The following is a 46,079-nucleotide window of genomic DNA, read 5'->3' on the forward strand; positions in this document are numbered from 1 at the left end:
GTCTTGGACGGTGCGGTCGAGATGCCGATCGCCTTGAAAATCTCGCCGGCGTCCGCCTCGTTCGGCTTTCGTCCGCCCAGTGCGGCGATGACCTTCTTCACGGGTTCCAACAAAGCATCATCCGGTTCCGGGCGCAGGATCGGAGGCTTCCATTTCGCCCAGGCGTTAACCGCATCGGCACAGGTTTCGGGGGTCCTGAAGCCCGCAATGCCTGCATCGGCCAGTTGATCAAGGCCATCTTTTGCATGCGGCGCAATGAAGACGGCCAACGGCTTGCCATGCTTGTCAGCCTCGACGAGAGGGCCGACGGTGATCTCGGGCTGGAACTGAGCCGAGCTGCCGGCGATCGCGACCAACATGTCGCAGTGATCAGAGCCGAGCAGAGCTCCGGCGACAGCACTGTAAACTTCGGTCTTGGTGCCTGCCAAAGTCAAATCGGTCAGTCGGCCGCGCGGAATAGTGATGTTCTTTTCGGCCAGATCCAGGACAATCGATTCAGGTGGTGCAACGACATCGACGCCGAGCGTGCCCAGTCTGTCAACGACCGTCGCAGCGCCGCCCCCCGTCGTGGTCATCACCGCGACACGATGTGTAGACGATGGCCTTTGCCCTTTCAGCATCGCAGGAAGTTCAAACATTGTCTCCAGGCAGTCGACCCTGAGAATGCCATTTGCTTGAAAGAATGCGTTGGCAACCTCGTCGCCGCCTGCCATCGCTCCGGTATGCGATGCGGCCAGATCGCGCCCTACGTCAGATCGGCCAAGCTTGTAGGCGATGATCGGCTTACCTTTCTCGACGGCACGCCGGGCGGCTTTCGCAAGCTTTGGTGCCATTCGGAAGGTCTCAAGGAACAACAAGATCGCACCGGTCTCCGGATCATCGACGAGCCATTCGGCGATTTCGCCAACGGACAAATCGCATTCATTGCCGATGGAGACGATTTTCGAAAAACCGACGCCACGTCCAAGACCGCGAGACATCAAACCGCCGGTCATGCTGCCAGACTGCGAAATGATCGCAAGCGAGCCGGGCACGATATCGAGCTTCTCGACAGCGGCGTTGATCGACAGCGCACAGGATGGCTTGCTGCTATAAATTCCGCTGCAGTTAGGCCCTAGGAGGCGTACGCCGCCGGCACGCGCTGTGCGCAGCATCTCGTCCTGGATGCGACGTCCCTCCGCGCCTGTTTCAGCGAAGCCGTCAGTAAAGATCGTGGCGATCGGAACCTGCTTCCTGGCGCATTGCTCAATAGCCTCCGGAACTGCAGCTCGCGGCACCATGATGAAGGCGTGATCGACTGCGGTCGGAACATCAAGCAGGGACGGATAGGCGCGATCGCCGCCGACCTCGTCCCGGTTCGGGTTGATCGGGATGATCGTGCCTTCGTATCCGTGCTTGCGAAGTGTACGCTGTGGTCGCGACGTATGTTTCTTCTGGTCGGCCGAGGCACCGATCAATGCAATGGCGCGCGGAGAAAACAGAGCTTCGAACTGCCGCTTCTCGTGTGAGTTCACGATGATCCTCCCTATACTGTAAATTGAAGTGTTACGTTCGCCGGAGCGACTGGATTAAGATATGTCAAAGTGTGGGACTTTTTGCAAATCCTAATCTGTGTCTGGTTGGTGCTAGCCGAACAATTTGTGAGACCAACAGGCCCGCGATGGCCCCGATGTACACGGGCGCCATGGCGATCCCCGGTCGACGCCAGCCGCCTGCTGGCCGTTGCTCAACTGGGCTATGACAGTTTGCGACCGAAGTCCGTAGCAACACGCGCATCAATGGCGCCGGAGCGTTTCAGGGCAGCTGACGAGCGGCGTCGCCAAGTGATGATTTCGCCGACGACTCCTCTGCGAAACAACAACACGCATGCCGCAAATACGGCTCCTTGCGCCACCAGAACCCATTCGCCGAGGAACGAAAAATAATAGATCAGTCCGAAGACGATAAATGCTCCAAGAACAGGGCCATAAAACGTTCCCATGCCACCGATTAGAACCATGAGCAATGCCTGGCCCGACATCGACCAGTGAACGTCCGTCAAGTTTGCGCTTTGAGTAACGACTGCTTTCAAGCAACCCGCCAGGCCAGCCAGGGCGCCCGAAATGACAAAGGCTGTCAGCTTGTAGCGGTTTGCCTTGAAGCCAAGGGATACGGCCCGTGGCTCATTGTCCCGGACGGCTTTTAGAACCTCGCCAAATGGCGAGTTCACGACGCGACCGATGGCAAACACGATGACAAGAAACACAGCCGAGATGATCACGTAGAGGACTGTCGGATTCGACAGCGGGAAGATCCCGAGAAAGTTTGATAGTGGGACATTCTGGATGCCATCCTCGCCATGCGAAAATGGTGCGCGCAGGATGAGAAAATAGATCATCTGAGCGATACCCATGGTGATCATCGCGAAATAGATCCCTTGGCGGCGAAGCGCGATCAATCCGACCAGATACGAGAGAGCCCCCGCCAGGACCACTCCGGCAATCACCGCTAGTTCGGTCGGAACCTGCCAGGCTGAGCTAAGATAGGCGACGGTATAGGAACCGACACCCAGAAACATTGCATGTCCAAATGACAGAAGACCGACGCAAGATACAAGGAACCCCACCGACAGCGCGTAGATTGCAAAGCACAATGCTTGCAAGACTGTGAACTTGTAAATGAGGAAGAAAGCCGCAAGCAGCCCGACGGCAAGCATGAGCCCTGTTGCCTTTACCCCTGAAGGGGTTACATCGAAGATCTCATCGTTTTCTGCAGCATTCTTCGGGCTGTTCACGGTCCATCCGAACAGACCGGCTGGGCGAACAATCAAGATAAGAACCATCAGCACGAAAATCGCAAGAGACGAGGCTTCGTGATAGAAATAGGCAACGACACCTTCCAAAATCCCGACAATGAAACCGGTGATGATGCTTCCCGAGATCGACCCCATGCCGCCGATAACCACCACCGCGAAGACGACGACAATCAGGTCATTGCCCATGAAGGCTTGCGGCTGATAGATCGGGGATGCAAGGACGCCCGCCAGACCGGCAAGCGCCACACTGACTGAATAGGTCAGTGTCACCAGCAAAGGAACCTTGATACCGAAGGTCCGGACGATTTCTGGATTTTCTGTGGAGGCTCGAAGATAAGCTCCAAGCTTGGTCTTTTGAATACAAAACCATGTGGCACCGCAGATAAAGATGGCAAAGCCGAGAACCCACAGACGATAATACGGGGCGACCATGAACGGCAGACGCAGCCCGCCTCGCAATTCCGGTGGGGGCGAGTAGGGCAGCGCCACGAGACCGAAGAAGGCCTGAAACAAGCCCTGGATCATCATCGAAAGGCCGATGCACAAAAGCATGCCGTAAAGGGCGTTCAGTCCGGCCACACGCGACAATAAGAACCGCTCGACGACGTAGCCTGAGAAGCCGACCAGTACCGGTGCAGCACCAAGCGACCACCAGTAACCAAGACCGAGATGCTGAAGCAACAACACTGTGACGAATGCGCCCAGCATGTATTGCACGCCGTGGAGGAAGTTGACGATGTGTAGCATGCCAAAAATGACGGCAAGCCCAAGGCTAAGCAGAGCGTAAAATCCCCCGTTCATGAGACCTAGGAAAAGGTACGAGAAAAAGAGATTGAGGGAGAAGCCGTCCATGGTTCACCTTGTAACTTTAATTTTAACGCCGAAATCGCCTTGGCCGTTAGACAGACAACCATGCTTTAAGGTCGTCGATCCTTGCGGATGTGGCGTTCTTATCGAGAACATCAACCGTACGGCCCTGATCCACGAGGTAGATACGGTCCAGCACAGACATCGCAAACGCCAGGTTTTGTTCGACGAGAAGAATGGTAAAACCCTTCTTCTTCAGGATGGCTATCGTCTTTGCGATCTGTTCGACGATAACCGGTGCTAGACCTTCCGTCGGTTCATCGAGCATCAATACCCGCGCTCCGGTGCGCAAGATCCGCGCGATAGCTAGCATTTGCTGCTCACCACCGGAAAGTTTGGTTCCCTGGGTCGCCAGGCGTTCTTTCAGGTTCGGGAAGAGTTCGAATATCTCTTCGACGGAAAGCCTATTCGGCCCGATGACTGGGGGAAGAAAGAGGTTTTCTTCGACGGTCAAACTGGAAAATATGGCTCGCTCCTCCGGACAATAAGCAAGCCCGAGCCGGCCTATCGCCTCAGGAGGGCGACCCAAAATTGGTCGCCCGAAAAGATGAATCTCGCCTGTCGCACGCGGCCCTATGCCAATGATGCTGCGCAGCGTGGTGGTCTTGCCGGCGCCGTTCTTGCCGATCAAGACTACCAGCTCTCCTTCGTTGAGCTGTATGTCGACCCCATGCAGTACGTGGCTCTCGTCGTACCAGGCATTCAGATTGCGCACTTCCAGTACCGGTTTCTTCTCGGAAGGGACGACTGTCAGGTTTGGCGCCGTTACAATGTTAGACATGAGCAGAACCCAGGTAAGCGGCCTTGACGTCGGGATTGGAAGACACTGTCGCGTAGTCGCCTTCGCAAACGACACGACCTCGCACCATGACCGAGATCCGGTCCGCGAGCTCGGAGATCACCTTGAGATTATGCTCGACAATCACGATGGTCTTCGTGCCGGCGAGCGACTTGACGAGGCTAGCAATGGTTTGGATGTCCTCCTGCCCCATGCCCGCTGTTGGCTCGTCCAGCAACAGAATTTTCGGATCAAGTGCAAGTGTGGTGGCAAGTTCGAGCGCGCGCTTGCGTCCATAGGGAAGTAGGGCCGCGGGATGGTGAGCCCAGGTCTCCAGCCCGACGTGACCCAGGAGCTGCATTGCTCGATCGTTGTGCTTGTTCATGTGGTCGGGACTGCGCCAAAATTGATGCGTTTCGCTGGCAGCCCGCAGCAAGGCGATTCTGACATTTTGCAAGGCTGTGAGCCGCCCGAAGGTAGAGGAGATCTGGAATGAGCGGACCATTCCTAATGAAGCGACCTGAGCGGGTCCAGCTGACGTGATATCAATTCCGTCAAAGGTGATGCTGCCCGCTGTTGGCGCGAGGAACTTGGTGAGCATATTGAACGTCGTTGTTTTGCCTGCACCGTTCGGTCCGATGATCGCATGGATCTGGCCGCGCCGAATATCGAGGCTGACGCCATCGATTGCTCGAAAGCCACCGAAGTCGCGCCGCAGTTCTCTTGTTTGCAATATGATATCAGTGTCCGACAAAGTCGGCTCCTCCCATGCTCACCGAATGCGACTGGACTTACGTCTTGACGAGCTGGCACTCGCTGACGCTCAAGGGGCGAACCGAGCTTTCGCCGGTAACCTTCGAGACGTACTCGTAATCATCGAACTTCGTCTTCGACTCGCTCGGCGACTTGACCTTGTAGAGGTACATATCGCGAACGCACAGACCATCAGGGCGAACGGTCAGGTTGTCACTCAGAAGATCATTCACCGGCGTATTGCGCATTTCACGGGCGATCGCCGCGCCATCGGCGCTACCGGTCTTTGCCACCGCCTTCAAATAGTGGAGCGCGCCGCTATAACCACACGCGCGCTCGCCATTCGGGGGAATGCCGACCTTGTCGATATAACGCTTCGACCACGCACGGGTCTTTTCATTCTGATCCCAATAGAAGACTTCGTTGACGTAGAGGCCCTGCGCTGCTTCCAGACCGAGCAATTCGACATCAACCAGGGTAATGCTTGTGGTCGCCAGTGTAGCGGCGCTATCGAGCCCGAATTCACGAGCTGACTTGATGAGGTTCAAAAGATCTGTACCAGCAACCCCGACTTGGACGACATCTGCGCCCGAATTGGCAGCAGCAAGAATTGCCGAGCTGAAATCCGAAGCGCCAGCTGGGACCCTCACAGACCCAACGACCTCAGCCCCGAGCGCCTCGAGTGAACGGCGAAAATCCTGTTCAAGCGAAATCCCGAACGCGTAGTCCCAATTCAACAGGAACCAGCGTTTCTTGCCCATTCCCACGAATGCTTGAGGCTGCACGCCCGACAGTTGGTAAGTGTCGTAAGTCCAATGAAACGAGGTCGGCGTGCATTGCTTGCCTGTCAGCTGCGAGGAATGGGCATTCGATACAACGGCAACTTTATTCTTGGCGGATGCAAGTCCCATCACTGCGAGAGCGCAAGCGGAGTTCTGTAGGTCAAAAAATGCCTCGACATTCTTTGTTTCCATCCACTCGCGGGCAATGCCGGACGCGATTTCCACCTTATTTTGATGGTCGGCTGTGAGAACTTCGATCGGGCGCCCAAGGACCTGGCCGCCGAAATCTTCGACAGCCAGCTGGATCGCAGTGATTGACCCCTTGCCGCCGGAGGTCGAGTTCACGGACGACTGGTCACACAAGACGCCAATCCGGAATGGTTGCTGTTGCTGTGCGTATGCTGGGCCCACCATTGAAGCGACCCCGCCAGCGGCAGCATACTTCAAAAGTTTGCGTCGGTTGATTTGCATGGAAACCCTCCCGGTTCGTTGAATAATACATAAATACCGTATCATGAGATTTTATTACGGTCAAACCGCGTTCGTAACTGCGGACGGAAGAAGGCCATAGTCTCAACGAAGTTGACGAAAGAGCCCCGAAATACCTAGCATTGGCGACTTCCTGTCATAACAGATCCCAATTGGCGGGAAGAATACAACAATGTGTGAAAGGATGTGGCGACGTGACGCAGATCCGCAATAACGCTTGGCCGTCAAGAAAGTAATCAGACACCCGAATGAAGCGGGTCATCTCAATCGCCAAGGCGATCACAGCCCGTTCCGTCGCGCTGAAAAGAAGGCTCCGATCGCGGGCGCCATCAATGTCGCTTAGCGCCTCGAGCTGCGGTTGTGATCCGCCCGCCTCCAGAAAGACCGGGCCATGGCTGGCCACCTCGCAATGCGTTTCCATCACAATGCTTACGGCAACAATCGCGAGTTCACGAAGTCTTGACTCCAGGGAAAGCTGCGATCTGACCGCACCGGCATGTGCTGTCCATCCAGCGGCAAAAGCAGGGACTGTGGATAAGCAGTCGATCGATGTCGAAGAGCGTGCCTCCGCGCCTCGACCTGATAGCCTGGATGAGGTCGGGGGCTATTTATGTCTGCTGACAGGGGGGAAAGTCTGTGCATCGCCTGCTCCATCCCATCCCATCCAATCAGTTGTAGCGCGTGCTCAGGCCGCCATCCGCGACAAGCGCATGGCCGGTGATGTAGGAGGACATGTCCGAGAGCAGGAAGACGACCGCATCAGCCACCTCCTCAGGCGTGCCATCCGCTTCAGGGCGGTCCTCTCGGCGACAGCTGAAACAGTTGCCGACATTGGCTTTTTGGATGGGCGTGTCGATCAGTACTGCAACGCTGTTGTCGGGGACACCTTTTGAACCAAGCTCCACGGCAAATACCGGGGCCTGCCACCGCGTGGGTGATCGATCCATGGTCACGTGCAACGGGCCGCACAGTTTGTTCGACCGCCCGCGCATCGCAGACATTGACGACGTAGGCGAAGCGCGATCCGTCTTCGTCCGGGTAGAGCTCGCGCACGGCAGCCTCCAAGAATTCGGCACTCAAATCGAGCGCGATTGGATAAGCACCCAGCTCGCGCAAACGCTTGCAGATGGCAAGCCCAATCCCGATGCCCCTGTCACCGGCACGATTGCACCTTCCAAATTGATGGTCGCCATTTTCGCGTCTCCTCTCCAAAAGCGGAACTTTGGCTATTTCCCACCGTGTTCTCGTCGCCTGCCTCGCCCTAGCAACCGGAGTATAGATTGTCGCGGCTGCACCGCGGCACGCGTGATCAGCCCTCCAGCAGGAACGCAGCTGCCCGTTCGCCGATCATGATCGATGTCGCGTTGGTGGGCGCCGAAACGATCGAAGGCATAATCGACGCATCGGCGACCACCAGTCCATCTAGCCCATGAACCCGAAGCCTCGCATCGACAACAGCATCCGAACCGCCGCCCATCTTGCATGTCCCGACCGGATGGTACACAGACCCTGCTGCCCCTCTGATGTAATCCAGAAGTTCAGCGTCGCTGGACACATCCAAGCCGGGACGTACCTCGCGCTCGATTTGGCCACTGAGCGGATCGCAGGCGACAATTTTCCTTGCTATGCGTAGAGAAGCGATCAGCGTTTGCTGGTCAAGCTCGCTCTCGAGATAATTGGGCGCTATGAGAGGTGCTTCGCGCCAGTTTGCCGAGCGGACCCGAACAGAGCCGCGGCTCGCGGGGCGCAGTTGGAAAGCAGATACCGAAAAACCCGGGAAACGATCGAGGCCTTTGCGGTAGTCAGTGCTGCTGAACGGCATGAACATCAGCAAGGCGTCCGGGCGCTCCAGACCGGGGCGCGAGCGGATGAAGCAGCCCGACTGAGCCCCAGAGGATGTCAGCGGGCCGCGCCTGAAGAGCGCATATTGCAAAGCCATGGCGACCTTGCTCATAGGGCTGCGAACCTGAGAATTGAGCGTCTTGCGTCGACTCTTCATCACCAGACGGGCTTGCACGTGATCATGAAGGTTCGAGCCCACTCCCCGCAGCTCGTGCTGCACCTCTATACCCGCCTCGCGCAACCATTCACCGCGGCCGATGCCGGATCGCTGCAAGATCGCAGGCGTATTGATGGCGCCTGCAGATAAGATCACTTTCTGCCGCGCATGCGCGATAACAGGCCCCTGGCCCATGGTATAGCGAACCGCGATAACGCGACCGTCTTCAATGAGCAACTGCTCGACCTGCGCATGCGTGCGCAAGACGAGATTCTGTCTTGCACGTGCGCCTGACAGGAAAGCGACAGCGCTGCTTGAGCGGCGCCCATTTCGCGCTGTCATCTGGAAGTAACCGGCGCCGTCCTGCGTCTCCCCGTTGAAGTCGTTGTTGCTCGTGAAGCCTGCCGCCAAAGCGCTGTCGACGAAGGCGCGGCATAGTGGGTTGCGGTCTACGAGGTCGGAAACAGCCAGCGGTCCGTCCGTGCCGTGATAGTCATCCGCACCATTTTGCTGGTCTTCCGATCGACGAAAGAACGGCAAGACGTCGGCGTAGCTCCATCCGGCGTTACCATCCTGACGCCAGTTGTCAAAGTCGGCCGATTGTCCGCGGCAATAAACTAGGCCGTTGATCGAACTCGATCCGCCAACGACACGTCCCGACGGGGTAAAGATACGCCGACCTGAAAGCGCGGGCACTGGCTCGGTCGTAAACTGCCAGGTAAGTCTCTCGTTGACGAATGTCTTTCCAAATCCCATTGGGACGTGGATCCAGAGGTCGTTATCTGGCCCACCGGCCTCAAGCAGGAGAACGCTATACCGGCCGGATTCGCTAAGGCGACTGGCTGCTGCACAGCCGGCGGAACCAGCGCCAACAACGATGAAGTCGAATATTTCCATGCCTGCGCTACCATCGTCACGAGTTGCACCGAAGTGTGTCACGTCGCGCCCCATGCTCAGCAATGTATATAATCCCACAGTACAGGATAATAAATCATTCTCAAGGGAGTTTGTCGTTCATGACTTTGCTGCGAACGAGATTGCGTTGGTAGTGGCATACCATATTATGAGATAAGGAGATAAAAGTCGGGATTTTTCACCCCAGTTAGAATAGCAAGTAGCGAGTGACTGAATGCGACCTGGGCGAAGCCCAAGAAGTGCTGGAACGCGTGGAGCGCGAGCGCGGCATGGCGCGCGGATGGACACGCATGCTCGCTCAGCGTGATCCTGACATGCTTGAACGCGTGCATGAGCTCGTCATGCACGTTCTTCATGAACGGCAGACGTTGCCATTGAAGTTCAAGTACGTCTTGGTGGTGTGCTTGAACGCGTCCCAGTTCCACGAATTTGGCGTTCGAACTCAAACGCGCGCCGCTCTCCAAAATGGAGCAAGCGAGGAAGAAATTTTAGAAGCGCTTGAGATCGTTGCAATCTCAAATCTTTATGGAATGTCGAAAGCCCTTCCTATGGTAATGGAAGAAATTCAAGCGTTCAGGGACAGGACAGGCGCGCAGTGACAGTACTTGGTTCTGGCGCAGTCCTGGTGCATCCGGTTCGATCACCGGCAAAATGAAACGGCGCGCGGGAAACCCCGTGCGCCGCCCGATTGTTTTTCCAGGGGCCTTCAGATCCCGGCCATGCAGATATATTTGACTTCCATATAATCGTCGATGCCATAGTGAGAGCCTTCACGGCCCATACCGGACTCCTTGATACCGCCGAAGGGGACGGCTTCGTTAGCCATCAACCCGATGTTAACGCCAACCATGCCGGTCTCCAGCGCCTCGGCAACGCGCCAGATGCGCCCAATATCGCGGCTATAGAAATAGGACGCCAGACCGAACTCGGTATCGTTAGCCGCCGCAATCAGTTCTTCCTCATCAGAAAAGCGGAAAATGGATGCGAGTGGTCCAAAGGTTTCTTCGTGTGCGACCTTCATCTCGGCTGTTGCTTCGCCAATCACCGTCGGCTCGAAGAAGGTCCCACCAAGGGAGTGCCTCTTGCCGCCAGTGAGGAGCTTCGCCCCATTCTCAAGTGCGTCAGCGATATGCTCTTCCGTCTTGCGAACCCCGCCCATGTCATGCACCGGACCGAAGGTTACGCCCGGATCGGTCCCCGATCCAACTTTCAATTCCGCGACCTTAGACAGGAATTTTTCGACAAACTCGTCGTATACTTTATCGTGAATGTAGAACCGATTAGTTCCGACGCACGCCTGTCCGGTGTTGCGAAACTTCGACCCCATGGCGCCGGCAACCGCGGCGTCGATGTCGGCGTCATCAAAAACAATGAAAGGCGCGTTGCCTCCGAGCTCCAGAGCGAGTTTCTTTACCGTTCCAGCGCATTGCTGCATCAACGTGCGTCCGACCTGCGTCGACCCAGTAAATGAGAGTTTCCGCACAACCGGGTTCGAGGTGAATTCCGCACCAATCTCGCGCGAGCCGCCAGTGACCACACTGAGCACACCAGGCGGAATGCCTGCACGATCGGCAAGCTCCGCCAGCGCCAAAGCGGTGAACGGTGTGGTGCTGGCGGGACGGACGACCATGGTGCATCCTGCAGCGAGGGCCGCACCGGCTTTGCGGGTAATGATGGTGTTGGGAAAGTTCCAGGGTGTTATTGCAACGCAAACGCCGACTGGTTGTTTTATCACCACAACCCGGCGATCATTCGCAGGCGTCGGGATCGTTTCACCATAGGTCCGCCGTGCTTCTTCGGCAAACCATTCGATGAACGCGGCGCCGCTTACCACCTCGCTTTTCGCTTCCGCCAACGTCTTGCCCTGCTCAGACGTGAGAATGAGAGCAAGGTCGTCCGCATTTTCGATGATCAAGTCGAACCAGCGGCGCAGCAGTTTCCCGCGATCCTTGGCAAGAACTTTTCTCCATTTTCCAAGTGCGATGTCGGCCGCCTCGATGGCGCGTCGTGCCTCTACACCACCCATTTTGGGTACCGTGCCGACGACCGCTCCGGTCGCCGGGTTTGTCACGGTTATCGTTTCCGCATTGTCGGCGTTGATCCATTTGCCGTCGACAAAGGCTGACATGCGCAGAAGTGTGGGGTCTTTAAGGTCAAGCTTTGTCATCAGACTGATCTCCTCACTCGCTGGCGTGCTTCTCGAAAGTCGGCATCTCGAACGCCTTGCCGGTTTCTCCAGCCACGAGGCCGGGCTTCCACGTTTCGTTCCAGTTCTTCGGATAGGGGTACCAAGCGGAGCGGTACTGCGGCGTCTCGATTTCGGTTGCGACACTAATGACTGTCGGCAAGCCACTTGCCATGGCCGCTTCGAAAGCTGGCTTGAAGTCTTCCGCCTTGTCGACGCGAACGCCAACGCACCCCATTCCTTCAGCCATCTTCACGAAGTCTGGCCCCCAAAGTTCCGTCTCGTCCTTCTTGCGGTAGTCGCAGAGCGACTCACGTCCGTAAATCTTGAACATTGCCTCGCGCTCGATCTGCAACGACTTGTTGTCAAAGACGATGGCGATGACGGGAAGCTTCTGCTCAACAGCCGTCAGCATGACCGTATTGCGCATGATGAAGGCGCCGTCTCCCAACAGGGCGATCGCCGGTTTTCCTCCGCTGGCCATACTGGCGCCGATCGCCGCCGAAGCGCTCCATCCCATGCGGTGCATGAAGCTGCTGTGGTAGACGTTTCGCGAAGAGGCGCGAATAAATGCTGGACCAAAGCTCAGCATATGGCCAGTATCGAAGGTGATGACGGCATCCGGGCAGGTCTGTTCAACCACCTGGCTGACGTCTTCGCAGACCCTTGCATAATGCAGAGGCGAAATCGCAGAGGTGCGCAGTGGCTTGACGGCTTTCTCGAAAGCAGCGCGCTCCTTTTCGAGTTCCCCAGTCCAATCGGCCTTTTCGCCTACACCTGATGCCTGCGCAGCCTTCGTAAAGGCTTCGAGGGCAAGGCGGGCATCGGAGTTCAGAGCAACATCGGTGGGATAAGCGCGACCAAGCTCGTTCTCGTCGATGTCGATATGGATCAATTTGGCGTTGCCGGGAATGTCAAACAGCGTCCAGCCACCCGAATCAATGTCGGTAAAGTGGGTGCCCACGCCGATGATCAGATCGGAACGGCGCGCCAGATGGTTGCCGTGCAGCGTACCGGCGCGACCGACCGTGCCGGCAGACAGGCGGTGCTTTTCGGGAAATGCCGCCTTGCCGGCCGAGGTTGCTACAACGGGCGTGCCGGTCGCTTCGGCAAAATCTTGGAGCGCTTGATACGCACCGCTATTGGCGATGCCGCTGCCGAAAACAACGAGGGGGCGTTTGGCGGCCTTGAGGAGTTCGACTGCGGCGACAATTCCGTCGGGATCGGGGCCCGGACGGCGCACGCGCATGTACGGAAGCGGGTCAGGGAGGCTATCTTCGGGAATAAGGGCGTGCTGGATGTCGAACGGGATAGCCATGACCACCGGCCCCGGGCGACCCGTCAGTGCGGTCTTGTAGGCGCGCAGGAACATATCGATACACGTATCAGGACGGGTTGCCATGACGGCCTTCTTGCAGATCGGTCGGATCGCGCCTGCAAAGTCCTCTGGGCCCTGGCGATAAGCCTCCTCAATCCCGCCTCGATCAAACCAATGCGTCGCCCCAACGCCAACAAGCGCCAGCAGGCCAATTGATTCATAATATGCGGTGGCAATGGCTGGCATAATGTTGGCGTTGCCCGGCCCGACGCTAGTGGTCACGATCGGAAGCGGTCCACCGCGCTTGTAACGCCAGTAGCCATCGGCCAGTTCGACAGCTTGGTCTTCCATGCGCGCACCGATGCAGGTAATGTTCGTCTCGTACACGAGCGCGTCCAGCAAACCCCAGTTTCCGTGGCCGTTCAGGCCATAGACAACTTCCGTTCCCATTGTCTCAAGCAGCCGGGCGATGGCCTGCGAGACCGTGATCATTTTCTTTTCCATAGGTGCCTCCTCATGATGTGCGTGTTGCCCGACGGGCGCGAAACGCTTGTTCTAGTCGCGAAAAATTGATGTGCAGGTGGGTAGAGCCTGTACCGAAGGCAGCCGATCGACGCGCTGGAGCAGATCGAAGAGCTCTCGTGCTTCGGGTTCGGTGTGCGTAAACTGGGTACAGTCACGGAACTTCGTCCACAGCTCTTCAGGCGTTAATGGCTCTGCAGCGTAACCGGGAATGGTTGCGATCGGACCACTGTCAATTACTTCACCGCTCTTCAGCCTCAAGGTTACGGTTTCAGTTGGTGAGAAAACCGGATCGCGTGGGTCGTATTCATCGACCGCTTTCAGCTTTACCTTCGGATAGAAGGCCTGCATGTCCGGTCTCTGGACGACCTCATCGGCGATCTCGGGCACTCCGAACTTGCCGAGAATAACCGCCGCCGCAATGCCAAATTGCCCGCTAAACTGGGCCTGGTACTGGTTCTGGGGTTGATCGTGGACAAGCACCGTCACCTGCCCCCTGCCCATCTCGACCTCAACCGATTCCACTTCTTGCGGATCGATTTTCCGACCCTCGAGCATCTTCAACGTTCCCTCGAAGGATCGATGCATGAAGAAACAGCTTGGATGCATCTTGAACTGAAGCTTGTAGCGCGGAAGGTACCATTCCTTGCCAAGCTGAGACGGCGACTCGGTGTCCGGCGTTCCCCCTGACGAGAATGCTGCAAGGAAGCCCTGCTTGTTTTCCAGGGCATCTGGCCCACCGGTCATTCCGGCGTCTGCAAGACGCGCAGCGATAACGCCATTTCGGGCGGCCATGCCCGAGTGGTAACCTTTGGTCATCGATCCGAAGTTGGAAAACAGGCCGCCGGAGTGACTGGCCGCGATGGCGATCGCCATTTGTGCCTTCTCAGCCGATAGTTTTCGAAGCACCGCACAGGCCGCCGCCGTCGCTACCGGTCCAAGAAGGGCCGTCGGATGCCAGCCTGCCTTATGGTAGTTCTTGTTCCGTCTCCAGACCTCACACCACACTTCATACCCGGCGACGAAGGCTGTGACCATCTCCTCGCCAGTCGATCCCAGAACTTCAGCCTCTGCGAGTACCGCCGGGATGATCACTCCGCCGGGATGACCGGACATCGTCTGGCATCCATAGTCGAGAGCGTGCGCAATTGCGCCGGCGAGCAAAGCAGCATCGGGGCCTGCGACGAGATGCGATGACAGGCAGGCACGGGCCTCTTGCCTGCCCCCCGGCTCAACAAGCGTCTTGCGTAAGATCTTGGATATGCGCTGGTCGACGCCCGCCATGACGACGCCCACGGTATCTGCAAAAGCATCTCGGACGACCGGAAGGACTTCGGCTGGAAGCCCAGCATAGCGAATTGCAGCAAGAAACCGACCCACATCTGCAGTAAGTGCTACCATTTTGGATTCTCTTTCTCAGGCGGCGGCGCAATAAATTGTTTGGTACCGCGCTGCCGCAAATCCCTTGACTTAGCGAGGCCCTACGCCGCGCTGTTTTAATTCCCCATCAAACGCTTTCCGTTCGAAAGGTGCTCTATCATGCATCGCTTGCCGCGACATAATTTAATCCCATATATTGACATTAATTGCCAATCGTGGGCGTTTGTCAAGCCGATCGTTTGGTTTTTTGACGGCCGATGTTATCAGCCGCTACGAGGCCGGGATGGTCCATCGGCGATCGGGGTGGGGCTGGAGTCGAAAAAGGGAGAGTGAACAAGTGGGACAAGCCGATTGTCGATCCGTACGGACCAGTACACGCGGGGGCGCTTGCGTCCTATCTCGAAGCGTATAAGACGCTGGCGAGACCGGTGTTAAGCCAGCATGTTGGCGAGCCGCTTCGCTTCCTATTCCTCGATCGTCGGCAAGATCCATTGCGTTGTGCAGATTTGGGGATATGACAGCATGGAGGCTTACGCAGCGTCGCGCGCTGCGACCAAGAGCGATGTGCGATGGCGCGACTATCTGCGGGCGACCCCAAGGAATTCTCAGCTTCACCCACACGCGCTTAACCAAACGCGTTATCTTCCCTGGAGTTGACGGGGGAGTCGCCTCAAGAGCCAAGCCCGTCGTTGATTTCAGAACCTATCTGATAACGCATTGGGCCAGGCGGGATGGCAGCCGCCAGGGCTGACCCGCAGCTGGCGAGCCCCGCAGATTTTGGAGAGCACTTTAAATCGGCGGCCACCAAGGTGGTTCTCTTCGACCTCGACGATACGAAGACGAAGCCATCGGTCAGTGCCCGAGGAAGTTTGGTTCGCGCTTTTCCAGGAACGCTCGCATTCCCTCGGTCTGATCGTTGGTGTCAAACAACAGCTGAAAAGCCCTGCGCTCCAGCATCAAGGCGGTGTCCAGCGATGCATCGCCTCCGGTCTGCACCACTTCCTTTATCGCTTTCGTGGCCAACGGCGGCATGGCGGCAATTTTTTGAGCCAGCTCCAACGCCGTTTGCAGGGCGTCACCATCTTTGGTCAGTTCGGAGACGAAGCCCATTGAAAAGCCGTCCCGCGCCATGATTGGATCACCGGTGAGAACATAGCGCATCGTTAGATATTTGCCTATCGTTCGCAAAAGCCGTTGCGTGCCGCCCGCCCCTGGCATCACGCCAACCTTTATTTCCGGCAAACCGAAACGCGCCGTCTCTCCGGAAATGACGATATCACAGGCGAGCGCCAGCTCGCATCCGCCACCCAAAGCGTATCCTTCAACGGCTGCGATCACAGGCTTAGTGCAACGGCGCAGAACCGAGAAGACACGGTCCGTCACGAGCAGCGTATGATCAATTGCCTTCATATCGACCAGTTCGTTGAGATCGGTGCCTGCGACAAAGCACTTTTGCGTTCCCGTTAGCACGATCACACGAACAGACGAGTCTTGCTCGAGAGCTTGGAGGATGTTCGAAAGTTTATCCTTGACCTCCAGGTTAAGCGCATTTCGCCGCTCTGGGCGGTTGATCGTAACCAGACTCACGCCATTGCTGGCGTTGTTTGTATAAACGACCGCTTGTCTTTCGTCAGTCATCACTAACCCCATTCAATACGTTAATCCGGCGTTATGATATCCTATAATGCGGGACAATGTCAAATCTCGCAGGCGGTAAATGGGGTGTCTCGCGCATGGCGAGGAAGCAGGGCTCGGGAGTATTGTCTTGCAATATCCCGCACTGCAGGATATTCTCAATGCCGAATTTCTGCCATGCAGCTGCTAATAATGAGGGAATTATGCCAGAAGGACAGGCCACGGGCGAGGTTGATTTCGAGGGTGCTGTGTCGCGCTTCATCAATGAATTCAAATGGGTCGATATTGAGCGAGCGTCGGTGCCGGCGCTCAAGGCCCTCATGAAGGACCAACTGGCCTTGCAAGTCGGCGCGGGCGATCTTCCATGGTCTCGGGATGCGCGCCGGTTTCTCAGTAAGCCACGTCCTGGGACCTCGACCGTCGTTCTCGAAGCGAGCAAGATCGACGCAGGCGATGCAGCCTACATCAACGCGACCTACGGCCATGGTTTTGAGTATGACGATGTCGCCAGCAACGGACACCCGGGCTGCTGCGTAGTGCCGACCGCTATTGCTGTGGGTGAAGAGCTCGGAGCGTCTTTTGGGCAGGTTGTCGAAGCAATGATGGCGGGCTACGAAGTCTATGTCCGTCTGGGTCGTCTCGCTGCGCCCGATCTTGTTAATGCCGGCTGGCATGCGCATGCTGTCCTTGCCAATTTCGGTGCGGCTGCGGTTGCCGCCAAACTCTACCGTCTTGATGTGGATCAGACGACTCACGCAATGGCAATCGCCCTCAGTCACGCCTCGGGCACAACTGAGTATACAAAGAGTGGCGGCTCAATCAAACGTATCCATGCCGGCATTGCCGTGCGAAATGGCATTGAAGCTGCAAAACTAGCAAAGGTCGGGATCACCGGACCAAAGCGATACCTGGCGGGTCCAAAAGGATTTTTTCGGAATTTCATTCGCCGAGATGTCGTCATCGCCGATGCGATGCAAGCCTTTTCGACCGTTCTCGAGCAGCGCATCACGAACATCTGGCTAAAAGCCTACTGCTGCTGCGGCGCTCATCATCCTTACATCGACGCGATGGGGCTCTTCCAGGATCGCGCCGATGACATCGAGACCGTCGAAGCGGTGATTCAAGGCATGACGCGCACGCTCGGTGACAATCCGCATGCTCAGCAAAACGGCACTGCAAATATCGAAGAGCTGCAATTCAGTTTGACACTACAGATGGGCCTTGCGGTCCTGGGAAAGGGAAATGGCTACGCGACCCACAGAGCCTTCCTTGATGGCGATTTTGCGCTGGATGAGGGCTCGCCTGTTGTTGAGTTCTCCCGTCGGGTCCGCTTGAGGCACTCCGAGGAGCTCGATCGTCGATACCCGTTTAATTTCGTCGGCGAAGTCAATGTCACCTTCAAGGACGGATCGCGAGAGACGGTGTTCATGGAGGGCGGCAAAGGTATGCCAAGCAACCCGTTCACACCGGAGGAGCATCAGGCAAAACTCGATGAACTCACAGTAAACGCTCTAGGGCCGCACAAGGCTGCCGAGCTGTTTGCTGTCATCGACCGTTTTGACCCGGACGTGCCGATTGCCGTGCTGACGGATCTCTTGAGGCACCGCTTGGCTGCCAGCCACCAAGCACATAGCGCAATCGCATGAGTCCCTGCTCCAGATGCAGACATTGAGGCGTGGGGAATAGTCCACGCCAAGGGTAGACAAATCATCGGATTATCCAATACTATGAAATAAATCACTGACCGGGCGAGGCCGCAGACGGCGCCTCATTTCGAGATAAAGGACGATGGCGAAAAGTTCAGCGAAAACCACCACTGCCCGCGCAGTCTCCGCCACGAAAACATCGTCAAAGCCAGTATCCGAAGACCTTGGTTCAAACAGCCTCGTCAGGATGCTGAGCCTTCTTGATCTTTTTACTGCGGCGGCGCCCGCGTGGTCCAGTGATGGTCTGATTAGAGCACTTGGGACATCCCGCTCAACCGGCTATCGCTACATCAAAGCGCTCGCCGACATTGGTATGCTTGCGCCAGTTGCAAACGGACATTACACACTCGGTCCGCGTATCATTGAGCTCGATCTTCAGATCCGTCATTGCGACCCGCTCTACAAAGCTGCTGGTCCTACGCTAAAAAATTTGGTCAAGGAGACCAATCTTTCAGCCGTTCTTTGCGCGCTTTTCAGCGGTTCCGTCCTTTGCGTGCGTGAAGAGCTTGCACCCGATAGCCCAGCACATCTCTTCTCCCGCGGTCAGCGGCGACCGCTGTTTCGCGGCGCTGCCTCGAAGATCATACTGGCCCATCTCGGTCCACACCAGCTTCGCAGCATCTATGCGAAGCACCGTAGCTCCATTGCAACCTCAGGGCTTGGCGCCGACTGGGACGCGTTTCGCGAAAAACTTGCCGACATTCGCCGCGCAGGTTATGCGAAGACGATCGGGGAGTTCAATCCCGACGTCATTGGTATTGCTGCGCCGATCTTCAACAAGGCCGGGCAGATCCTGGGTAGCATCGGTGTCGCCGGCGCCGATTCCAACTTCAATCGCGAGGAAATCGATCGTGTGGTCGGAATCGTCAGAGATGCTGGGCGTCAGGTGACAGACCGGGTGGGGGTCATCGCGGTCGGCACGGATCGGCCAGCACGCGCAGTCGGTTAGTGGCTCCAACTAGACCTTCAAGGCCCCAAGGAAATCGGCTTAGCCTGCCTCTCGCCGCGTGAAGGCTCGCGAATAAGCTCGTAATGGACTTCAGGCCGCTCGCTGCCTTGATGCAGGCTGCGCAGATAGTCGATGAGTTCGGCACTCTCCATTGTCCGCCGCGCGTGCAATCTCTGCGCTTCGGCCCAAGTTGCGACGTAGAAGCGCTCGAACCAGACACAGGGATCTTGCATGTCGCGCGATAGTGCCCACCGCGAAGCCCCATCTCGTATCCGGTTGCGTCTCTTACGGCCCATCGCCTCAAGGAACTGCTCAACATCTCTGTCCAAAATGCGATAGGTGATAGTCGTGATCACAGGCCCGCTCGTCATCACCATGTCAAGCTTTGGTTGCGGTGCAGACCATTGGTTGTTCGAATCGAGCTTGTCCGGCTCTAGCGGACGTATCTTGAATACCAGGGCCAGTCCCGAGCCCAGGATCAGGAACACAGCAGACGCTGCGAGAGAGGCACTCGTTCCATATTCGCTTGCCAGTCGTCCCCATAGGAAGCTGCCGGCGGCGTTGCCTCCGAAGACGGCCATCTGGAAGATCGCGATTGCACGACTCAACACCCAGCGGGGAGAGGAAATCTGCGTCAAGGAATATAGGGTCACTTGAACGAACACCCAACTCAGCCCACCAAGCGCGCTCGCGAGCATTGAGACGAGCGTCAGAGGGCTCCAGGCAAGCCCAATGGAAGAGATCGCAAAGCCGAGAAAACCCGCTGCCAAAAACGGCTCCAGCGAAAACCGGCTCCTGATCATGTCAATAAGGAGCGCTCCGCTGACTGCACCGAAGCCAAATGCGCCGAGCAAAACACCATATGAGGTAGGCCCCCCCTCAAGCAGGTCGCGGGCTACAAGAGGCATCAGCGCCAGGACAGCGATCGCAGCGATGTTAAAGATCAGAGAGCGAAACATTATCGTCACCAGCAACGGTGACAGCGATACGTAGCGTATGCCCGCAATCATCGCGCTGGCCAGAGGTTCCGGCGGCAGAGCAGTGTCGCGCTTTCCGCCCTTCCAACGTAGAACAAACAAGAGCACGCTCACGTTGGTCAGCGCGCTTGTCGAAAATGCGGCGAACCCACCAGCGATCGCGACGATCGAGCCGCCGATCGCTGGACCAAGACTGCGCGCGATATTGAGGTTGCTGGAGCTGAGTGCTACGGCCTTGACCGCGTGCTTTTTCTCGATGAATTCGAAAACCATGGCCTGCCAGCCCGGATAATACAACGCTCGACCGCATCCTACCATGAATGTGCAGGCTAATAGCAAGGCAGGCGTCAAGCGTTCGATGTATGACAGGAGAGCCAGGGCAACACTTACAGCGAGAAGAAGGGTCTGGGCCCAAAGCACTATCTTGCGATCACCAATGGCGTCCGAGATTGCGCCGCCCGGCAACGACAATAGCATGACGGGCAGTGCCACCGATGCCTGCACCAGCGCCACAAGTTCTGGTCTTCCGTCCATCGCGGTCATCAGCCAGGACGCCGCTACCAATTGGATCTGCCAGCCGAAATTCGCGCTTAGACCCGCCATCCAGTAGATGAGGAATGGACGGTGATGCACCAAAAGTCCAATAGGCGATTGCGAACGGTCCACATTAGCCTCGCTTCGAACTTTCTTTCGCCTGTGGCAGGGACCTTCTTCTTGCGGCGCGGCCGTGCGATATTACGGGCACCACAGCGAGGCACCGCTTGTGCGCTAATAGAGCGACCTCGTAAATCCGCCATCTACCTGCACATTTTCACCGGTAATGAAGCCCGCCAGATCGGATGCAAAGAAGGCAACAGTTGCCGCCAGTTCCTCAGGCTTGCCTGCGCGTTTCAGAGGAATGCGGCTGACGCGCTCTTCGATGTTGTGCACGGTGTGGTAAGACGATGTCACCACGACGGCGGGAGCAACAGAATTGACGGTAACTGCGTGCTCGGCGAGTTCCATCGAAAGATGTTTGAGTGCCGCTTGCACGCCGGCTCGGTAGACTGTGGAAAGCGCGTGGTTCGGTAGCGGCTGCTTGATGGAGGCCGAGGTGATCGCGACGATCCGTCCCCATCCTTGCCCGAGAAGAAGTGGTGTCAACTTTCGCAGAACCAGGAGTGCGCCTTTCAACTGACCCTGATAGGCATCTTCCCACCGCTGATCATCCTGTTCAGCGAGAAAGTCGAACATGGGACGTGGCGGAGGCGGCGTATTCAAGATCAGAATCTGTGCGCCCCCGGTCTCACTGATGATTTGTTTCAACCGTTCGATATCATCCACGCTCGTAATGTCGCCGGCGACCACGTCGATCTTTGCATTCGGAATCTTGAGAAGCTGATCCTTTGCCGTATTCAGCTTGCTAAGATCTCTTGCAAACACGACAAGCTCAACGCCCTCCTGAGCTAACCGTTCACACACCGCGTAGCCGAGGCCCGAACTTCCACCTATCACAACAGCGCGCTTGCCAGTTATTCCCAAGTCCATAATATCGTTCTCCCCATGTGCGGCTATCGTATGTCGACGACGAGCGTGCGTCAGCCGACGCTCACCGTTCGATATCATAAATATGTCTCACCATGAAGGATTAATGTCAAGCGTACATTGATGGAGTTCGCAAACCGCCGGCGTAAGGCACCCCCCCCCTGGGGCGTTTAGAATTTATCAAGAGTATGATAGAATCCCATAAGATAGGAGAAAATAATTCGTTGTTAGCTAATGGCGTGGTCGAGGCTGAAAAATAGGATCCTTGTTCCTGCCATTGCACCAAGTCCTTTGGCGCTGCCTCGGGAACCGAGGCTGGTGATTGCCGCTCGAAGCACCTGTCAGCATCGATATGGGTTACGGCTCAAGGTCGTGAGCGGCCAGATCAACCACAAATGATAACCTGACCACTTGTCTCGCAGACCTCACGGAAGCTGTTTGCCTTGATCCGTGAAAACCAATTCTCCTACCGTGTTGCACTCAACAGCGTTGCCACGATCGTGCAGTCTCTGTTGCTCCGATTTTCCCACGCGTGCCTCGTGCCTCGCTGCACCAGCACGTCTCCAGCTTTCATCAAGGTCTCCGCGCCTTCCAGGATTGCCCAGATCTCACCGTCAACAATCGTGACGATGTCGATCGAATCGGTAGTGTGCATCGCGGGATTGTTGTCTCGACCTGGTTGATGGTTGGCACCCCAATCCTCAAGAGACTTGGCATATCCGGCCTTGTAGTCATAAGAGCTGTCCGGGGGGAAGGTTGTCGTCACAACGGTGACGCCATTCGGCGGGGGACGGAAGTTGACTTCAGTGATGGAACTTTCCGCCTCGACGCTTACCGGAACAGATCGCGCCTGCCACATCATGTTGACACAATATGCGTCTCCGACGAACCGTTTGTCCGACAGAGCGTCACTCACTATGGTAGAACGCCCATCGGTATCGATACCCGTGACCACAAGCCGCGAGCGTGCGTTGCGATGGTCCGATTGCAGACCGTCCTTCTTTTCGTTTGTCATTGATTCTCCGATGAAAGAACACAAGAGGCAAAAACCAGCATTTGCGGGCTTTTCCTTGGGTGCGGTTGGTTTTTGATCGGCGTTCTCGCCGATCGCCTAAATCTCTCTCGTCCGCAGGACAAAAGCGTCCTTCGGTTCTCGAGCCATTCTCTAATTCGTGATCCCGGTTTCCCATTCTCATTGATGAGCGCAGGCCAGTCCTGCTGGGCTCGCTAGAGTTCAATCAGGACAACCCGGATATCGTCGACGCGCCTAGCCGAACGCCACTCTGTGACCAAGCCGACAAGGCATCAGGGTTTCCGCGGTTGCCTCGCGCGCCTTTTTCGTTCTCGGATCTTCAAGTGCTCGTACCGGGCTCGAAGCTGTACATCGCAGTCAATGGCGGGAGCGACCGCCTCGATGGAGGCCCAGCGTAGCCACTTTGTTGCCCTGCTTGATGATCTTGCCGTGGAAGGTCTTACTACCGCTCGAATATGATCGATGCGGAACAAGCCCGGCATAGGCGGCAAGCTTTTTGGCAGTGCGGAAGCGGTTGATGTCGTCGATCTTCGTCCCACTGAATAGATCTTCGAAACGTGCTAATCGTAAATTTCCAACTTCAAGTTAAGTTTTCAGATGCGTCGGATAACTCCAATCTTTCGGTTGCGTGATAATGATGCACGCAAGCACCGAGGTATGCTCTTGTTGATATTAAGTAGTGCAGCAAAGGGGATGATCGATAATCCCCAATATCCTACCATGCTACCCCCTCGCCTATCGCGCTGTCAACACACATCCTGAATAGTGAGATTTAATATCTTATCTTTCCCTTGGTCTTCTGGATCAACTTCTTGCCTATGACTCAAGAGAGTGTCAGCTTCAAAACCTTTCGCGGGGGTGGTGGCGGGCGATACGCGGGTTGTGATCGCACTTATGCATGGGCCTGTCAGGCGGCACGGCATCCTGATATTGTCGCTCATCGCCGCAGCCAATGTACGCTATTGTAAATTGTCTCATTCTATGCGACTTTCAAACGACTCGCGGGCGTCTGAGGAGATCCGGTTGCGAGGCGGAGACAGAGGAGGAAAAATGGAGCGGACTGCACCCTATCGAAGCTATTCCCCAGACTTCGATGAGCTCGTCGATCACAACGAAAATCTCATCACCTTGCACACCGGCACAGGTTACAGCGAGGGCCCGGCTTATTTCGGAGGCGGACGTTACCTTCTCTGGTCCGATATTCCGCGAGACCGGATGTTTCGGTTGGACGAGACTGACGGGTCCGTGAGCATCTTCCGGCAGCCATCACAACATGCGAACGGAAACACGGTCGATCAATTGGGGCGCCTTATCACCTGCGAGCATGGCTCGCGCCGTGTGACCCGGACAGAACACGATGGATCGATCACGATCATCGCCGACAGTTGGCAAGGCAAAGCGCTAAACTCGCCTAATGACGTTGTCGTAAAATCCGATGGGTCGATCTGGTTTACCGACCCGACCTACGGAATTGATAACAATTATGGTGCCCCGAAAGCGGATAGCGACATCCGCGCCCACTATGTCTTCCGCGTCGACCCGTCGTCGGGCAAGATCGACGCCGTTATCACGGACATGATAATGCCCAATGGCTTGGCGTTCTCTCCGGATGAAAAAAAGATCTACGTTGTCGATAGCGGTCGAACCCATTCCCCTTCAGGCCCCACCCATATCCGCGTTTTCGACGTCAGCGATGGCGGACGCGTGACCGGTGGCAGCGTCTTTGCGGAATGCGACGCTTTTATTTTCGACGGTATGCGACTTGATGAGCGCGGAAATATATGGGTCGGCGCTGGCGACGGCGTCCAATGCTTCAATCCGCGGGGAGAACGGATCGGCTGTATTACAACGCCTGAGGTCTGCGGCAATGTCGAATTCGGTGGCGGACCAAGCCTCAACCGGCTCTACATCTGCTGCGTCACCACGCTGTTTTCGATCAATCTGAAGGTCGGTGGACTAAAACGCCGGTATCTGTCGCAGGCAAGCCTAGCTTAGACGCGGTGGTGGTCGGCTGCGACGTAAAGTGGGTCTCCCACCACGCGTCGCTTTGTCCGCCCATTAAGCGCAATTCGTATCTCAATCGGGAGGGTTACAATGGCATCAATAGAAATCAGTGGTATCCGTAAGTCCTATGGAGCGCTCGAGGTCATGCATGGCGTATCGCTTTCCATCAAGGATGGTGAGTTTATTGCTCTTGTTGGACCGTCTGGTTGCGGCAAGTCCACATTGTTGCGCATGATCGCCGGGCTTGAGGAGGTCACCAAGGGTGACATCAGCATCGGCAACGCGGTCGTGAACGACCTTCCTCCTCGAGATCGCGATATCGCCATGGTTTTTCAGAGCTATGCGCTCTACCCGCACAAGACAGTGGCGGAAAACATGGGCTTTGCGCTGAAGCTCCGCAAGACTCCCAAGCAGGAGGTCGAGCAGAGGGTGCGAAAAGCCGCTGAGATCCTGGACCTCGTCCCTTACCTTTCTCGCTATCCCCGCGAGCTTTCCGGCGGGCAACGGCAGCGGGTGGCGATGGGGCGCGCAATCGTCCGCGATCCCGCGGTGTTTCTTTTTGATGAACCACTCTCCAACCTGGATGCAAAGCTGCGGGTTCAGATGCGCGGTGAGATCAAGGAGCTCTATCAACGTCTGAAAACGACCACCGTGTACGTGACCCACGATCAGGTCGAAGCAATGACCATGGCTGACAGAATCGCTGTCTTGCGCAATGGTCACCTCGAACAGGTCGGGACACCAATCGAGCTTTACGATCATCCCAAGAACGTGTTCGTTGCGGGTTTCATCGGCTCGCCATCGATGAATTTCATCCGTGGGCGCTTGATGGACGATGGCTCGCCTCGGTTCATTTCCGATGACGGCATAACGCTTCCCATCAGGCAGGTCTCAGACAGTGCGAGGGGAAAATACCTTCTTTACGGAGTGAGACCGGAACATTTCGTTATCAGCGAAACGGGCGTTGAATGCGATGTGCGCGTCGTTGAACCGACCGGTGCTGAAACCGCGGTGGTCTTCATGCTGGGGCAAAGCAAGCTGATGGCCGTCTTCCGCAAACGGATCAATGCTAAGTGGCATTCGACCATTAAAGTCCTTCCCGACGTTTCAGCAGTTCACCTTTTCGACGCCGAAAGCGGCAAGCGTATCGAATGAAGAGCGTTTCTGTAGGATAATGCTATCGATCCAATAGGCCCAGTATTGAGCTTATGGACGTGGGCGCGTGTCAACAGTTCCAGATTCTTGCGTCGCAAAGCTGGCTTGAGAATGACATCGGCGGAGGTGCGCCGAAATCCGCGGATTTGGTTAAACTCCTCGCGTGCGACCCCTTTTTGCCGGGTTCCGTTGTAGTCTGGGGTCCGCGCATAGCCGGCAGCTTCTGCTGATGCCAGGAACGCCTCGGTGAGGGTGACACTGTCTCACTTCTCGAATAGGTACTGGACCTGCCGCACCGCGGTGTCGGGGTCATTTTCGAAAGGCGGTTCAACACCTTCCAAGGCTCGAAACAGCGGCATCACCTCGTCCGCTGACCATCCGATATTGCCCATGGCCGCCCATCGGTCGTAGTCCGAGCGCGTTGCCCGCGTTAATTCATGCCATTGATGCTTCCCGTGCCGCCGGCAACCCGCCCACGCCGCCAGTGATCAGTCCGTCCGTTCCGAGTGGGGTCGGGTTCGGACCAGTAACCCCACTCGTAGCGCGACAGGTAGAAATAGTATCCAAGGCCAAACGCTTTCAGGAGGAGCGAATCTGGAGGACCAGATTCAAGCAGAAGCACCCGGGTTCCTGGATTTTCACTTAGCCTTGCGGCGACAACGCTGCCCGCGCTGCCAGCACCGACGACGATGTAGTCCCAACGGCCGGTGTCTTGAGCAGAACTGAAGTCGGACATATCCGTCCCTAGCGCTGAACAAAATTGTTGGCTGGCCCGCATTGTGCCGTCGAAATCCATACGCTCTTGGTCTCCAAGAACTCGTTGATTGCGTCAAGGCCGCTTTCTCGGCCAATGCCGGAATGCTTCACCCCGCCAAAAGGAACCATGGCACTATAGGCGCGATAGGTGTTCACCCACACTGTTCCAGCATGCAGTGCCTTTGACAGGCGCACGGCTCGGCCGATATCGCGCGTCCAGACGCCAGCAGCCAAGCCGTAGATGACATCATTGGCGATTGTGACAGCCTCTTCTTCGTTCTCGAAGCCAATAACCGAAAGGATCGGCCCAAAGACTTCTTCCTGCGCGATGCGCATCTTGCTGGTGACGCCGGTGAAGATAGTCGGCTCGAAGAACAGACCGCCCGTCAAGGTCGGGCCGGTTGCGGGATGCCCACCCAAAATGCAATCGGCGCCATCGGCTTTGGCGACATCGACGTAGTGCAGCACCTTTTCGAACTGCGGTTGTGTGGCGATGGGCCCTATCTGCGTATCGGCACTGGCGGGATCACCGAGTTTCAAGTTGCGCGCCATATCCTTGAGCCGTGCGATGAACTCGTCCTTTATCGAGTTTTGCACCAGAAGCCTTGAACCGGCTGTACACATCTGGCCAGCCGCCCCGAAAATACCTGCTACTGCACCCAACAAGGCCTGATCGAAATCAGCATCTTCGAACACGATGTTTGGCGATTTGCCACCAAGCTCCATCGCCGCCCGCTTCATCCCCCGCGCCGCGGTTTCGTAAATCCGCTTTCCCGTCGCATCGGACCCGGTGAAAGTGACCATGGCGACATCTGGATGCTCGACGAGCCGAGCACCGATTTCTTGTCCGAAGCCGGTGACGACGTTCAGGACGCCGTCTGGAAGACCAGCCTCCTTGGTGAGTTCTGCAAAAGCGAGCGTGCTTACCGACGCAAATTCTGAAGGCTTTACGACGACAGAGCAGCCCGCCGCCAGCAATGGCGGGCACTTGAGGGCAACGAAACCGAGGGGAGAATTCCAGGCTGTCAGCGCTGCTACCACGCCTACCGGTTCCCGATAAGTCATCGCGAGCATCTCGTTCTTGTCGACCGGGATGACCGTCCCTTCGATCTTGTCTGCCATTCCGGCAAAGTAATACCAGTGGCTTGGGATAGTCTTCAGCTGATGGCGCATCTCCGCCAGGATCTTTCCATTGTCGCGCGATTCGTACTGGGCCAATCGCTCGGCGTTTTGCGGATCGGACAGGAGATCGCCGATACGACGCAAGATGTGTCCACGCTCGGTTGGGTTCATCCGAGCCCAAGGGCCATTAAACATAGCTTCATGGGCCGAGGCGACGGCTTCGTCAGCATCTTTCTGGTTGCCCCTGGCGATCTTTGCCCAGGCATTGCCCGTGTACGGTTCCGTCGTGTCGATCCATTCATTTGAGGCCGGGCTATAATGTCTTCCGCCGATCCAATGCTGGTAGGTCTTCATGCTGCTATAACTCCTGTATGGTCGCTTTGCATTGACGTGCCTGTAACGCCGGCCCGACCGTTTCGTGAGGCGCGACGGCTGTGTTTCGATCAATACTGCCAATCAGTCGTATAAAGATATCCTACAAGGTAGGATTTTGTCAAATACTCGCACCAGAGCCTAGCTCAAGAAGTTGCTAGGCCGATACCATCCATGTTGACCTCAGTCGCACCACTAGAGATATTTTACGCCAACATGGATGAGGCGCGTTGGCCATGACGAGTGACGAAAGAAGAACAAAGGAGGTCCTCGATCGGGTCGAGCTTGACCGCGGTACTGCACGGGGCTGGACGAAGATCTTGGCGGAGCGTGAACCGACATGCTTGAGCGCCTCCATGACACAGTCATGCACCCACTTTATCGCCGTTCCAGCTTGCCACAAAAATTCAAACACATCCTGATGGTATCCTTGAACGCTTTCCAATTTCATCATGGGGGCGTCTCGGGCCAAACGAAGGCGGCCCTGGAAGCGGGCGCGAGCAAGGATGAAATTTTGGAAGCTCTGGAAATCGTCAGCCTATCAAACTTGCACGGCATGTCGACAGCGCTTCCACTTGTCGTCGAGGAGTTCGAAAATTTCAAAAACAGAGCGGGTGAAGACGGCGGCGGTAACGGTCGCTGAAGTGGGCGTCATCCGAGAGGCGTACCCTACTCGACGCCAGGACATGCCGTAGCGGGTACCGATCACACAGTCTAGGAGCTGTGGACACTTATCTGAGCCATAGGATTGTTGCGGCCAGAGCGATCATGGCTTTGTAATTTCGAACGGTTTTCTCATATCGTGTGGCGATGCGTCGAAACTGCTTGAGCTTCGAGAAGCAGCATTCGACGAGATAACGCTGAGCATAGAGTTGCTTGTCGAGTGGATACTTCTTGGCACGCGAGGGATTGTTCGGGATGACCGCTTGCGCGCCCTTGTCGGCAATGAGTTTGCGTAGCCGGTCGCTGTCGTAGGCCGTATCGGCCATGACGACCTCGGCTGGCAGGTCTTCGATCAGGAGATCGGCTTGCGGTGCATCGCCTTTCTGACCGGCGGTGAGGACGAAGCGGACAGGGCATCCAAGACCACGCACCGCCATGTGGATTTTGGTGCTCAAGCCGCCGCGGGAACGGCCAAGGGCCTGATCTTCAGCCCCTCTTTTGCGCCGGAGGCGTGCTGGTGGGCGCGAATAATAGTGCTGTCGACGATCAGATATTCGAAGTCGGTATCCTCCGACATCGCCTCAAAGACACGCCACCAGACACCCTTTCGGCTCCAGCGGCTGAAGCGGCGAAACACGCTGTTCCAATCACCGAACACCTCCGGCAGATCGCGCCAGGGCGAACCCGTCCGCACGATCCACAAGACCGCTTCCACAAACATGCGATTGTCACGTCCAGACGAACCGCGCGTGCGATCGTCGCCAATGATATGACGAGACATCCGCTCCCACTGGTCATCGCGAAGAATGAGACGATCTAAAACACCCATGACTGCCTCCAAAAGACAGTCTTGAATCTGATTTGCTCACCTTTGGGAATCCCAAGAGTCCACGACTCCTAGAGCCCGTTGTCGCTGATAGCGGGCCAGCGCCCGCCACGCTCTAAGCGGAGAGCCGACGCGGCAAAGCATCCTGGCGGATCATGTCGCCGCCTTTGACGCCAATGACAATCGAAGGCGCATTAGTGTTTCCAGAGGTGAGCTGCGGCATGATCGACGCATCGACGATCCGCAGGCGCTCAACGCCGCGAACCTTCAGGCGTTCGTCCACAACCGACAAGTCATCATTGCCCATCTTGCAGGTACCGACGGTGTGCTGTGGCGTTGCTCCGTAATCTTGCAGATACCGGTGGATATCCTCGTCCGTCTTAACCGATGGCCCGGGCAGCTCCTCGGCGATCACACGGGAGGCCATTGGCTCCGTGTTCATAATTTGCCGGGTGATTTTGAACCCGCTGATCATCGCGGCGATGTCATCGCTGTTGGTCATGAAGTTCGGATTGCAGACTGCCTTGTCGGAAGGGTCGGCGGATCGCAACGTGATCGTGCCACGTGTCTTGGGGCGACAAAGATAGACGGAGGCACCGACACCGGGAAACGTCTCGACGATCATCCGCCCAGAAGGATGGAAATCAAACGTCATTGGGCGAAAACTGATCTGGAGATCTGCATAGTCCTGGCTCGGGTCGCTCTTGACGAAAGCGGCTACTTGGGATGCACCCAAGGCCAGGTAACCCTTGCGGGTCAGAAGGTACTTAAAGCCTTCCCAGTATTTTCGTATGCCCCTGATGCGTTCGTTATAAGAGCTTTCCGGCGTCGTACGAAAGCCGGTATGAATGTAGAAATGATCCTGCAAGTTCTGGCCGACGCCCTCGCTTGCCAGGTTGATTGCAATACCGTGGCGCCGCAGTTCATCGACCGGGCCCACACCCGACAGCATGAGCAGTTTTGGCGAATTGATCGCTCCGCTCGAGACAATAACCTCGCGTCTCGCCCGTATTTTTCTGAGCTCGCCTTTATGAAGAATTTCCACTCCGACGGCGACGCACCCCTCGAACAAGATGCGCTGCACATGCGCCTCGGTTCGTAGCGTTAAGTTCGGACGGTTGAGGATCGGCTTTACGAATGCCTTATATGCGGACCAGCGCTGTCCATTCTTGATCGTATGCTGCATGAAACCGACGCCATCATGCACCTCGCCATTCATGTCTTCCGTCTCTGGAATCTGCAAATGCTTGGCTGTTTCGATGAAGTCATAACTCGATGGCATTTTCTTGACCGGGTCGCTCACCCAAAGCGGCCCATTCTGACCGCGCCAACGATCAGATCGCCGTTCGAAATGTTCCATCTGCCGGAAGTAAGGAAGAAGATCGTCGTAGCCCCAGCCTGGATTGCCTTGGTCTCGCCAACAGTCAAAATCGCTCCGGTGGCCGCGGATGAAAATCATGCCGTTGATGGAACTTGAGCCGCCCAGAAGCTTTCCTCGCGGCCAATACATCTGGCGATTGTTAAGCGCCGGCATTGGCTCGGTGTGAAAGTTCCAATTCAAATCCTTATGGAAATAGAGCTTCGCCATCCCAGCAGGGGTATTGACCCAAAATCTGTTCGCGTGAGAACCTGCCTCCAAAAGCAGCACTTGGTTTTCAGGATCCTCTACCAAGCTTCGCGTGACTGCGCAGCCCGCCGATCCTGCTCCAATAATCACGTAGTCGTATGTCTCCACGATGTGGCCCTCCCTCAGCCTATCGACCGTGCCACTGCAGACATCGTGTCGCCTGCGCCACTTTCTCTTCAATGCATACTGAGTCAGATTAGGGCGAGCGTTTGTCTTCCAACGGTCCAGCGCAGCTATAGAGATAAAATCCTATAATGTGAACCAACTTGTCTGGGCGTGGCAGGGGACCCGGCAGGCGGCTCGCCGAGGGTTTGTCGCGAGAGAGTTGCGTCTCTCCGTCCGCTCTTGCGGACAAGGAGATCATCTCGTCAACCGCTCCCTTACCCTTTTCAGCGTTATCACCCCACTCAAAAACCGCTTGAAAGATGTCCTATTAAATGAGATTAGCTTAGATAATGCCGTTTGTGGCTCGTCGATGAATGGATGTTCCCCCAGCGGCTTTAAGGTTAGTCCCGATCGAATTGGAGGAGTTTATGGATTTCGCGCTCACTGACGAACAGGCGCTTTTTGCGGAAAGCGTTCGCCGCTTCGCCCATGATAAGCTGAAGGACGGAGCCCTCAAGCGGGCCCACTCCAAGGAATACCCGTGGGCGGAAGCCAAAATGATCGCAAGTCAGGGTCTCCTTGGCATCACCATCAAACCCGAAGATGGTGGTATGGGTGGAACTCTAATGGATGCCGTCATCGCGATCGAGCAGATGGCGTTGGTTTGCCCTAAGAGCGCCGATATCATCCAGGCGGGGAATTTCGGTGCAATCAGAACTTTCGCAGAATATGCGAACGCGGAGCAAAAGGCTAAGTGGCTCGCACCCCTTCTTTCGGGTGAAATAGTTATCTCGCTTGGTATGAGTGAACCTGAAGCGGGATCTGCTGCGACCGATCTGCGCACATCCGTGAAAGAAGATGGCGACGATTATATCGTCAATGGTCAGAAAGTTTTTGGGACGCATAGCCGCGACGCCTCGATCTTTCTTGTCTACTGCCGATTTGCTCCGGGTCTCGATGGTATCGGGTCGATCATCATCGAAAAGGGGACGCCAGGATTCACAGTTGGTGAGCCATCGGAATTCATGAGCGGCGAGGAGTGGTGCCCGCTTTATTTTGAAAATGCGCGCGTGCCCAAAAATAACCTGCTGCTCGGGCCGGGTGGTTTCAAGCAGCAGATCGCCGCCTTCAACGCCGAACGGATCGGCAATACCGCCCGATCTTTGGCAATCGGTCGCCATGCGTACAACCTTGCACGCGACTATGCTATCGAACGTAAGCAGTTCGGCCGGGCACTTTGCGAGTTCCAGGGGCTGCAATGGAAGTTTGCCGACATGGCAATGAAACTCGAATCCGCCCAACTTCTTCTCTACAAGGCGGCGGTCGGAGCAGATACTGGTCTTCCGTCCGCATACGATACCACCCTTGCAAAGCTCGCCTGCAATCAGGTCGGATTCGAGGTTGCGTGTGAAGCCGTTCAGATCATGGGCGGGATGGGATACAGCCGCGAAACCTTGGCAGAGTATTGCATGCTGCGCACTAAGGGTTGGATGATTGCCGGCGGCTCGGTCGAAATGATGAAAAACCGAATGGCTGAATTCATCTTCGATCGACGCTTCAGCCAACGTCCCCCCAAGGGCGCGTGATCACATCAAGAAGGTGAGTCCACTCCGCTTCGCGTGACAAGGTGGAGTGGCTCCATTGGCAATTCGTGAGCATGCGTGACGCGCCCTAGCCGCGGAGGAAACAACGAATGTTGCCAGCCAATCTGACGCAAACAGCGATACTCGGCAGGCGCCTGCAACTCGCCTACGTGGTCTGGAACCTCGACGAGGCGATGGCTTTCTGGGCCAAGTCCTGAAGGGTCGGGCCGTTCGTGGTGATCGAGAATTCGCGCGGTGGCCGCGACGTTGTGCATTGGAAACGGCCGACGGACGTAGATATCACGCTCGACTTTGCCTATTTCGGTGACGTGCAAATCGACCTCATCCATCAGTCCAACGATGCACCATCGTGCTATAAAGAGTTTCTCGATGCGGTCGTGAAGGGCTGCATCATATCGCCTTCTGGCCGGATGACATGGACGCCGCTCAGCGACATCTGGAGCAGAATGGATTCCTCGAAGTGACTGCCGTTCTGGCTGTCGCGAGCGGCGGTCTACTACGAGCCGCCCGATCAAATTGGAACCGTTGTCGAACTCCCGCAAATGAATGCTGAACGCGCCGCTTATTACGGGCGCATCCAGACCCTTTCATCTGCTTGGGATGGGATCATGCGTCCTAAGGCGCTACCGTGATCGCGCGGCCTTCCTGGCTTCCGGCGAAGGGTCCAGCGCCTCCTAGCTTCTGCGATGCCGCCTTCTCGGCTTGGCAGGCCGCCATATGCAGGGAGAACAACGAGTCAATCCCGCGAACGCAAAATGGCGCCGCGATAAGCTGTTCGCTTCGGGCCGCCGTTCAAGCGTCAAAGAGCCAACTGCAACTGACGGCTTTTTAGCGCCGACAATGCCTCGCCCGCAGCCCGCGCGCCGCTTGCATATGCGCCGTGCGCCGTCGAGTAGTCGTGCATATGTGTCGCCTCCCCCGCAAAAAAGAGGCGCTGGTCCCATGACTGTGCGAGGACCTGGCGCGCCTTGCTGTGGCCTGGTTTTGCAGAGCTGTACGCACCGTCAATCAACTCGGTACGGCCCCAGTTAGAGCCTATAATCGGGGTAACCTTCTTGCGAACGTCACTGCCGAAGAGTCTAACAAGCTGTTCAGTTGCCAATTCGAAGCCTGCTGCAATGTCATACTGGCCGACGATTTTGGCGCTTTCTCCGCCAAGATAGCATTCTATGACTGGCCAACCGAACGGACGAATATAAAAATCGCACGTTTCGCTAACCTTGGGATTTCCGATCAGGTGCGTCTCGGCAAGGAATGTGGAATTGTCCTTTATCTTGAGAAACAGCTTTTCATTGCTACCTAAAGGCAGAAGTGAAGCCGCCTGCCGCCAAGGATCGATCGCGGGCGGAAGTGCGACCGAGTTCCCCGATAGGACATTGGTCGACATCGTTAGGATTGCGGCGCGCGCTGAAAGGCTGCCACGCTTAGTATCGATCCTCAATCCGTTGCTGTTATCAGAGATCCTGTTGACCGGTGTGTCGAGGAAGAGCGGCGTTCGCGATGGCAATGAGGATATGATCATCGAGCCATATCCCTCAGGAATCCTCCAGTTATTGTAGGTGCATGCAGCGTCGTAGGCCAAATAATCCGCAGCCGACATCATTTCGGGGGCGACACCATTGGAAAATCCGCAGATTGCCCGAATATAATTATTCCATTCGCCGTCAGGGGTCAGACCGTCGCCGGCGCTGTCGGTGCGCTCTATCAAGCCTTGAAGACGACCGTGCCAGTCCTGCATCGCTCGTCCAGCCGCTGCTTGTTCATCCGTTGCAAATCCCAGATTTCGAAATTGCGTGCTCCAAGCTGGACTTGCTCGATCGATGACGAATCCGTCATCTTCTGCGATCTTGGTCCAAGGGTTGCGATCGGCCGAATGCAGCCAACCGCAGCCGAGGTCGAGCGGGTGACCCGCTGTCATCTTGGTCCAGGCCCGTCCTCCAAGTCGAGACGACGCTTCCAGCAGAACGAACGAACACCGCGCGTTATCCAAGTGCCGAGCCGCTGCAATGCCTGCAGCCCCGCCGCCCACTATCACGATGTCAATGTCCTTGTTCATTGCGCCCTCCCCTTTGCACCACCGCTAAGGTCACGATGGTCTTGTCTCTCAGCTTTCGTTGTGTTGCTAAAATCGGTTTCTCCGAGGCGTAACCAACAGGCACCAAACTCAAGCCTACGAAACCCGAGCGACAATCAAGCTGACCCTCTCCCCCAACGCTAGCGTATAAGAAACTGATTGATTAGTCGGCACACATAGATTGCTGTTATCGATATGGTTCACCAATCCGGTAGGACGCTAAAGGCCTGCCACTGACCACCTGCGCCATTGGAGGCGCCGGCGCGCGGCATTTCAATCTCTGGGATTGCCGGGTACTGATCTTTCGCTCACGTGGTCGAGCCAATCTCGTCTCGCTCGCCGCAATGGCGATCGATGCGGACTGCTCCCGTGAACCAGTCCGCCGGACCCTTGATAGATGCCTATGGAACTGATCCGCCCCCAAACTCTGGACCAGCGCAGACTAGAGTTTTCCGGCTTCATTCAGGGAGGCGGGCTGGTTGCGCCTCCCGAATTCATTAGTGAGATCGGCACCTTATTGCCGACGGCACATGCGGCCGAACCTCATTGTAGTCTCTGGGCCAATCCTCCATCTTTTCGCGGGCATCCGCAAGGGTCAGCAACCAGTGCTGGTTCAGACATTCGGCTCGGAAGCGGCCGTTAAGTGCCTCGATGAAGGCCTTGTCCTGCTGTTTTCCTGGGCGTGAGAAGTCCAAGGTCACCCCCTCTGCATAGGCCCAAAGGTCAAGATCGCGGGATACGAACTCAGGCCCCTGGTCGACACGGATCGTCTTCGGATAGCCGACGTTCCGGCACACCCGTTCCAAGGTGAAGTAGGTCGCCTGGCCGATTCCCGCCCTCCGGAAGATCTCCACCACCGGCACACCTTCGTCACCCTGCTTCAGAACAAATGCTTTCTGAGCGTCCGAAAACTGCGATGCCTTCATCGTCTTCCGTTCCTTTCCCAGCCAGGAAAATGTACCGGAAAACTCTAACCAAAACTGGTCCAGTTAAGCGTTCAGATCAGAACCATTTCTGTCGATCTTCATGTGGTGTTCCTTTCTGAGAGAGATCTATCAGGTCACTTATCGGTGACCCTCATAAGGCGGCTGACGGCGGAGCGATTATGCGTGCGGTCGATGATGAAGTCGTGGCCCTCGGGCTTGCGGGAGATCGCTTCGTCGATCGCGGCGTAGAGCAAGCAGTCGTCTTCGGCGCGCACGGCGGAGCGCCGGTCGGCGGCGTCGCTCTGTCGAAGGCACATGTAGAGCGTGACGGTGCAGGTCAGGCGTACGCGGTTGCAGCTCTCACAGAAATTATGGTGATCGGCGTGATGAAGCCCAGGCGGCCGCTGGTCTCCTTGACGTGACATAGCGAGCGGGGCCGCCCGGGCGGTAGCCGATTTCACTCATCGAAAACTGCTTTTCGAGCTCGGCGCGCAGCTTGGAGAGGCTTGACGAGGCCGTACGCCAGAGATTTTCCCTATCGAGGCGCCATGAGAGGTCGGCTTCGGTCGACTACTCGGGGTTGGGAAGCGCATACACCGCAACAGGCTGCTTCCTGTTGCGCACTTCGAGAACGCCCAGGCTCTTCAGCCCAGGTACCCGATCAGCGATCCGCTCGAATGTGTCGCCACTCAACAGACATTGCGTGTTGTGGTTTTTGTTCAACGCCTCGAGCCGTTGTGACAGGTTCACTGTATCGCCATAAAGGGTGTAGGACAGTCGTGCTTCACCTCCGACCGTTCCCGCTGCCACGGTCCCTGTTGCTATGCCGATTCTGAGCTTGAGGCGTCGCCCGTCAAATTCGGTGCGTGAGACGGCGTCAAGAATGTCTTGCGCGGCCAATACCGCCTGGAAGGCGTGATCAAGAAGTGGAACAGGCATATTGAAGGAGGCAATCAGGGCATCGCCGAAGTAATTCACCACAAGCCCGCCGCGCTCGCCCACGATAGCCTCCACGCTTGAAAAGAGCTCGTTCAGCAGTGCGATCACTCGTGCCGGGGCAAGGTTCTCAGCGATCGCCGTGAAGCCTTCAACATCAGCAAACAATAACGTGGCGTCCTTCATCTGCGGCGTGAGCTGGCCGTCATGCTCAAGTTCGCGAATGATCGGAGCTGGGACATATTTGCCAAAAAGGTGCTGAATTTGCCGTCGCCGTTTCTCTGATTCCAGCCGGGCGCGAACGACGGACCGGGCGCGATGGACAGCGACGGCGGCGATGCCGGTGACGGCGGCCATAATCAAACCTTCCTCGACACGTGATGCAATGCCGATGAAGTCCGGACTGAGGACGACCTGGTAGAAGACCCGGCGAGAAGGTCCCGACGGGAGGTCGTCGAACGTCAGGACGTGGGGCATCGAGGCGACGATCCGGATTGTCGAAAGAGCAAGACCCGTGATGCACGCCGTTCCGGTCGAAATGACAAGCCCGGGAGAGAGTGTCAACACCGAGGCAGCGATGACGACGTAGTAATACTGCACCCGACTTGTCAGGAAAGCGAGGTTCTGGGGGATGTTATCTCCGCTGCTAAGGGGAGCGTAGACCAGGATCAAGGACACAAGAATCGCATCCATCGCGAAAAACAGATAACGCGCCGCGCTTTCGAAACGGGTGTTCACCGTTGTCAAGGCGAGTAACCCTGCCACAGCCAGGCAGAAGGTGAACGCAAAGATCACAACGTTCGTTGGGTAGTGATAGCCCCAGAGGAAGGCGAAGGCGAGAAGCGCCACGGCCACAGTGCGCCCTAGCACGGCAAGAACAAAGCCCGCCCGTTGTGTTCGCTCAAGAGTTCGCTCGCCAGCGGCAACGGCATTGTATTCCAGCCAGGCTTTAAATTTGCTCCACGGTTTTTGGATGGTTAGCCTCTTATCGTTTGATGTCTGATCGCCGAACGCGCGCATCCGCCAATCAGCTCCAATTCCTATATCCGGGCGGGACCGAATGTTTTAGTCTTACCAGGCAGCAAAATCTTATGAGTTCCTCTCATGAAAGGAAGATCTAAGTCCGCATTCCGTCATTGCGAATTCTTCATCCCCTTTGACAAGCTCGGTGCGCTTTTTGCCCAACACGTTTCGGCGTGACGGTAAGTTCATTGGATGAACCAGCGGCGGCGTCTCTTCTGGGTAGCCGCCGCCTAATTGTGCCGACCGGAAGTCTCAGGAAACGACGCCCCTGTCGTCCGGAGTCCGCGGGCTGAGATGCGCGCTAAAGGTGACATGCCCGCCTCACCAGTGCCGCCGGCTTTGAAGTTGTCGAAACGAGACCCCTGAACTCTGCGCGCGTTACTGTCCAAAATTGAAGGCGGCAAGGACGGTATGGAGGTGGGACAGCGGTTACAAGTAATCGAGCATTCTGCGATTTGGAGAGCATCCAGAGGTCTAGCGCACCTGCGCCATCGCGCTCTTCGCAATTTAGACGAGTTGGTATGGCGTCGCGTCCTTGACATTATGATCCACCGAAATGTGCTTTCGCAGCGGCGGTATGGCGCGGCTCGCGCAGTTGGTCCGTTCGCATGTCAGACACGAAATGCCAATGGGCTCAAAGGCCGTTCGGTCTGCGAGATTAAGGTCGTCCGCATAGACGAAGGCGTCAGCGTAGGAGATTTCGCAGCCGATCGCCAGAGCGTAGCTCGAGCGCTGCATTCTAAACCCGCCCACACCCTTGCTCACGCGCGTGGCAAGGCAAAGGTAGCGCGCACCATCTGGCGTTTCGGCCAATTGCCGGATAAAGCGGTCGGGCGCCTCGAAAGCCTGATGAGCGTTCCACAAAGGACACGCGGACCCGAAACGGGCAAACTGTAATTTGGTGGCGCTGTGGCGCTTAGTAATGTTGCCAGCCCGGTCTATTCGGGCGAAAAAGATTGGTACCCCTTTCGAACCCGGTCGTTGCAGCGTGGAAAGCCGGTGACAGACCTGCTCCAACGACGAACCAAACCGGGCTGCCAACAATCCTATATCATGCCGCAACCGTCGAGCAGCCTCGAGGAAGATCTGGTAGGGCATCAAAAGTGCGCCCGCAAAGTAATTATGCAGACCGATCCTACAAACCTCGGCGGCTTCTCGCGTCCGAAACGCGGCAGTGCTTAAGATTGCTTCGATGACGCCCGTAGCGTAATTCTGGGCGGTCTGAACGGCGATCTGAAACGTTCGCGTTTCGGAAGGCAGGTAGGGGTTGAGAGACAGGATCCGCTCCGAGGGATCGAAGTGGCGAACGTGACTCGCCATTGACGCGTCGTAAACCACCCGGACGCCGAACCTTCGTTCGAGGAACTCTGCAAGAAGGGGCTGGGCATCGCCACCCTGAAGTCCGAGCTCAGCCGCCAGAGCTTCTGCCGCCATGTCAAGTTCGTGCAGGTAATTGTCGACGTAATGAAAGAAATCTCGCACTTCGTCGTAGGGCGTTCCTTCGACGAAGGCTGTCCGTCCAAGCCGGTCGTCCAAGATCGCCAGCTGTTCACTATGTCGGCGATAAGCCTGGTGACAGCTCACCAAAGCACGCGCAAAACCTGGGGCGTTTTGCAAAATCAGCTTCAATTCCTGGAGGCTCGGCGAGTAAGATTCGAAAAGCGGATCTGCAAGTGCTTCCCTAACGGCTGAAGCCAGCCTGTCGGTCTCCCCGGTTGAAAGCTCTGTAATGTCGAGGCCAAATTTGTCGGCAAGGGCGAGCAGGACCGTCGCCGACACGGGTCGCTGATTATTTTCAATCTGATTAAGATAGCTGAGAGAAATACCCAGCCTTTCAGCGAACTGACTTTGTGTCGTGCCATGTTCGAGGCGAAGTTCGCGCACCTTGCGCCCGATGAAGAGTTTTCCAGCAGCCAACTTCGCAACTTCGCAATTCACTATTTGAATTTTTATAACTCCACAACTGCCCGCGTTCAAGCGTTTTCGTTCGTTCGTCGCTTCGTTAAGAAGGTCGGATAGATAGGGAGCGAACATGCAGACTATTTTGGACCAGCTTGAAACCCGGCGAGCCGAAGCGCGATCAGGCGGTGGTGAACTCAGGGTCGCAGCCCAGCACGCAAAAGGCAAACTGACGGCCCGAGAGCGCCTGGAAGTCTTACTCGATCAAGGGTCCTTCGAGGAATATGACATGTATGTCACGCACCGCTGTGTCGACTTTGGCATGGCGGATCAAAAGGTCGCAGGTGACGGCGTCGTAACCGGGTGGGGAACGATCAACGGCCGGCAAGTGTATGTGTTTTCACAGGACTTTACGGTCCTCGGTGGGTCACTTTCGGAAACACACGCGCAGAAAATTTGCAAGATCATGGACATGGCGTTGCGGAATGGGGCGCCGCTCATTGGGCTCAATGATTCCGGCGGTGCGCGCATTCAGGAAGGCGTTGCCTCTCTCGCCGGTTACGCGGATGTCTTCAAGAGGAATGTCGAAGCCTCCGGCGTTATCCCGCAGATTTCTGTAATCATGGGGCCATGTGCCGGGGGTGCAGTCTATTCGCCCGCCATGACTGACTTCATTTTCATGGTCAGAGACTCTTCCTACATGTTCGTGACGGGACCTGACGTGGTGAAGACCGTAACAAATGAAATCGTTACGGCTGAGGAGCTTGGCGGCGCCCTCACGCACACGGCCAAGTCGTCCGTGGCCGACGGGGCCTTCGACGATGACGTTGAAACGCTGGAAAATATGCGGCTGCTCTTTGATTTCCTACCGCTCAACAATCGGGAAAAGCCACCTACCCGCCCATTCCACGACGATCCCGAGCGCCTGGAGCAGCGGCTTGATACGCTTATGCCTGATAGCTCCAACAAGCCTTATGACATGAAGGAGCTTATCTGTGCGCTGGCCGATGAAGGCGAGTTCTTCGAACTCCAACCGTCATTTGCGCGCAACATAATTACCGGCTTCATTCGCATGGAGGGCCAAAGTATCGGCATCGTTGCCAATCAGCCGACGGTGCTCGCCGGCTGCCTCGATATCGACTCGTCGCGAAAAGCCGCGCGCTTCGTCCGCTTCTGTGACGCGTTTAATATCCCCATCCTCACCCTCGTGGACGTCCCGGGCTTTCTTCCCGGCACTGCCCAGGAATACGGTGGCGTGATCAAGCATGGCGCCAAGCTTTTGTTTGCTTACTCTCAGGCGACCGTACCAATGGTGACGCTCATCACCCGCAAGGCTTACGGCGGTGCCTACGACGTGATGGCATCGAAGCATATCGGAGCGGACATCAACTATGCCTGGCCGAGCGCCGAGATCGCCGTGATGGGTGCAAAGGGCGCTACCGAAATTCTTTATCGAGGCGAGGTCGACGATCCAGCCAAGATTGCGGCGCGCGTGCGCGAATACGAGGAACGTTTCGCCAATCCATTCGTCGCCGCCGAACGCGGATTCATCGACGAGGTTATCATGCCTCATTCGTCCCGACGCCGCATCGCCCGCGCTTTCGCCTCGCTTCGCAACAAGCAGGTCGATGCTCGCTGGAAGAAGCACGACACGATACCTCTTTAACAGGCTAGTCTCATGTTCAAGAAAATCCTGATCGCTAATCGCGGTGAAATTGCCTGCCGCGTTATCAAAACCGCAAAGCGCCTCGGTATCGCTACTGTCGCTGTTTATTCGGACGCCGACCGCAACGCGCTGCACGTGCGCATGGCCGACGAAGCTGTTTGGATCGGCCCCGCCCCCTCAAACCAGTCCTATATCGTGATTGATCGCATCCTGGATGCTATCCGATCCACGGGTGCTGACGCCATCCACCCAGGCTACGGTTTCCTTTCGGAAAACGCGGGCTTTGCAGCAGCGCTGGAGAAGGAAGGCCTGACATTCATCGGACCGCCAGTTGGTGCAATTGAAGCAATGGGTGACAAAATCACCTCCAAACGACTTGCGGCCGAGGCGGGTGTAAGCACTGTGCCCGGCCACATGGATTTGATCGATAGCGCCGACGAAGCCGTGCGGATCGCCACCCAGATCGGTTTCCCGGTGATGATCAAAGCTTCCGCGGGCGGCGGCGGGAAAGGTATGCGCATTGCCTGGAATGAACAAGAGGCCCGGGAAGGCTTCCAAGCCTCGCGCAATGAAGCGAAAAACTCGTTTGGTGACGACCGCATCTTCATCGAGAGATTCGTCACTGAACCTCGCCATATCGAAATTCAGGTCCTCGGCGATAAGCACGGGAACATCGTCTACCTCGGAGAACGCGAATGTTCTATCCAGAGGCGCAACCAAAAGGTCATTGAGGAAGCGCCGTCACCATTTCTCGACCCGGAGACACGCAAAGCAATGGGTGAACAGGCCGTCGCCCTTGCGAGGGCGGTTGGCTATCACTCAGCCGGCACGGTCGAATTCATCGTCGACGGCAAACAGAACAAGTTCTACTTCCTAGAGATGAACACCCGTCTTCAGGTCGAACATCCAGTCACCGAACTCGTGACCGGGCTCGATTTGGTCGAGCAAATGATCAGGATCGCTGCTGGCGAAGCACTCGCCCTTGATCAAGGTGATATCAAGCTGAATGGCTGGGCAATTGAGAGCCGGGTATATGCTGAGGATCCGTATCGCAATTTCCTTCCGTCGATCGGGCGGCTCACCCGTTACCGGCCGCCGCAGGAGGGCCGCTACGAGGACGCCACCTTGCTCCGCAATGACACCGGTGTGTTCGAAGGCGGTGAAATTTCGATGTATTACGATCCGATGATCGCAAAATTGTGCACGTGGGCTCCCACGCGCATGGAAGCAATTTCGGCGATGAGCGAAGCGCTGGATAACTTCGAACTCGAGGGCATTGGCCACAACCTGCCATTCCTGTCGGCGGTGATGCAGCAGGAGCGCTTTCGATCCGGGCGCTTGACGACCGGCTATATTGTTGAAGAATTCCCTGAAGGGTTCCATGGAGTTGAGCCTGGTGAGCAGGCAGCCCGGCGGCTTGCAGCCGTGGCCGCCTTCGTCAATCAGATCGTGCAAACCCGGGCGACGGAAATCTCGGGGACGATCGGAAACCATCGGCGAAAGCTCGACAATGACTGGGTGGTGGAATTTGGCGACCAGCGCTTTGCAGTCGGGGTTGATCCTGTTGCCGGTTCGACCCGCGTCACGTTTGAGGACGGCGTAGGCCTTTCCGTCGCCAGTCAATGGCTTCCTGGAAGCAGCCACGCGACGTTTGAGGTCGGCAAGGAGCGGCTCGGCGTCAAGGTCGATCTGATCGGTGCTGTCATCAGGCTGAGGTGGCGCGGCATCGACGCACGCGTGCGCGTTCGGTCGTCCCGAACAGCGGACCTTGCTCGTCTGATGCCCAAGAAGGCGGCGATGGACACATCAAAGCTCCTGCTGTGCCCGATGCCCGGCGTCATCACCTCGATCAGCGTCGATGTGGGTGACACCGTCGAGGCGGGCCAGACGCTAGCCGTCGTCGAGGCGATGAAAATGGAAAATGCCTTGAAGGCGGAGCGCAAAGGTGTCGTCAAACGCATTGACGCCCAGGTCGGCAAAAGTCTTGCCGTGGACGAACTTATACTGGAGTTCGAATGATGACGACGGATATCCAAGCGTGGCAGGCTTTGGCCGAGAAGGAACTGAAAGCCTCGCCGGAAACGCTCGTCTGGCAGACGCCTGAGGGCATCGACGTCAAGCCGCTCTATACCGCCGGCGATCTCACCTCCGCCGATCATCTGGACAGCCTGCCGGGCTTCGCGCCCTTCACCCGCGGACCCCGCGCCACGATGTATCCCGGGCGCCCCTGGACGATCCGCCAGTATGCCGGTTTCTCGACTGCCGAAGCCTCCAATGCCTTTTATCGCAAGGCGCTTGCCGCCGGCCAGCAGGGCGTGTCCGTCGCTTTCGACCTCGCCACGCACCGCGGCTATGACAGCGACCATCCGCGCGTCGAAGGCGATGTCGGCAAGGCGGGTGTGGCAATCGACAGCGTCGAGGACATGAAGATCCTGTTCGACGGCATTCCGCTCGAAAAGATCTCGGTCTCGATGACGATGAACGGCGCCGTCATCCCGATCCTCGCCTCTTTCATCGTTGCCGGCGAGGAGCAGGGGGTGCCGAGGCCCGAACTCTCGGGGACCATCCAGAACGACATCCTCAAGGAGTTCATGGTCCGCAACACCTACATTTATCCGCCGGAACCCTCGATGCGGATCGTCGCCGATATCATCGACTATACCGCCCGCGAGATGCCGAAGTTCAACTCGATCTCGATCTCCGGCTATCACATGCAGGAAGCCGGGGCGACGCTGGTGCAGGAGCTCGCCTTCACATTGGCCGACGGACGCGAATATGTCAGGGCGGCGATCGCCAAGGGCCTCAACGTCGACGACTTCGCCGGGCGCCTCTCCTTCTTCTTCGCGATCGGCATGAATTTCTTCATGGAGGCGGCGAAGCTGCGTGCGGCCCGTCTTCTCTGGACGAAGATCATGGAGCAGTTCGAGCCGAAGAAAACGTCGTCGTTGATGCTGCGCACGCACTGCCAGACCTCCGGCGTCTCGCTGCAGGAGCAGGATCCCTACAACAATATTGTTAGAACCGCCTTCGAGGCGATGTCGGCGGTGCTCGGCGGCACGCAGTCGCTGCACACCAATTCCTTCGACGAGGCGATCGCGCTGCCGACGGAATTTTCCGCCCGCATTGCCCGCAACACCCAGCTGATCCTGCAGCACGAGACCGGCGTCACCAAGGTGGTCGATCCGCTCGCAGGCTCCTATTATATCGAGAGCCTGACGAAGGAACTCGCGGACAAGGCCTGGGCGCTGATCGAGGAAGTCGAGGCGCGCGGCGGGATGACGAAGGCGGTCAACGAAGGCCTGCCGAAGCGGCTGATCGAGGAGGCCGCGACGCGCCGCCAGGCGGCGGTCGACAAGGGCGACGAGGTGATCGTCGGCGTCAACAAATACCGATTGGAAACTGAAGGAGAGCTGGAAATCCTGGCGATCGACAATGCCGCCGTGCGCGCCGCGCAGGTCAAGCGGATCGAGGATACCCGCCGCCGCCGCGACAGCGGCAAGGTGCGCGAGGCGCTGGAAGCCCTCTCCGAAGTCGCCAGCGGCGGCCAGGGCAATCTGCTTGCCGCGGCCGTCGAGGCGGCACGCGCGCGGGCCACCGTCGGCGAGATATCGGATGCGATGCGTTCGGTGTTCGGGGATCATTATGCCGTCCCGGAAGTCGTCAACGACATCTATGGCGCAGCCTATACCGGCGACCCGGAACTTGAAACGCTTGTTGCCCGCCTCGGCGACGTGTCGAGAAGCCTTGGCCGTAAACCGAAGATCATGGTCGCCAAGCTCGGCCAGGATGGCCACGACCGCGGCGCCAAGATCATTGCCTCGGCCTTCGGCGACATGGGTTTCGACGTCTTGGCGGGACCATTGTTTCAAACGCCGCAGGAAGCAGCCGATACGGCGCTCGCATCCAGGGTCCATGTTATCGGTGTCTCCTCGTTGGCGGCCGGTCACAACACGCTGATGCCGCAGTTGGTCGAGGCTCTCAAAGAAAAGGGGGGTAGCGATGTTATCGTCGTCTGTGGCGGTGTCGTTCCGCGCCAGGATTATCAGTTTCTGCTTGAACACGGCGTCGCGGCAGTCTTCGGACCAGGCACCAACGTCATGGATGCCGGACGGGCCGTTCTCGACCTTCTCGAAGGTCGTTTGAGGAATAGGTGAAGAAGAACATGTTAACCTGGCTCAACCACGTCGCGATTGCCGTTCCGGATCTTGAGAAGGCGGCGACGCAATACAGGTCGCTCGGCGCAAACGTCTCCGAACCCAAGGACCTGCCTGAACACGGCGTCACCGTCGTGTTCGTCACCATTCCAAACACGAAGATCGAGCTTCTGCATCCGCTGGGTGAGGGATCGCCGATTGGATCATTTCTCGAACGAAACCCAAGCGGCGGCATTCACCACCTCTGCTTTGAGGTTTCGGAAATTGGCGAGGCTGCCGACACGCTTCGTGCCATTGGTGTGAGGATACTTGGAGACGGCACGCGGAAACTTGGAGCTCACGACAAGCCGGTTCTCTTTGCGCATCCAAAAGACTTCCAAGGGGCTCTGGTCGAGTTCGAGCAGATATAGGATTGCCGAGCGACCGGCCGGCGGGAGAAAATCGAGTGGCGGACGATGGCGCGTTTGAACGCGAGAGCATGGAATTCGACGTGGTGATCGTCGGCGCAGGTCCGGCCGGTCTTTCGGCGGCGATCCGGCTGAAGCAGGTCAATCCGGAACT

General features: G+C 57.0%; 37 protein-coding genes and 4 pseudogenes (1 of these 41 only partly in view). 14 read left to right on the top strand and 27 right to left on the bottom strand.

Annotation, left to right across the window (positions count from 1 at the left end; translation table 11 throughout):
• The 9 genes from FHX03_RS31210 to FHX03_RS31250 all read right to left on the bottom strand — a co-directional run.
• Positions 1-1,457, bottom strand: the 5' portion of a protein-coding gene (locus FHX03_RS31210) for an acetate--CoA ligase family protein (RefSeq protein ID WP_210298792.1). The gene continues 574 nt to the left of window position 1, outside the view; the window shows 1,457 of its 2,031 coding nt (coding positions 1-1,457); it begins with the start codon at positions 1,455-1,457; the stop codon falls past the left edge of the window.
• 278 nt (positions 1,458-1,735) lie between these two features.
• Positions 1,736-3,646: an ABC transporter permease gene (locus tag FHX03_RS31215; RefSeq protein WP_183857001.1), complete on the bottom strand. Its 1,911-nt coding sequence runs from the start codon at positions 3,644-3,646 to the stop codon at positions 1,736-1,738.
• A 46-nt stretch (positions 3,647-3,692) separates the two neighbouring features.
• A complete protein-coding gene (locus FHX03_RS31220; protein WP_183857003.1) occupies positions 3,693-4,442 on the bottom strand; it encodes an ABC transporter ATP-binding protein in 750 nt (249 codons plus the stop codon).
• Entirely contained in the window at positions 4,435-5,193 is a 759-nt protein-coding gene (locus tag FHX03_RS31225) for an ABC transporter ATP-binding protein (RefSeq protein ID WP_183857005.1), read from the bottom strand. Before FHX03_RS31225 ends, FHX03_RS31220 begins: the two co-directional genes overlap by 8 nt.
• A 37-nt stretch (positions 5,194-5,230) precedes the next feature.
• Complete coding sequence (locus tag FHX03_RS31230; protein WP_183857007.1) at positions 5,231-6,445, bottom strand: ABC transporter substrate-binding protein; 1,215 nt, start codon at positions 6,443-6,445, stop codon at positions 5,231-5,233.
• A gap of 154 nt (positions 6,446-6,599) precedes the next feature.
• Positions 6,600-7,010, bottom strand: coding sequence for a carboxymuconolactone decarboxylase family protein (locus FHX03_RS31235; protein WP_183857075.1), 411 nt, complete (start codon positions 7,008-7,010; stop codon positions 6,600-6,602).
• Positions 7,011-7,131: 121 nt separating this feature from the next.
• A complete protein-coding gene (locus FHX03_RS31240) occupies positions 7,132-7,368 on the bottom strand; it encodes an SDR family oxidoreductase (RefSeq protein ID WP_183857009.1) in 237 nt (78 codons plus the stop codon).
• Positions 7,253-7,579, bottom strand: a complete 327-nt coding sequence (locus FHX03_RS35140; protein WP_409565195.1) for a hypothetical protein — start codon at positions 7,577-7,579, stop codon at positions 7,253-7,255. Before FHX03_RS35140 ends, FHX03_RS31240 begins: the two co-directional genes overlap by 116 nt.
• A gap of 193 nt (positions 7,580-7,772) precedes the next feature.
• Positions 7,773-9,359 carry a GMC family oxidoreductase gene (locus FHX03_RS31250; RefSeq protein WP_183857013.1) on the bottom strand — a complete coding sequence of 529 codons (1,587 nt, stop codon included), beginning with the start codon at positions 9,357-9,359 and terminating at the stop codon, positions 7,773-7,775.
• Between the two features lie 224 nt (positions 9,360-9,583).
• Here FHX03_RS31250 and FHX03_RS31255 point away from each other — a divergent pair, with 224 nt between their 5' ends.
• Complete coding sequence (locus tag FHX03_RS31255; protein ID WP_183857015.1) at positions 9,584-9,976, top strand: carboxymuconolactone decarboxylase family protein; 393 nt, start codon at positions 9,584-9,586, stop codon at positions 9,974-9,976.
• Positions 9,977-10,083: 107 nt separating this feature from the next.
• Here FHX03_RS31255 and FHX03_RS31260 read toward each other — a convergent pair whose 3' ends face one another.
• From FHX03_RS31260 to FHX03_RS31270, 3 genes are read right to left on the bottom strand one after another with little or no spacing between them, the layout of a single operon-like run.
• Positions 10,084-11,544: an NAD-dependent succinate-semialdehyde dehydrogenase gene (locus FHX03_RS31260; protein WP_183857017.1), complete on the bottom strand. Its 1,461-nt coding sequence runs from the start codon at positions 11,542-11,544 to the stop codon at positions 10,084-10,086.
• Positions 11,545-11,557: 13 nt separating this feature from the next.
• The gene (locus FHX03_RS31265; RefSeq protein WP_183857019.1) at positions 11,558-13,384 is read right to left on the bottom strand and encodes a thiamine pyrophosphate-binding protein; all 1,827 of its coding nucleotides are present in this window, start codon (positions 13,382-13,384) and stop codon (positions 11,558-11,560) included.
• A gap of 51 nt (positions 13,385-13,435) precedes the next feature.
• Positions 13,436-14,803 carry an MmgE/PrpD family protein gene (locus FHX03_RS31270; RefSeq protein ID WP_183857021.1) on the bottom strand — a complete coding sequence of 456 codons (1,368 nt, stop codon included), beginning with the start codon at positions 14,801-14,803 and terminating at the stop codon, positions 13,436-13,438.
• Positions 14,804-15,223: 420 nt separating this feature from the next.
• On the opposite strand from FHX03_RS31270, the gene FHX03_RS35145 reads away from it, so the two are divergent.
• Positions 15,224-15,439, top strand: coding sequence for an NIPSNAP family protein (locus FHX03_RS35145; protein ID WP_183857023.1), 216 nt, complete (start codon positions 15,224-15,226; stop codon positions 15,437-15,439).
• A gap of 195 nt (positions 15,440-15,634) precedes the next feature.
• Here the strand turns inward: FHX03_RS35145 and FHX03_RS31280 are convergent, their stop codons facing one another.
• Positions 15,635-16,420 (bottom strand): enoyl-CoA hydratase-related protein, encoded by a 786-nt coding sequence (locus FHX03_RS31280; RefSeq protein WP_183857025.1) that lies wholly within the window; start codon positions 16,418-16,420, stop codon positions 15,635-15,637.
• Positions 16,421-16,578: 158 nt separating this feature from the next.
• Between FHX03_RS31280 and FHX03_RS31285 the strand changes: the two genes are divergently transcribed.
• Positions 16,579-18,063 carry an MmgE/PrpD family protein gene (locus tag FHX03_RS31285; protein WP_210298793.1) on the top strand — a complete coding sequence of 495 codons (1,485 nt, stop codon included), beginning with the start codon at positions 16,579-16,581 and terminating at the stop codon, positions 18,061-18,063.
• Positions 18,064-18,205: 142 nt separating this feature from the next.
• Positions 18,206-19,072: an IclR family transcriptional regulator gene (locus FHX03_RS31290; protein ID WP_183857027.1), complete on the top strand. Its 867-nt coding sequence runs from the start codon at positions 18,206-18,208 to the stop codon at positions 19,070-19,072.
• Positions 19,073-19,089: 17 nt separating this feature from the next.
• Here the strand turns inward: FHX03_RS31290 and FHX03_RS31295 are convergent, their stop codons facing one another.
• The 4 genes and pseudogenes from FHX03_RS31295 to FHX03_RS31310 form a co-directional block, all read right to left on the bottom strand.
• Complete coding sequence (locus FHX03_RS31295; protein ID WP_183857029.1) at positions 19,090-20,715, bottom strand: MFS transporter; 1,626 nt, start codon at positions 20,713-20,715, stop codon at positions 19,090-19,092.
• Between the two features lie 102 nt (positions 20,716-20,817).
• Entirely contained in the window at positions 20,818-21,576 is a 759-nt protein-coding gene (locus FHX03_RS31300) for an SDR family oxidoreductase (protein WP_183857031.1), read from the bottom strand.
• A gap of 463 nt (positions 21,577-22,039) precedes the next feature.
• Complete coding sequence (locus FHX03_RS31305; RefSeq protein WP_183857033.1) at positions 22,040-22,588, bottom strand: cupin domain-containing protein; 549 nt, start codon at positions 22,586-22,588, stop codon at positions 22,040-22,042.
• A gap of 329 nt (positions 22,589-22,917) precedes the next feature.
• Positions 22,918-23,137: pseudogene (locus FHX03_RS31310) on the bottom strand (IS110 family transposase); the annotation flags it as partial.
• 519 nt (positions 23,138-23,656) lie between these two features.
• On the opposite strand from FHX03_RS31310, the gene FHX03_RS31315 reads away from it, so the two are divergent.
• A complete protein-coding gene (locus FHX03_RS31315; RefSeq protein WP_183857035.1) occupies positions 23,657-24,601 on the top strand; it encodes an SMP-30/gluconolactonase/LRE family protein in 945 nt (314 codons plus the stop codon).
• A 99-nt stretch (positions 24,602-24,700) separates the two neighbouring features.
• Positions 24,701-25,765 (top strand): ABC transporter ATP-binding protein, encoded by a 1,065-nt coding sequence (locus FHX03_RS31320; protein WP_183857037.1) that lies wholly within the window; start codon positions 24,701-24,703, stop codon positions 25,763-25,765.
• Here FHX03_RS31320 and FHX03_RS35150 read toward each other — a convergent pair.
• The 3 genes and pseudogenes from FHX03_RS35150 to FHX03_RS31335 form a co-directional block, all read right to left on the bottom strand.
• A pseudogene (locus tag FHX03_RS35150) lies at positions 25,726-26,004 on the bottom strand (GMC family oxidoreductase N-terminal domain-containing protein); the annotation flags it as partial. The gene FHX03_RS31320 and the pseudogene FHX03_RS35150 overlap by 40 nt on opposite strands.
• A gap of 191 nt (positions 26,005-26,195) precedes the next feature.
• On the bottom strand, positions 26,196-26,561 hold the full coding sequence (locus tag FHX03_RS31330; RefSeq protein WP_246699311.1) for an NAD(P)-binding protein: 366 nt from the start codon (positions 26,559-26,561) through the stop codon (positions 26,196-26,198).
• Entirely contained in the window at positions 26,510-27,997 is a 1,488-nt protein-coding gene (locus tag FHX03_RS31335) for an aldehyde dehydrogenase (RefSeq protein WP_183857041.1), read from the bottom strand. The genes FHX03_RS31330 and FHX03_RS31335 overlap by 52 nt, the downstream gene beginning before the upstream one ends.
• Positions 27,998-28,355: 358 nt before the next feature.
• Here FHX03_RS31335 and FHX03_RS31340 point away from each other — a divergent pair, with 358 nt between their 5' ends.
• Entirely contained in the window at positions 28,356-28,658 is a 303-nt protein-coding gene (locus FHX03_RS31340; protein WP_183857043.1) for a carboxymuconolactone decarboxylase family protein, read from the top strand.
• A gap of 88 nt (positions 28,659-28,746) precedes the next feature.
• Here FHX03_RS31340 and FHX03_RS31345 read toward each other — a convergent pair.
• Together FHX03_RS31345 and FHX03_RS31350 are read right to left on the bottom strand one after the other, a co-directional pair.
• A protein-coding gene (locus tag FHX03_RS31345) for an IS5 family transposase (RefSeq protein WP_183857081.1) occupies positions 28,747-29,507 on the bottom strand; the annotation gives its coding sequence in 2 pieces (ribosomal slippage) (positions 28,747-29,174 and positions 29,174-29,507; 762 coding nt in all).
• 112 nt (positions 29,508-29,619) lie between these two features.
• Positions 29,620-31,239, bottom strand: coding sequence for a GMC family oxidoreductase (locus FHX03_RS31350; RefSeq protein WP_183857045.1), 1,620 nt, complete (start codon positions 31,237-31,239; stop codon positions 29,620-29,622).
• Positions 31,240-31,664: 425 nt separating this feature from the next.
• Between FHX03_RS31350 and FHX03_RS31355 the strand changes: the two genes are divergently transcribed.
• Positions 31,665-32,822 (top strand): acyl-CoA dehydrogenase family protein, encoded by a 1,158-nt coding sequence (locus FHX03_RS31355; protein WP_183857047.1) that lies wholly within the window; start codon positions 31,665-31,667, stop codon positions 32,820-32,822.
• A gap of 230 nt (positions 32,823-33,052) precedes the next feature.
• The gene (locus FHX03_RS31360) at positions 33,053-33,304 is read left to right on the top strand and encodes a hypothetical protein (RefSeq protein ID WP_183857049.1); all 252 of its coding nucleotides are present in this window, start codon (positions 33,053-33,055) and stop codon (positions 33,302-33,304) included.
• A 335-nt stretch (positions 33,305-33,639) separates the two neighbouring features.
• Here the strand turns inward: FHX03_RS31360 and FHX03_RS31370 are convergent, their stop codons facing one another.
• The 5 genes and pseudogenes from FHX03_RS31370 to FHX03_RS31390 all read right to left on the bottom strand — a co-directional run bounded on the left by FHX03_RS31370 (position 33,640) and on the right by FHX03_RS31390 (position 39,716).
• Positions 33,640-34,896: a flavin monoamine oxidase family protein gene (locus FHX03_RS31370; protein ID WP_183857051.1), complete on the bottom strand. Its 1,257-nt coding sequence runs from the start codon at positions 34,894-34,896 to the stop codon at positions 33,640-33,642.
• A gap of 480 nt (positions 34,897-35,376) precedes the next feature.
• Positions 35,377-35,726 (bottom strand): annotated as a pseudogene (locus FHX03_RS31375) (integrase core domain-containing protein); the annotation flags it as partial.
• A gap of 248 nt (positions 35,727-35,974) precedes the next feature.
• Positions 35,975-36,344 (bottom strand): annotated as a pseudogene (locus FHX03_RS31380) (GTP 3',8-cyclase MoaA); the annotation flags it as partial.
• 66 nt (positions 36,345-36,410) lie between these two features.
• Entirely contained in the window at positions 36,411-37,796 is a 1,386-nt protein-coding gene (locus FHX03_RS31385; RefSeq protein WP_183857053.1) for an adenylate/guanylate cyclase domain-containing protein, read from the bottom strand.
• Positions 37,797-38,306: 510 nt separating this feature from the next.
• On the bottom strand, positions 38,307-39,716 hold the full coding sequence (locus FHX03_RS31390; protein ID WP_183857085.1) for a short-chain fatty acyl-CoA regulator family protein: 1,410 nt from the start codon (positions 39,714-39,716) through the stop codon (positions 38,307-38,309).
• Positions 39,717-39,831: 115 nt separating this feature from the next.
• On the opposite strand from FHX03_RS31390, the gene FHX03_RS31395 reads away from it, so the two are divergent.
• The 5 genes from FHX03_RS31395 to FHX03_RS31415 all read left to right on the top strand — a co-directional run.
• Positions 39,832-41,364, top strand: a complete 1,533-nt coding sequence (locus tag FHX03_RS31395) for an acyl-CoA carboxylase subunit beta (protein WP_183857055.1) — start codon at positions 39,832-39,834, stop codon at positions 41,362-41,364.
• A 12-nt stretch (positions 41,365-41,376) separates the two neighbouring features.
• Complete coding sequence (locus FHX03_RS31400; RefSeq protein WP_183857057.1) at positions 41,377-43,383, top strand: acetyl/propionyl/methylcrotonyl-CoA carboxylase subunit alpha; 2,007 nt, start codon at positions 41,377-41,379, stop codon at positions 43,381-43,383.
• Positions 43,383-45,518, top strand: a complete 2,136-nt coding sequence (scpA, locus tag FHX03_RS31405; RefSeq protein ID WP_183857059.1) for a methylmalonyl-CoA mutase — start codon at positions 43,383-43,385, stop codon at positions 45,516-45,518. Before FHX03_RS31400 ends, scpA begins: the two co-directional genes overlap by 1 nt.
• Positions 45,519-45,526: 8 nt before the next feature.
• Positions 45,527-45,928, top strand: a complete 402-nt coding sequence (gene mce, locus FHX03_RS31410) for a methylmalonyl-CoA epimerase (RefSeq protein WP_183781019.1) — start codon at positions 45,527-45,529, stop codon at positions 45,926-45,928.
• 68 nt (positions 45,929-45,996) lie between these two features.
• On the top strand, positions 45,997-46,079 hold an 83-nt coding region (locus FHX03_RS31415; RefSeq protein ID WP_183857087.1), incomplete at its 3' end, for an FAD-dependent oxidoreductase.

The sequence above is a fragment of the Rhizobium sp. BK456 genome, from assembly GCF_014194045.1.
Taxonomy (GTDB): domain Bacteria; phylum Pseudomonadota; class Alphaproteobacteria; order Rhizobiales; family Rhizobiaceae; genus Rhizobium; species Rhizobium redzepovicii.

What these genes read in the sequence shown, in the direction of transcription:
- FHX03_RS31340 (WP_183857043.1), top strand. Translation starts at nt 28,356, where the DNA reads ATGCTTGAGCGCCTCCATGACACAGTCATGCACCCACTTTATCGCCGT.
- FHX03_RS31355 (WP_183857047.1), top strand. Translation starts at nt 31,665, where the DNA reads ATGGATTTCGCGCTCACTGACGAACAGGCGCTTTTTGCGGAAAGCGTT.
- FHX03_RS31260 (WP_183857017.1), bottom strand. Translation starts at nt 11,544, where the DNA reads ATGACAAAGCTTGACCTTAAAGACCCCACACTTCTGCGCATGTCAGCC.
- FHX03_RS31315 (WP_183857035.1), top strand. Translation starts at nt 23,657, where the DNA reads ATGGAGCGGACTGCACCCTATCGAAGCTATTCCCCAGACTTCGATGAG.
- FHX03_RS35145 (WP_183857023.1), top strand. Translation starts at nt 15,224, where the DNA reads ATGTTGGCGAGCCGCTTCGCTTCCTATTCCTCGATCGTCGGCAAGATC.
- FHX03_RS31285 (WP_210298793.1), top strand. Translation starts at nt 16,579, where the DNA reads ATGCCGAATTTCTGCCATGCAGCTGCTAATAATGAGGGAATTATGCCA.
- FHX03_RS31265 (WP_183857019.1), bottom strand. Translation starts at nt 13,384, where the DNA reads ATGGAAAAGAAAATGATCACGGTCTCGCAGGCCATCGCCCGGCTGCTT.
- mce (WP_183781019.1), top strand. Translation starts at nt 45,527, where the DNA reads ATGTTAACCTGGCTCAACCACGTCGCGATTGCCGTTCCGGATCTTGAG.
- FHX03_RS31300 (WP_183857031.1), bottom strand. Translation starts at nt 21,576, where the DNA reads ATGGACTTGGGAATAACTGGCAAGCGCGCTGTTGTGATAGGTGGAAGT.
- FHX03_RS31400 (WP_183857057.1), top strand. Translation starts at nt 41,377, where the DNA reads ATGTTCAAGAAAATCCTGATCGCTAATCGCGGTGAAATTGCCTGCCGC.
- FHX03_RS31320 (WP_183857037.1), top strand. Translation starts at nt 24,701, where the DNA reads ATGGCATCAATAGAAATCAGTGGTATCCGTAAGTCCTATGGAGCGCTC.
- FHX03_RS31370 (WP_183857051.1), bottom strand. Translation starts at nt 34,896, where the DNA reads ATGAACAAGGACATTGACATCGTGATAGTGGGCGGCGGGGCTGCAGGC.
- FHX03_RS31335 (WP_183857041.1), bottom strand. Translation starts at nt 27,997, where the DNA reads ATGAAGACCTACCAGCATTGGATCGGCGGAAGACATTATAGCCCGGCC.
- scpA (WP_183857059.1), top strand. Translation starts at nt 43,383, where the DNA reads ATGACGACGGATATCCAAGCGTGGCAGGCTTTGGCCGAGAAGGAACTG.
- FHX03_RS31280 (WP_183857025.1), bottom strand. Translation starts at nt 16,420, where the DNA reads ATGACTGACGAAAGACAAGCGGTCGTTTATACAAACAACGCCAGCAAT.
- FHX03_RS31250 (WP_183857013.1), bottom strand. Translation starts at nt 9,359, where the DNA reads ATGGAAATATTCGACTTCATCGTTGTTGGCGCTGGTTCCGCCGGCTGT.
- FHX03_RS31385 (WP_183857053.1), bottom strand. Translation starts at nt 37,796, where the DNA reads ATGCGCGCGTTCGGCGATCAGACATCAAACGATAAGAGGCTAACCATC.
- FHX03_RS31220 (WP_183857003.1), bottom strand. Translation starts at nt 4,442, where the DNA reads ATGTCTAACATTGTAACGGCGCCAAACCTGACAGTCGTCCCTTCCGAG.
- FHX03_RS31290 (WP_183857027.1), top strand. Translation starts at nt 18,206, where the DNA reads ATGGCGAAAAGTTCAGCGAAAACCACCACTGCCCGCGCAGTCTCCGCC.
- FHX03_RS31305 (WP_183857033.1), bottom strand. Translation starts at nt 22,588, where the DNA reads ATGACAAACGAAAAGAAGGACGGTCTGCAATCGGACCATCGCAACGCA.
- FHX03_RS31395 (WP_183857055.1), top strand. Translation starts at nt 39,832, where the DNA reads ATGCAGACTATTTTGGACCAGCTTGAAACCCGGCGAGCCGAAGCGCGA.
- FHX03_RS31215 (WP_183857001.1), bottom strand. Translation starts at nt 3,646, where the DNA reads ATGGACGGCTTCTCCCTCAATCTCTTTTTCTCGTACCTTTTCCTAGGT.
- FHX03_RS31330 (WP_246699311.1), bottom strand. Translation starts at nt 26,561, where the DNA reads ATGGATTTCGACGGCACAATGCGGGCCAGCCAACAATTTTGTTCAGCG.
- FHX03_RS31230 (WP_183857007.1), bottom strand. Translation starts at nt 6,445, where the DNA reads ATGCAAATCAACCGACGCAAACTTTTGAAGTATGCTGCCGCTGGCGGG.
- FHX03_RS31270 (WP_183857021.1), bottom strand. Translation starts at nt 14,803, where the DNA reads ATGGTAGCACTTACTGCAGATGTGGGTCGGTTTCTTGCTGCAATTCGC.